The sequence below is a fragment of the Paraburkholderia sp. GAS33 genome (genome assembly GCF_050436645.1).
In the GTDB taxonomy this organism is placed as follows: domain Bacteria; phylum Pseudomonadota; class Gammaproteobacteria; order Burkholderiales; family Burkholderiaceae; genus Paraburkholderia; species Paraburkholderia phenazinium_B.
Window position 1 is genome coordinate 57,672 of sequence record NZ_JBNDMP010000014.1, and the last position, 57,197, is coordinate 114,868.

At 59.2% G+C, this 57,197-nt stretch carries 53 protein-coding genes and 3 pseudogenes (1 of these 56 only partly in view); 15 read left to right on the forward strand and 41 right to left on the reverse strand.

Annotated features, from left to right (window positions below; genetic code table 11):
* The 29 genes from P3T24_RS32010 to P3T24_RS32150 all read right to left on the reverse strand — a co-directional run.
* Positions 1 to 825: the 5' portion of a YadA family autotransporter adhesin gene (locus P3T24_RS32010; RefSeq protein ID WP_429440790.1), read on the reverse strand. Its footprint begins 522 nt before the window's first position; 825 of the gene's 1,347 nt are visible here — the first part of the coding sequence; it begins with the start codon at positions 823 to 825; the stop codon falls past the left edge of the window.
* Positions 826 to 1,037: 212 nt separating this feature from the next.
* Complete coding sequence (ssb, locus tag P3T24_RS32015; RefSeq protein ID WP_429440792.1) at positions 1,038 to 1,478, reverse strand: single-stranded DNA-binding protein; 441 nt, start codon at positions 1,476 to 1,478, stop codon at positions 1,038 to 1,040.
* Between the two features lie 37 nt (positions 1,479 to 1,515).
* The gene (locus tag P3T24_RS32020; RefSeq protein ID WP_429440794.1) at positions 1,516 to 1,959 is read right to left on the reverse strand and encodes a hypothetical protein; all 444 of its coding nucleotides are present in this window, start codon (positions 1,957 to 1,959) and stop codon (positions 1,516 to 1,518) included.
* Positions 1,960 to 1,966: 7 nt separating this feature from the next.
* A complete protein-coding gene (gene stbB, locus P3T24_RS32025) occupies positions 1,967 to 2,677 on the reverse strand; it encodes a StbB family protein (RefSeq protein WP_429440795.1) in 711 nt (236 codons plus the stop codon).
* Entirely contained in the window at positions 2,674 to 3,099 is a 426-nt protein-coding gene (locus P3T24_RS32030) for a hypothetical protein (protein WP_429440797.1), read from the reverse strand. Before P3T24_RS32030 ends, stbB begins: the two co-directional genes overlap by 4 nt.
* A 10-nt stretch (positions 3,100 to 3,109) precedes the next feature.
* Positions 3,110 to 5,167 (reverse strand): LPD7 domain-containing protein, encoded by a 2,058-nt coding sequence (locus tag P3T24_RS32035; protein WP_429440799.1) that lies wholly within the window; start codon positions 5,165 to 5,167, stop codon positions 3,110 to 3,112.
* A 253-nt stretch (positions 5,168 to 5,420) separates the two neighbouring features.
* Complete coding sequence (locus P3T24_RS32040) at positions 5,421 to 7,439, reverse strand: type IV secretory system conjugative DNA transfer family protein (RefSeq protein ID WP_429440801.1); 2,019 nt, start codon at positions 7,437 to 7,439, stop codon at positions 5,421 to 5,423.
* On the reverse strand, positions 7,436 to 8,491 hold the full coding sequence (gene virB11, locus P3T24_RS32045; RefSeq protein WP_429440803.1) for a P-type DNA transfer ATPase VirB11: 1,056 nt from the start codon (positions 8,489 to 8,491) through the stop codon (positions 7,436 to 7,438). Before virB11 ends, P3T24_RS32040 begins: the two co-directional genes overlap by 4 nt.
* The gene (gene virB10 / locus P3T24_RS32050) at positions 8,472 to 9,719 is read right to left on the reverse strand and encodes a type IV secretion system protein VirB10 (protein ID WP_429440804.1); all 1,248 of its coding nucleotides are present in this window, start codon (positions 9,717 to 9,719) and stop codon (positions 8,472 to 8,474) included. The genes virB11 and virB10 overlap by 20 nt, the downstream gene beginning before the upstream one ends.
* Complete coding sequence (locus tag P3T24_RS32055) at positions 9,712 to 10,575, reverse strand: TrbG/VirB9 family P-type conjugative transfer protein (protein WP_429440806.1); 864 nt, start codon at positions 10,573 to 10,575, stop codon at positions 9,712 to 9,714. Before P3T24_RS32055 ends, virB10 begins: the two co-directional genes overlap by 8 nt.
* Positions 10,575 to 11,393 (reverse strand): virB8 family protein, encoded by an 819-nt coding sequence (locus P3T24_RS32060; RefSeq protein WP_429440808.1) that lies wholly within the window; start codon positions 11,391 to 11,393, stop codon positions 10,575 to 10,577. Before P3T24_RS32060 ends, P3T24_RS32055 begins: the two co-directional genes overlap by 1 nt.
* Before the next feature lie 26 nt (positions 11,394 to 11,419).
* Positions 11,420 to 11,554 carry a hypothetical protein gene (locus P3T24_RS32065; RefSeq protein WP_429440810.1) on the reverse strand — a complete coding sequence of 45 codons (135 nt, stop codon included), beginning with the start codon at positions 11,552 to 11,554 and terminating at the stop codon, positions 11,420 to 11,422.
* 83 nt (positions 11,555 to 11,637) lie between these two features.
* Complete coding sequence (locus tag P3T24_RS32070) at positions 11,638 to 11,943, reverse strand: hypothetical protein (RefSeq protein WP_429440812.1); 306 nt, start codon at positions 11,941 to 11,943, stop codon at positions 11,638 to 11,640.
* A gap of 73 nt (positions 11,944 to 12,016) precedes the next feature.
* A complete protein-coding gene (locus P3T24_RS32075; RefSeq protein WP_429440813.1) occupies positions 12,017 to 12,895 on the reverse strand; it encodes a type IV secretion system protein in 879 nt (292 codons plus the stop codon).
* Positions 12,896 to 12,977: 82 nt separating this feature from the next.
* Positions 12,978 to 13,655 carry a type IV secretion system protein gene (locus tag P3T24_RS32080; RefSeq protein WP_429440815.1) on the reverse strand — a complete coding sequence of 226 codons (678 nt, stop codon included), beginning with the start codon at positions 13,653 to 13,655 and terminating at the stop codon, positions 12,978 to 12,980.
* Between the two features lie 33 nt (positions 13,656 to 13,688).
* Entirely contained in the window at positions 13,689 to 13,991 is a 303-nt protein-coding gene (locus tag P3T24_RS32085) for a hypothetical protein (RefSeq protein WP_429440816.1), read from the reverse strand.
* 14 nt (positions 13,992 to 14,005) lie between these two features.
* Positions 14,006 to 16,459, reverse strand: coding sequence for a transporter (locus P3T24_RS32090; protein ID WP_429440818.1), 2,454 nt, complete (start codon positions 16,457 to 16,459; stop codon positions 14,006 to 14,008).
* Positions 16,459 to 16,623: a hypothetical protein gene (locus P3T24_RS32095; RefSeq protein ID WP_429440819.1), complete on the reverse strand. Its 165-nt coding sequence runs from the start codon at positions 16,621 to 16,623 to the stop codon at positions 16,459 to 16,461. The genes P3T24_RS32090 and P3T24_RS32095 overlap by 1 nt, the downstream gene beginning before the upstream one ends.
* Positions 16,616 to 17,050: a VirB3 family type IV secretion system protein gene (locus P3T24_RS32100; RefSeq protein ID WP_429440821.1), complete on the reverse strand. Its 435-nt coding sequence runs from the start codon at positions 17,048 to 17,050 to the stop codon at positions 16,616 to 16,618. Before P3T24_RS32100 ends, P3T24_RS32095 begins: the two co-directional genes overlap by 8 nt.
* Positions 17,051 to 17,058: 8 nt before the next feature.
* Positions 17,059 to 17,367, reverse strand: a complete 309-nt coding sequence (locus P3T24_RS32105; RefSeq protein WP_429440823.1) for a hypothetical protein — start codon at positions 17,365 to 17,367, stop codon at positions 17,059 to 17,061.
* A gap of 26 nt (positions 17,368 to 17,393) precedes the next feature.
* Entirely contained in the window at positions 17,394 to 18,050 is a 657-nt protein-coding gene (locus P3T24_RS32110) for a lytic transglycosylase domain-containing protein (RefSeq protein WP_429440825.1), read from the reverse strand.
* Entirely contained in the window at positions 18,047 to 18,319 is a 273-nt protein-coding gene (locus tag P3T24_RS32115) for a hypothetical protein (RefSeq protein ID WP_429440826.1), read from the reverse strand. Before P3T24_RS32115 ends, P3T24_RS32110 begins: the two co-directional genes overlap by 4 nt.
* Positions 18,319 to 18,864: a hypothetical protein gene (locus P3T24_RS32120; RefSeq protein WP_429440828.1), complete on the reverse strand. Its 546-nt coding sequence runs from the start codon at positions 18,862 to 18,864 to the stop codon at positions 18,319 to 18,321. Before P3T24_RS32120 ends, P3T24_RS32115 begins: the two co-directional genes overlap by 1 nt.
* Positions 18,864 to 20,981, reverse strand: a complete 2,118-nt coding sequence (locus tag P3T24_RS32125) for a DNA topoisomerase (RefSeq protein WP_429440830.1) — start codon at positions 20,979 to 20,981, stop codon at positions 18,864 to 18,866. Before P3T24_RS32125 ends, P3T24_RS32120 begins: the two co-directional genes overlap by 1 nt.
* Position 20,982: 1 nt before the next feature.
* On the reverse strand, positions 20,983 to 21,198 hold the full coding sequence (locus tag P3T24_RS32130; protein ID WP_429440831.1) for a hypothetical protein: 216 nt from the start codon (positions 21,196 to 21,198) through the stop codon (positions 20,983 to 20,985).
* A 65-nt stretch (positions 21,199 to 21,263) separates the two neighbouring features.
* Positions 21,264 to 21,857: a hypothetical protein gene (locus P3T24_RS32135; RefSeq protein WP_429440833.1), complete on the reverse strand. Its 594-nt coding sequence runs from the start codon at positions 21,855 to 21,857 to the stop codon at positions 21,264 to 21,266.
* Between the two features lie 118 nt (positions 21,858 to 21,975).
* Complete coding sequence (locus tag P3T24_RS32140) at positions 21,976 to 22,275, reverse strand: hypothetical protein (RefSeq protein ID WP_429440835.1); 300 nt, start codon at positions 22,273 to 22,275, stop codon at positions 21,976 to 21,978.
* A 410-nt stretch (positions 22,276 to 22,685) separates the two neighbouring features.
* Positions 22,686 to 23,720: a helix-turn-helix transcriptional regulator gene (locus P3T24_RS32145; RefSeq protein WP_429440837.1), complete on the reverse strand. Its 1,035-nt coding sequence runs from the start codon at positions 23,718 to 23,720 to the stop codon at positions 22,686 to 22,688.
* A gap of 14 nt (positions 23,721 to 23,734) precedes the next feature.
* Complete coding sequence (locus tag P3T24_RS32150; protein ID WP_429440839.1) at positions 23,735 to 25,714, reverse strand: diguanylate cyclase domain-containing protein; 1,980 nt, start codon at positions 25,712 to 25,714, stop codon at positions 23,735 to 23,737.
* 702 nt (positions 25,715 to 26,416) lie between these two features.
* Here P3T24_RS32150 and P3T24_RS32155 point away from each other — a divergent pair.
* Complete coding sequence (locus P3T24_RS32155) at positions 26,417 to 26,902, forward strand: hypothetical protein (RefSeq protein WP_429440841.1); 486 nt, start codon at positions 26,417 to 26,419, stop codon at positions 26,900 to 26,902.
* Between the two features lie 326 nt (positions 26,903 to 27,228).
* On the opposite strand, the gene P3T24_RS32160 is transcribed toward P3T24_RS32155, so the two are convergent.
* Positions 27,229 to 27,786, reverse strand: a complete 558-nt coding sequence (locus P3T24_RS32160) for a hypothetical protein (RefSeq protein WP_429440842.1) — start codon at positions 27,784 to 27,786, stop codon at positions 27,229 to 27,231.
* A gap of 138 nt (positions 27,787 to 27,924) precedes the next feature.
* Positions 27,925 to 28,089 (reverse strand): hypothetical protein, encoded by a 165-nt coding sequence (locus P3T24_RS32165; protein WP_429440843.1) that lies wholly within the window; start codon positions 28,087 to 28,089, stop codon positions 27,925 to 27,927.
* A 382-nt stretch (positions 28,090 to 28,471) separates the two neighbouring features.
* Between P3T24_RS32165 and P3T24_RS32170 the strand changes: the two genes are divergently transcribed.
* On the forward strand, positions 28,472 to 29,203 hold the full coding sequence (locus P3T24_RS32170) for an alanyl-tRNA editing protein (RefSeq protein WP_429440845.1): 732 nt from the start codon (positions 28,472 to 28,474) through the stop codon (positions 29,201 to 29,203).
* Positions 29,204 to 29,554: 351 nt separating this feature from the next.
* Positions 29,555 to 30,127, forward strand: a pseudogene (locus tag P3T24_RS32175) (Tn3 family transposase); the annotation flags it as partial.
* A 104-nt stretch (positions 30,128 to 30,231) separates the two neighbouring features.
* Here the strand turns inward: P3T24_RS32175 and P3T24_RS32180 are convergent.
* The gene (locus P3T24_RS32180) at positions 30,232 to 30,453 is read right to left on the reverse strand and encodes a hypothetical protein (protein ID WP_429440847.1); all 222 of its coding nucleotides are present in this window, start codon (positions 30,451 to 30,453) and stop codon (positions 30,232 to 30,234) included.
* Between the two features lie 28 nt (positions 30,454 to 30,481).
* Between P3T24_RS32180 and P3T24_RS32185 the strand changes: the two genes are divergently transcribed.
* From P3T24_RS32185 to P3T24_RS32195, 3 genes are all read left to right on the forward strand, one after another.
* A complete protein-coding gene (locus P3T24_RS32185; RefSeq protein ID WP_429440946.1) occupies positions 30,482 to 30,742 on the forward strand; it encodes an ISAs1 family transposase in 261 nt (86 codons plus the stop codon).
* A 263-nt stretch (positions 30,743 to 31,005) separates the two neighbouring features.
* On the forward strand, positions 31,006 to 31,698 hold the full coding sequence (locus P3T24_RS32190) for a PAAR domain-containing protein (RefSeq protein WP_429440848.1): 693 nt from the start codon (positions 31,006 to 31,008) through the stop codon (positions 31,696 to 31,698).
* A gap of 101 nt (positions 31,699 to 31,799) precedes the next feature.
* On the forward strand, positions 31,800 to 32,807 hold the full coding sequence (locus P3T24_RS32195; RefSeq protein ID WP_429440849.1) for a glycosyltransferase family 2 protein: 1,008 nt from the start codon (positions 31,800 to 31,802) through the stop codon (positions 32,805 to 32,807).
* 816 nt (positions 32,808 to 33,623) lie between these two features.
* Here the strand turns inward: P3T24_RS32195 and P3T24_RS32200 are convergent.
* The gene (locus P3T24_RS32200; RefSeq protein ID WP_429440851.1) at positions 33,624 to 34,637 is read right to left on the reverse strand and encodes an IS110 family transposase; all 1,014 of its coding nucleotides are present in this window, start codon (positions 34,635 to 34,637) and stop codon (positions 33,624 to 33,626) included.
* 150 nt (positions 34,638 to 34,787) lie between these two features.
* Between P3T24_RS32200 and P3T24_RS32205 the strand changes: the two genes are divergently transcribed.
* The 3 genes from P3T24_RS32205 (at position 34,788) to P3T24_RS32215 (ending at position 40,580) form a co-directional block, all read left to right on the forward strand.
* Positions 34,788 to 35,924 (forward strand): IS4 family transposase, encoded by a 1,137-nt coding sequence (locus tag P3T24_RS32205; RefSeq protein WP_429440853.1) that lies wholly within the window; start codon positions 34,788 to 34,790, stop codon positions 35,922 to 35,924.
* 23 nt (positions 35,925 to 35,947) lie between these two features.
* Positions 35,948 to 36,214 (forward strand): hypothetical protein, encoded by a 267-nt coding sequence (locus P3T24_RS32210; protein WP_429440854.1) that lies wholly within the window; start codon positions 35,948 to 35,950, stop codon positions 36,212 to 36,214.
* Positions 36,215 to 37,220: 1,006 nt separating this feature from the next.
* Positions 37,221 to 40,580, forward strand: a complete 3,360-nt coding sequence (locus P3T24_RS32215; RefSeq protein ID WP_429440856.1) for a glycosyltransferase — start codon at positions 37,221 to 37,223, stop codon at positions 40,578 to 40,580.
* 414 nt (positions 40,581 to 40,994) lie between these two features.
* Here P3T24_RS32215 and P3T24_RS32220 read toward each other — a convergent pair whose 3' ends face one another.
* The 3 genes from P3T24_RS32220 to P3T24_RS32230 all read right to left on the reverse strand — a co-directional run bounded on the left by P3T24_RS32220 (position 40,995) and on the right by P3T24_RS32230 (position 43,450).
* Entirely contained in the window at positions 40,995 to 41,261 is a 267-nt protein-coding gene (locus P3T24_RS32220) for a hypothetical protein (protein ID WP_429440858.1), read from the reverse strand.
* Positions 41,191 to 42,420: an IS4 family transposase gene (locus tag P3T24_RS32225; protein ID WP_429440859.1), complete on the reverse strand. Its 1,230-nt coding sequence runs from the start codon at positions 42,418 to 42,420 to the stop codon at positions 41,191 to 41,193. The genes P3T24_RS32220 and P3T24_RS32225 overlap by 71 nt, the downstream gene beginning before the upstream one ends.
* A 322-nt stretch (positions 42,421 to 42,742) precedes the next feature.
* Positions 42,743 to 43,450 carry a response regulator transcription factor gene (locus P3T24_RS32230; protein ID WP_429440860.1) on the reverse strand — a complete coding sequence of 236 codons (708 nt, stop codon included), beginning with the start codon at positions 43,448 to 43,450 and terminating at the stop codon, positions 42,743 to 42,745.
* Positions 43,451 to 43,971: 521 nt separating this feature from the next.
* Between P3T24_RS32230 and P3T24_RS32235 the strand changes: the two are divergent.
* Positions 43,972 to 44,679: pseudogene (locus tag P3T24_RS32235) on the forward strand (IS30 family transposase); the annotation flags it as partial.
* Between the two features lie 112 nt (positions 44,680 to 44,791).
* Here P3T24_RS32235 and P3T24_RS32240 read toward each other — a convergent pair.
* Positions 44,792 to 45,499 carry a TetR/AcrR family transcriptional regulator gene (locus P3T24_RS32240; protein ID WP_429440862.1) on the reverse strand — a complete coding sequence of 236 codons (708 nt, stop codon included), beginning with the start codon at positions 45,497 to 45,499 and terminating at the stop codon, positions 44,792 to 44,794.
* A gap of 346 nt (positions 45,500 to 45,845) precedes the next feature.
* On the opposite strand from P3T24_RS32240, the pseudogene P3T24_RS32245 reads away from it, so the two are divergent.
* The 5 genes and pseudogenes from P3T24_RS32245 to P3T24_RS32265 all read left to right on the forward strand — a co-directional run bounded on the left by P3T24_RS32245 (position 45,846) and on the right by P3T24_RS32265 (position 51,602).
* A pseudogene (locus P3T24_RS32245) lies at positions 45,846 to 46,360 on the forward strand (MarR family winged helix-turn-helix transcriptional regulator).
* 94 nt (positions 46,361 to 46,454) lie between these two features.
* Positions 46,455 to 47,951: an efflux transporter outer membrane subunit gene (locus P3T24_RS32250; RefSeq protein WP_429440864.1), complete on the forward strand. Its 1,497-nt coding sequence runs from the start codon at positions 46,455 to 46,457 to the stop codon at positions 47,949 to 47,951.
* Between the two features lie 53 nt (positions 47,952 to 48,004).
* The gene (locus P3T24_RS32255; RefSeq protein ID WP_429440865.1) at positions 48,005 to 49,342 is read left to right on the forward strand and encodes an efflux RND transporter periplasmic adaptor subunit; all 1,338 of its coding nucleotides are present in this window, start codon (positions 48,005 to 48,007) and stop codon (positions 49,340 to 49,342) included.
* Positions 49,343 to 49,682: 340 nt separating this feature from the next.
* Positions 49,683 to 51,218: a DHA2 family efflux MFS transporter permease subunit gene (locus P3T24_RS32260; RefSeq protein WP_429440947.1), complete on the forward strand. Its 1,536-nt coding sequence runs from the start codon at positions 49,683 to 49,685 to the stop codon at positions 51,216 to 51,218.
* Between the two features lie 105 nt (positions 51,219 to 51,323).
* Complete coding sequence (locus P3T24_RS32265; protein WP_166660841.1) at positions 51,324 to 51,602, forward strand: DUF3331 domain-containing protein; 279 nt, start codon at positions 51,324 to 51,326, stop codon at positions 51,600 to 51,602.
* A gap of 614 nt (positions 51,603 to 52,216) precedes the next feature.
* Here P3T24_RS32265 and P3T24_RS32270 read toward each other — a convergent pair.
* The 4 genes from P3T24_RS32270 to P3T24_RS32285 all read right to left on the reverse strand — a co-directional run bounded on the left by P3T24_RS32270 (position 52,217) and on the right by P3T24_RS32285 (position 57,104).
* Complete coding sequence (locus P3T24_RS32270) at positions 52,217 to 53,788, reverse strand: alpha/beta hydrolase domain-containing protein (RefSeq protein ID WP_429440868.1); 1,572 nt, start codon at positions 53,786 to 53,788, stop codon at positions 52,217 to 52,219.
* 128 nt (positions 53,789 to 53,916) lie between these two features.
* Positions 53,917 to 54,669: a maleate cis-trans isomerase family protein gene (locus tag P3T24_RS32275; RefSeq protein WP_429440870.1), complete on the reverse strand. Its 753-nt coding sequence runs from the start codon at positions 54,667 to 54,669 to the stop codon at positions 53,917 to 53,919.
* Between the two features lie 29 nt (positions 54,670 to 54,698).
* Positions 54,699 to 56,000, reverse strand: coding sequence for an MFS transporter (locus P3T24_RS32280; protein WP_429440872.1), 1,302 nt, complete (start codon positions 55,998 to 56,000; stop codon positions 54,699 to 54,701).
* Positions 56,001 to 56,219: 219 nt separating this feature from the next.
* Positions 56,220 to 57,104, reverse strand: a complete 885-nt coding sequence (locus P3T24_RS32285; RefSeq protein WP_429440874.1) for a LysR family transcriptional regulator — start codon at positions 57,102 to 57,104, stop codon at positions 56,220 to 56,222.
* Between the last annotated feature and the right edge of the window lie 93 nt (positions 57,105 to 57,197).

Genomic DNA, 57,197 nt, shown 5'->3' on the forward strand with positions numbered 1-57,197 from the left:
CGCCACCGACTCCGATCCAGTAGCACTTGCCGCCGCGCCGGTCGAGTTCGCCGAAAAGTACTTCGAGCTCGCCGGCGCAGCGTTGGATGCGGCCGATGTCTGCTCGGAAATATCGGAATACTGGTTGCCGAGCGTCGATATCGCCGCAGTGTTCGCGTCAATATCGGATTCAAGTGTGAAAAGCTGGGAGCCGTTGACCGCATCGGTGCTGGTCGACGTCACCGCGCCGTTAGCGACGTTGGTGACTGTTACTGGTGCGCCCTGCCCGCCGGCACCGCGCGTCATCGTCGGATTGCCCATCGTGACGGTGTTGCCGCTGATCGTCGCCGGCAGCTGGCCCACGTTCACAGCGTCGGTCGCATTGACACCGGCCGTCACATTGATGATGCTGCGGGTCTGCGACGCAGAGCCGACCGACACCGCATTCGACTGGCCGCCGTCCGTGCTGTTAAGGCCGAGGGCCACCGAATTGCTGCCAGTACTGGTCGCTCCGCTCCCGATCGCGATCGAATTGGTACCGGTCGCGGTCGATGACTGGCCAATGGCGATCGAGGACTGTCCGGATGCGCTCGCTGCACTGCCTAGCGCGGTCGAAGCAAGCCCGTTTGCATTCGCGTTCGCGCCGATCGCTGTGGCGTCGGCTGCGCCGGCAGTTGCGTTCGCACCGTAGGCGCTCGCATTACCGGGCGCCTGCCCGGCACCGTTTGCCGTTGCGTTGAGTCCGCAGGCGGTGTCGGATGCATAGGTCGCGTTCTCGCCAGGCACTGCGCCATGCAACTCCGACGAGCAGTCGACCTGCGCCTGTGCGCTGCCAGCCAGCAACATCAGGACTGCTGTACCAATGCATACAGGTACCGCCCTGAGACGGGTACCGGGTGTGTTTTCTGAGCCGAAATAGTGGCGCGATATACTGTTTACAGCCATGGCGATTACCTCAATGTACGTGTGGGGCTATGGTCAGGCTGGCTCAGGTGTTGGTAGCATCTGGGTCAGCCGCTTCGTTTCAGCACTTCAAAAGTCTTGTGGCACGATCCTGCTTAAGGCAAAGGCGCCTGGCTCCCCTGTGCCGCGCGATCGTATTCACGCGTCCAGTCATCAAGCCCGTCGCCTTCCTCCGGCGCCGCGGCAGAATCGTCGGGCGCGTCTGCGCGGGTACCGCCCATCATCTCGAGGCGCTGGACCAGCACCTCGGTCGTATAGCGATCCTGGCCGTCGCTGGTTTGCCACTTCCGTGTACGCAGGCGCCCGTCGACATAAACGCGCGATCCCTTGACCAGATGTGCCTCCACTACACCGGCGAGTCGGCCAAAGAACACCAGGCGGTGCCACTCGGTCTCCTGTTTCATCTCACCTGTTGTCTTGTCCCTGAAGTGATCAGTCGACGCGAGTCGCGCGTTTGCGACTACGACGCCTCCTTCCAGGTGTCGCACTTCGGGATCCGCGCCGAAGCGACCAGTAAGGACTATGTGATTTGTCATCTGAACCTCCTGTCGTTGAAGAGCAGCATTCAGCTGCTCAGTGAAAACGCAACATCACCCACACGCCACATAGCACGGCGATCGCTGTGAACGTGGCGGTCATGATTGCTACCGCCATTCGGTCTACGAACTGGCGGCCGGCATGCGCCGTCAAGCCCCGGTCGACGCCCTGCAGTGTCCGTTCGACCTTGCCCAGCAACTCGCCCATCGCTTCCCTGAACGACTTCTGCGCCTGGTTCGTCGCATGGGCCGTGATCTGCCCAAAGACGGTTTCGCGTGCAGCGGCGAGATCGGCGCAAAGCGCCCGCAGTTCGACCACCCGTGCAGTGATCCGGGTATCGATGTCGGCCTCGATCGCCGCAAGATCCCTGACGGATTTATGCAGCGCGGCGACGTCACCCATGATCTCGGCAAGTGCTGCATCGCGCAGTTCTGCGCTCGGCATGTAGCCATGATCCCGACTGGCCTCCGCTCCGCTCATGTCCACCTCACGCAGTAATTGTCTTGAATACGGCGTCCAGCTCTGCGCTCACGCTGCCGGCCAGACGACGCATCGAAACCAGCTTGGCGAGTCGTGCCTTCTCCTGTACGTCGGCTGTTTTCGCAATCTCAGCCTTGTAGTCCGTGGTATCGGCCAGGATCGCGTCGATGCTCATACCGAACGCGGCCGCGCGGCTATAAATCTCGCTGCGGTGAATGACCGCGTCGCGCAAGAGCGTGAAGCTGCGATGAGACTTGTGGTGCGAGAAGATCGGCTCGAACACACGCTCGAGGTCACTGTGTTCGACGCGGTCAACCATGTTGAAGATCACAAGGATCCGGTTTGCTGGAACGCCGTACGCCTGCAGCTCGCTGATCGTCGCGACCGTGTCGCGCTGTTGCTTGCCGGCAGGCACGGTCGGCACGATGAACCGGTCGAAGTCCTCGTGCGAGCCCTCAAACTCGCTCATCAGCGTCATGAAGTCTTCGACGTTAGACGCACCCACGTCGACAATGAGCCTCTGACCGGCGAGCAGCCGCTCCTGGAGCTCACCGAACTGCTGACCCCGCATCGTCTCGGCGGACGCACCTGCAGTTTCATCAGCATTGATCGATTCGATCGCAACGACTTCGGCATCGGGCATGCGAGGTGCGAGCAGATGACGTACAGTCGTCGTCTTGCCGACGTTTCCACTGAAATTGACAACGGCGAAATTCATTTCACTTGCTCCTGATCGTGCGCGGAATGACGGCTCACAGCCTCGCGCGGTTCGTAAATCAACACGATGCGTTCGCCGGCGACAGCCTCGCAAACGCATACACCACTCCCCTGATACCGCCACACCGGATTGCCCATCACACGCAGTCCCGTGTCCGCACGCGCGCCGCTTGCTGCGTCCAATGCTTGCACCGCGTCCAGATCAATCAGACGCTGGCCGGTCCGGATGCAGGCACGCAGATCGATATCAGCCGCACGATGCGAGAACCTCGCTTTCAGGGCTTCGATGAACGGCTGGAACATCGCGTCCCCGAGCTGGCACAGGTCACACCAGTACGGCTCCCGCGGGGCACCCCGCACAAGCCAGCCCGGACGGCGCAAGCGGACAGGACGACGCGAGGTGTAGGAAGGACGCTTTTGCATGTGGCTTCCCCTATCGCCCGAGTCCCGGCACGTCCTTGTCGGACACGCCCCGGCCGCGGCCGGGTGACTTCTGCTCTGGTGCCGGCGGGGGAGCGTTGCGTGCGACACGCTCCTGCTCGACTTTTGCAAGCCGCGTATCGAGCGCGACGCCAAGGGACTCACGCGTGCCGCCGGCACGCTCATGTGCGCGCTCGGCCTGCATGCCGGCCGCGGCGCGCTCGGCGAACCGGTTCATCACCTCGCGCCGCACGTTTTCCGGCAGTTTCGAAGTCGCCTTCTCAAACTGCTCACGCAGATCCCGCATGGGCGTCTCGATCCGAACGTCCCATGTGTTGCGCTGAACCTCTTTCGGTTCGTGACCAATGACCTTGCCGGACGCATCCTTGACGTCAGCCTCGACCGTCACCCACTCCTTGCCGAGGTTCTCGAGGGCAATCAAATCACCCGCTTTCGCGCCAGATTCCGTGATTGCGCGCTTCAGGTCCACGCCCCATACGGTTTTTTCCGCGCCAATCTCGTCCTTGTAGGTGACGTAGTAGGAATCCTTGTTCGCCTTGTCGTGCAGATAAGGGGCAGCACCGTGCTCAACGAGCGTCTTTTCTGCTGTAGCTACGGGAGGCTGCGCCTGCGACGGTTCCTGCTGTTGCCGATGCTGCGCAAGTGCGGCACCAAACTCAACGGGTTTGATGTTGTCGATGACTTCACGGGCTTGCGCATAGGTAAAGGCCGCGATCTCAGGCACCTCTGGTGATCGCGTGGCCATCAGTTCATTAAAGGCCTTCGGAGTGATATTCGATAAACGGTCCTCAAAAGCGGCAAAGCACTGTGTCCCCGTTGCGGGCACATTGCGAAGTTCAGGCGACAAGACCAGCATTGCCGTAAAGAATCGATCCGTGTTTTTCGTCGGATGGGTATGCTGTTGCGTGGCCGCGGGCTCGACAGGCAGGTCTCGCGCGGCAATCACATTGGCAGCGGGTATGTCCGCCTCCGCGTGAGTTCGCCGTGGCGTGCGCTCGCCGGCCGAGATGTTTAGAGCGTCGCGCTCTCTCCGTGCCGCTTCCAGCAGCGCCTGATCCCGCTCATCGGGCTTGAACCCTTTCGCATCGATCCCGGCAAGCGTCGCCTCGATCCATGCGTTGCGACGGAATTCGTCGCTGCCGTTGAGGGCGATCTCCTTCCAGCCCTTCGCCTGTGCGACGGCGATCATGTCAGCGATCGTCTTGCGATCGTCGCTCGGCGTTGACAGCCGCGATCCCTTATCCTCGAAGTGAGGCTCCCCACTCAAGTCCGGGGTCTTGTCTGCACCGTCGAACTTCCAGTATTTGCCGTTCTGGACCACATAGCGGCTCAGGATCGCGGCAGGAATTTCGTAGCCTTCACGCTCGACAACCGGCGCCCCCTCGCCGGACTGGCCACGATCACCCACCTCGCGAGAAAGGACGGGCTCCATCCCGTTCTGTGTGGCAGACGCACCGGCCGCTGGCATCGACGCAGTAGCTGGCACCACTGTCTGAACCGCTACCTGTCCCATCTCAGCGCGCGCCGTTTCCAGATCTCGGGCACGCTGCGCGGCCAGGCGGTCGAGAGCCAACTGGTCGACCGTGACCTCGGGAGGCAACCTGGCATCGTTTGCGACCACGCGCTCCTTGAGCGCAACGCGCGGGTCGTTTGCGGCATCCACTGGACGGCCCGTGTCCGGCCCGACCGGGTCATTGGAGGCAGCTTTCGTTACGGGCGGCGCTTCAACTACGGGCACCCCGGACAACGAGCCGTCCGGCACCGGAACATCGATCCGTGCCCCTGCAATCACGGGGCCATCGTCGCCTGACGCCTGCACGCCATCGAGCCGGGAGTCAGCCAGGTCGCCTGCGGCTGCCGCCTCCAAGACTGTTTTTGCCAGCTCGGGGTCAACTCCGCGCAGCGCTTCGGCATATGCAGGATCACGGGCATTCGATGCAAGATGACGGATCGCGCCATCGCGTGCCTCTGGATCGGCCAGCCCGCGAACCTCTTCGACATCGAGCTCCGCCCAGCTCCGGTATCCGCGCTCCTTGGTGGGGGCCGTCATCGCCTCTACAAAGGCCTGGCCACCGCCGGCGCTGCGCTCGGCAATATCCGGCCGACGTGCCGGCGTCGCCGGTGCTGCCGGAGAGGTTTCACGTCGCACCGGGCTCGTTGTCGGTTGCGGTTTGCCGTCCGTCTGACGCGCCCTGTTTTGCCCAGCCCGCAGAAACATCGAGCGCGCCTTCTCGATTGCCGACTTGTCTGCCGCCGCATCAACAACCTTGCCAGCACGGCGGTTGCCGCGCGGCGTCTTGTCTTCAGCCATTCACCACCTCGCCTGTCGTTTGTGCCGGCGTCGGTGCCGGCGTGGCAATACCCAGTTCGCTGGCCAGGTCGGCCAGGTCACCGTTAAAGTTCAACTCGTGCAGATCGTTGAGCAAGGCCAGCCGGAGCTTTGCTGCAAGGTCTTCGCTCACGGGTTCGTCATCCATCGCCCGCAGATCGCTCGCCCGCATCACGCGCTGCCCGTCAGTTCCCTTAGGACCAAGCGCCGCGTCCCGTCTGGTGAGCCATGCCGCGATATCTACCGCAGGCACGTCATCCCACGTGGCCAGCTCACCACTACCAGCGGCATCCTTGAGCTCCTTTTCGGTTGGAAAGCGGTTACGGATCCTGTCGAGCGACGGACTGATCTCCCGCAAACGGTCGAGAAACATGTCGTCGTTGTAGAAGTAAGCCTTCTCACAAAGAATCGGTTTGCCGAAGCCGAGTACGATTTCCTGGTCCTTCGGCATTTCGGCAAGCTCCTGCGGCAACATCAGTGCCCGGCGCTGATCGGATTTGTTTTCGCCGCTCGAGGTCGACTTGCCTCTTGTCTTGCTCTTAGAAACCGATGTCTCCGTGAAATACCCGAGCGTTTCAGACACCTGCTTGGCATCTTCAAGGTCAGTCGGCGGATAGACGACCTTCGCCGCGTGGTTGACCGCCAGCGTGCGCGCGCCTTCCTTGCCGTACAGCTCCTGTGGTTCGAGCTGCGAATGCGATTGAATGATCGTCAACAAGCGAAGGTTGTAGCCGGCGATAAACGAATTCGCCTTGTTCACGATCGTGACGCGGCCTAGCGCGGTGAACTCATCCATCGCCAGCACGCACTGATATTTGAGCGACGGGTCGTGCTCCGGCAGCACCTCGGTGTTCGCGTCGATAAGCTGCGAGAAAAACAGGTTCACCAGCAGCGAAGCGCTTTCGAGCCGGTTGGGCTGGATGCCGACATAGACCGTCATGCGACGACGACGTGCCTGGGAAGGGTCAAAGTCCGAGCAGCTCGTTGCCGAGTCGACTACCGGATTGGCGAAGATCCCCATCCGTGCGTTAAACGTGAAAAGAATGCTTGTTAGCACCTTGTCGTGATTCGACAGGAACCGGTCTAGCGCAGCCGTACACGTGAACGAAAGACCAGGTGTGGCCCGCAACGATGCGATATGCTCCTTGACCGGCTTGCCCATGCCTGATGACTGACGAAGAATCTCCCCGCCGTTGCAGATGCGTTCTGGAGTGGCCGTCTCCATGAGGTACAACGCAAGTCCCATGAACAGGTCCCGCGCGGCGCCGTTCCAGTCACCACCATCGGAGCCCGTATCCGGGTAGAACTTGCGGGCGATTGACTCGACCTCGTCAATGCGCTCGTGCTCGGGCTTTTTCGCCGCCGCGTCGAATACGTTCCATCGATGCGTCCTGCCGTTTTTGGAAAACGGTGCCCAGAGGTACACTTCGTGCCCGTACTTCCGGCGGTAGCCGGAGGTATACATATAGTTCTCCAGCTTCAGGTCGAGCACGACCATCGAATCCGGATAGGTGAGAAGATTCGGGATCAGGACAGCTACGCCCTTGCCCGATCGCGTCGGCGCCGCGAGCATGACAAACTGCTGGCCGGTGAACACCAGGTACCGGCCCTTGTACTTCCCGATCAGGATCCCGGGCTTGCCGTCATTCGCATTCAGCAAGCCGGTCTTGCGGATCTCGTGCGCACGTGCAAACCTCGCGCTGCCATGCAGCTCGCGCTTCGGCTTCGAGAAGATCGCCACGCACGCCAGTGCGATCGGCGCGACCGGAACAACAATTGAGACCAGCGTGCAGCCCGCCAGAGCCTTCTTGATCGCTGGAACGGAGCCGTACGCCTCCCAGTAATCGTGCAGCGTGAAGATGCCAACGACGGAGGACGGCAGATGCTCGACCCGGGCGAACACGGTCGCACCTGCATACTGGCCCGCGACGGCGAAACCCGCGACACCGGCAGCGGCCAGCGCGCCTGCGATGACTTTCTGGCTCCCGTTCACGCAAGCCCCCGCTGCAGTTTCCACTTCTCAACCGGGTTGTAGTACACCTGCGTGAGACGCTTGCGCTCCATGAACAGCACAACGTCGATGGTGGTTTTGACTTCGCGCAGCAGGTAGTTGTACTCGAGCGTCTGGCCGACCGGGCTTTGCTTGATGAGCGTCGCGACCCGGGAAAGCGCCGCCAGACAGTCATTGGCGTGAACCGTCGAAAGGCCACCGCTATGCCCCGTGTTCAGCAGCGCCAGGTAGTCCCACGTCTCGTCGCCACGCAGCTCAGCCAGATACACGCGGTCGAACTTCATGCGCAGCGTGGCCTTGACGATGTCGCGCGCCGGCAGCGAATCACTGTAGAAAAGGTGAACGTGATTGGGGTGATAAGGCAGCGGCATCTCGTGCGTGTCCTCGATTGTCGCGACGCGCACGTCCGCCGGCACCAGATCCGCCAGTGCCTTCGACAGGGTGGTCTTGCCCGATCCGGTACCGCCCACAAGCAGGACATTCAGCTTGTTGCCGATCGCCAGTTCGAGAAACGTACCGATGTCCCGCTCACGCTTCGCTTTCAGCATCCCGAGCTCGAAGGGCGCAAGCTCTACGCCTTCCGGTACGTCTCCTGCAGGCGAGACGTCCATGTAGTCAGAGAGAAACCCGGCCTTGATGAGTTCGGCGACGGTGAAGCGGACATTGCTCGGAATACGGATGGTTAGAGAAACCGTACCTGGTTCACACGCCGGCGGAATGACGATCTGCCCGCGCTCACCATCTGGCAAACGCACCGGTTTGATCGGTGCCGCAACAGAGAGCGGTGGCACCGCCTTGTTGAAGATCGACAGCGCGTTGGCAAGCTTCATCAGCATGTCCAGCGAACAGGCGGGCGCGTCGTGCCGGACCCACCCGTCGCGACTTTCCGTCCACACCTCAAACGGACGGCCGATTGCCACCTCCGTCACACCGGGCATCGCCAGAAACCCGGCAATACCGCTTGTTCCCATCAGGCTCCGCACGGTCACGCTGCCGTCGAAAGCCGGCGCTGCATCATTGATTCGCGAGTTCATATACGCTCCGGGCGTCGACGTCGCGGGCGACAAAGATGTTGATCTCTGAACCCTGATTCGAATAAGCGGTCGGCGGGATGTTGATGGTGTTCTTGAGTGTTTCCGATGCCAGATCCTGCGTCGAGGACGACGTGCTCGACAGCTGGACCTGGCTCGTTCCGCCGCCTACCGTCAGGTTGCTCAGGGCCTGTCCAAGATCGCTCACCACACTCATCATCAGCGCGCCACCGAAACGCTCCCAGAAGTGGGTATCAACATACGCATCCAGACCGCTTGCACCCAGTGAATCCGTGCCGGGTGAATCGAGGTCGATCTTCACGCCGTCAGGCATGTCGATACGCGACCACAGGACGAAGATGCGCGCCTGCCCCTGGAGCAACGCCGTACGCTGCTCGCCGGTCGCTTCACTGCCGCGTTCGATGAGCAGGGTTTTGCCGTCGGCCGAATAGACGTCCTTTGACACGATGCAGGACGTCATGCCTGGATACGTCGTGACGATCTTCGTTTTCTGCCCGCACGGGATGATGGTGCCGCGCTTGAGCAGATAGTCGAGATCCGGTAACCAACCCGCTTTCACGCTGGCCAGCTTCGACGGTGCCAACCGGTCATCAAGGCCACCTGCACCCGCCGCAGTTCCCGGCGCCGACGACAGCTTCGCCGCACCCGCCGTACCCGCAGCTCCGCCCTCCGCTGGCGTCGCCCGCTCGCCATCGCCATCGGAACCCGAAGTAGGCACAAGAACAGCGCCCTCGAGCCGGCGTTCCGCCGCCGTCTCCGGAGCCTTGACTGCCGGGCCACCGCCCGCCGCATAGCTCCCCGTCCTGCCGCCCACCGGCTGGACAGCAATGGGACCGTTCGCCCCACCCGCTCCGCCCGGTGCCGGCGGAGCGGCTGCAGCAGATGTAGCTGCCGCTATCGCCGCCTGCCGCTCCTGCTCCTTGCGTTGACGCTCGAGCGCAGCTGCGTCGGCCGCAAAATCATGACCGGTGTCCATACCGGACGCCTTCGGCGCATTGCGTGCGTCTGCCCGCTCTTTCAGGTGCTCATCGCCCAGCCGCTTGATGAACACCGCGGCGCCGAGCGCACCGAACGCGAGAAAGACGAACACCACTGCGACGATCCACAGCTTCCGGACGTTCGTCTTGCGCTTTGCGCGAACAAGCCCTGGTACGCCACGCTCACCGACGCCGGCCTCCGGCACGCCATCTTTCGGGTCAATGCTATTCACTGTCTTTCTCCTTCATGATCCGCACCGCGCCGGGAACCGTGGTTCCCAGCCTGTTGAACTCGCCGTCGGGCGTATACGCGTTGTTGCGCACACCCAGCACGGCCTGGCCGAGCCGAAGCACGAACTGCGCGGAGGTGTCATGTACGACAACGGTGTCGCCCTCGACATGCGAATTGACCAGCGCCTCGGCGCCGTCCGGCAACACCCGGAAGATCACCGGCAGGTCCCGGCTGGTCGCGTATTTGAAATACGTGAAGCGGCCGTCGTCCCACATCGCTGTCGGTGCCAGAACCGTATTGCCGCGCATGTCGTAGTTCTGGTTCTGGTGGATCGAAGCGACCGCACTGCCCTTTGCCGCAGCTGCCGCAAGTGCAGACTTCCTTGCCGCCTCGGCAGCAAGTCGCGCGCGCGTGTCCGGGTAGTCGAATGACAGGGACCACACGGGAATATCTCCACGCGTAGCCTGTACAAGCTGGAACACGTAACGGCGGCGATCGGTGACAATCACGAGATTGGTACCCGCGTTGGCCGCCCTGGGCTTCAACATCACCCAGTTGCTCTTGCCGCCGACCGTCCACGCTTTCGCGTCGCCCACACCAAGACCCGACGCTGGTCCGTCGATCACCTCGCCGTTCTCGAGCTGCAGCACCGTCGCATTTCCGGCGCGATACGCAATCCGGTACACCTCATTGGCGTCGTAACGCGCGCACATCACGTGTTCGTCGCCACCGCACGGGCCCGGCGATACGAGTGCCCACGCCGCCGCAGGCAACAGGAACGCGACGGCCGCAAGCGAAGACGCGACGACACGCTTTACGCTGGGTCCGGGGACTTTCATGTTTCGGAACGTGTTCATTACTGACCTCCCCGGTTTGCACCCTGGGGCGCTGCCGACGGCGCGGTGGCGACCTGAGGCGACGCCAGCGCAGCAGCCGTCTCCGGAGCGCGCGTCCAGTCGCGGTCGACCGTATAGCTCGTCACCCTGAAGCCCGTCGGGTCGATTTCGAGCTCGCTCTTTCTTTCCGGCAGGTTGTCGTGCCGGTACGCGATGGTGGCGACCCAGTATTCGGTCTTTGGCTCCATGTTCGCGCCCAGCGGAATCAGCTTCTTCGAGAAGAAAACCTGCGCGGTGCTTCCGACGAAGGTGATTGCGCCTACGTTGGCAACGACGCGGAACTGATCCTTCAGCACCTTCTGCGGCGCGTTCGGCAAGCTGTATAGCGCGACATACTGGTCACGCTCCCTGTCCGCGCTCATGAGCTTCACGGCGTCAAACATGTTCTGGATGGTTTCCCAGTCATAGCTTTCCCGCATCGTCACGTATCTGCGCAGATCCGCGCGGTCCTCGACCTCGCCGAACGGCACGCGGCCGTCCCGGATGACGTCGAGAACGTCAACCTTTCCACTCACCGGGTCGTCGCGAAGGATGGCAGGCGGATTCGGTCTCTTTAGTTGTACTAAACCTGCTGAACAAACAATAGAAACTACAGCGATCACACCAGCACCGATCGCCACACGCCAGGCAACCGAGGTCAGTTTCGCGTTCGTCGCCTGCTTCGATTTCTCGAATTCAAGCGCCTGGTTCAGATACCACTTCGCCTCATCGCGCAGCGCAGAGTTACCTGCGGTGCCGGCGTCCTGCGGATCGGTCCCGGCTGGGGACACGGCGGTCATGTCCGTTTTCCGTATGGTGTTCATGTTCACGTTCCCGTTTTTGCGATGGGCTGGATGGGTTGGTTCACCGGCATCCAGTCCCCGGTCGGTTCCGGCGGCTTGGGCACCGAACAAGCTGCCAGCAGCAGCGCAAGACTGCACACAACTACGATCCCTTTCATTGCTGATCTCCCTTCCCTGTAGCAGGCGGCGCTTCGAAAAGTCCGAATATCACGCCGACCATCGAATGAAAAATGACGATCCCTCAGTTGTTTACCTTCTGCAGTTCCTCCCCGCCCATCAGCAGATGCCCGGTAGCTTTATCAATGACCAGGTCGAACGACGCCATCGGCAGGTCAGCGTGCAGGGACGTTCCCTTGACGGTCACAGGAAATTTCTCGATTCCGTCATCGACGACCAGACCGTCACCGTTCTTTGCGATGACGGTCTGGTGCCCTACGCCTTTGACGTCTTTCCAGGTCCCAACGAACGTATCGGTGTCGACCGGCCGTTGACCGCAAGCGGCCATCAGAAACGGGATCAACGTGATTGCAACCAGGTGGATTTTCATGAGCAGTTATCCTTTAAAATTCATTCATATTTAGGGGCGCAAGCACCCCCAGGGTTGCTTGCGCACTCTGGCCTCAGGCAGCTTCCAGGTCGCCGCCCTTGCCCTTGTCGCCGCCCCCTCCACCGCTCCGGGAGAGCGCCCGGGCTACGGCGCCTGCGGTACCGAAGGCCTTGCCAACCATTGAAGAGATTCCGACGCCTCCGGCGAGCGCTGAAGCAAGTGACGGCAGGTTCAACGACACGAACAGGAACACAACACCCATTGAGAGAATCTTCAGCTCCAGGGTCCACGTCAGAACCAGCGAACCCATAGTGAATGCTGTCGGCAGTATCCCGTTTGCAAACTGGACTTCAATGGCTCCCGCTGCCGCAAACAGCGCCGTCAGGAATGCATAGTTCAGACACTGCCCCACCCACGCCTCGAAGAATCTGCGCGTCGCTGGAAACAGGGCGGAGACAACGAACATCGGACCAAGGGCCAGGAGCAGGCCCAGCGCAAACTTGGCAAGAATGATGTACGCCGCCGCAACAGCTAAAAAGGGTATGCCGACCAGCAGCGTGCAGCACGTGATCGCGGCCGCTTCGACCATCACTCCGATCTGATAGGGCTCAATGCCTTGCCACACGCTCAAGATCGAATTGAGATAGGCATTCAGCAATGTGTCGAGAGCCGTAGCCGATGACGCACTCCCGGTCAGGGCCTGTGCGATCTGGTCACCGATACCGTTAAAAAACGGCACGACATACTCGCTGTAGTAACCGATGTTCATACCGGCCGTCAGGACCGCGGCCCAGCCCATCATGCGGATGAAGAAGTCCACGATCGGCTGGTCGTTGTTGCCTCGCCAATACGACATCATGATCAGCAGGACATACAAACTAAATCCTGCGGCGGCCAGCGGACTGATCAGCGAAATGAGGTTTGCCGAACCCGTGTTGATCGTCGCGAGCACGCTGTTATCGAACGCGTCCAGCATTGGAGTGAATATCTGTACGTTTGCCATTTTTTGCCTCCTGGGCCGGCTCCAATTTGCGCTATTGAGCCATCTGGTTGTGAACCTGCTGTTCGGCCTGCTGGGCGGCTAGATTCTGCTCGATCTTCTCCAGTTGCCCCACCAGGTTCATCTGCGTCTGCTGGTTCTGCACGATCGCGCTTTCGGCCTGCAGGCGGTTCTGCAGATCCGCCTTCGCCGCCGGATCCTGCGTCAGGTTCGATTGCTGCATCAGGCTCTGGATGTTCTGCAGCTCGCTCTGCGTCTGCTGGAACCCCTGCATCGAGATCGCCTTGTTTGCTGACAGCGTGTCGTTGTAGCGTTGCTGACCGGCGGTATTGGCCGTCATCCCTTCGGCGGCCTCGATCTGCTGCGCGGCGCTACTGATCGCCGGCAGGCTGCCGCTCTGCACCGCGGAGTAAACTGATTGCCACGAGCTGGGCAGCATGTTGCGCAGCGAAGAATCGTTCAGGATCTGCCCGAGGTTACGATTGCCAGTCAGCGCCTGGTACTGGTTGGTCATGGTCGTGTACTGCTGCTCCATCGTCGAAAGCTGCTGCTCCAGCTGCGTGACCATGAGGACGTCCTGCGCCAGTTCGGAGACGCTGATCACCGGGATGCCCTGCGCATGAACCGGCGCGGACAGGCAGGACACGATGGCGACGCTGGCCAGCAATAACGAACGGTCCCGCACAAATTGGGATACAAAAATCTTCTTCATGGTGAAACTCCTTGTCAGGTTGGGTCTGATGGCCTACTGGCCTTGAGCGCGAGTGGTCTGCAACGCGATAAGCTGCTGCAGGTCTTCGTGAATCAGCAGAAGCTGCTGCTGCAACTGCTGGCCATCTACCGGCACAGGCTGATCGCGCGGATCGACCGGTCCTCCCTTTGCCCGCAGCGCCGCGGCCTGTTGCTCGAGCTGCACGAGTTGTGGATAGCCGGCCATACCATCCACTGGCGGAACCTGCGCGTGAGCCATTCCGGACATCATTGAAATGGCCACCGCACCTGCACAAACGACGCGCGCTGTGCGAATCCGGTTACGGTTGATCTGCATCGGATATCCTCCTGTCAGGCCACAGCAGCCGCGGACGGCTCCTGCGGTTTCGCCTTCTTGCCCTTGCGACGTGCCTGGAACCGGGCCATGCACAGGTCCAGGTCGTCGCCGGACTCGGCCCGCGCCTCTTCCCAGATCGCCACGTTGTCGAGGCTGCCCGACAGAACGGCGATCTCATCGGCCATGCCGTGCAGATCCATCTTCGCGAACGCCGACTGGTTGCTCTGCTTGATGAGGAACGTGCGTGATTCCTTCGAGAGCGCAAGCAGCTCCTCCAGCTCGCGATCGGTGAGATTGAGCTTTTTGTAGCTTTCGCGCGATGCATCCGGGTTCGGCAGATAGATCTTCGTGGCGGTCTGATCCCGGATCGGAGCGAACACCGGACAATTGATCGCGTCTTCCGGAGACTGCGAAACGAGGATCATGAATTCGTCCGCCTTACGACCGGTCTTCAGGACCTTGAGGATCATCTTCTGCGTCGTCGGGTACATGGCCGCTAACCAGAATTCCTCAATGATCGTGGCGAGGAGGCCACCGCGGGCCTGCATCAGATCCTTCAGATGCAGCAGGTACGCAAGCACCGGTTCGGTCGGCGGATAGTCGAGCTTCAGGAAATCCGTCACATCGAAGCCGATACGGCGCTCCTTCGTGACGTCGATCATCGAATCCGGTGCGTTGTCGAGCGCCCACGCAAAGCGGCCGCCCTCCGAGTGGCACCATTTCGCCAGACGCGATGCCAGACAGTTTTCGCCGGTCTTCGGGATCGATTCGAGCAACCGGCTAAAGCAGCGATCCTCCACCCGCTCGATCCGGTACACCGTATCCACAGCGGTCTTGACCTTCTTCTGGTCGTCCGCCGAGAGCGTGCCGTCCTCGTCGCGCCCGCACGCGCCGACGAGGTCGTACAGAAACTCCCGGTTCCTCGGCGTATCCGGCAATCCGAAAGGCGCAAGACCGGTCGCCTCCCCTGCCTTGAGCGGGAAATACATGCCGCCCGAGCTTTCGATGAAGATCTGCATGCCGCGATCCAGATCCACCGCGAAGATCTTCGGATCGAACCGCTCCAGAAAGCCCATCAGCGCAAGCTGCAGGGTCGTCTTGCCTGTGCCGGTGGCACCCAGGAACATGGAGTGTCCGGCGATCTTCTCGCCCGTGCTGTCCTCATCGAGCCGGGACGCGTGAAAGTTGAAGTTGTACAGACCCTTCGAGACGGTCTGCAGCGGCATGACAGCGGAGCCGTCACCAAGAGGATTGCCCTTCGCCTTGCCCGCCGAGTAGTTGTGCATCGAAAACGACGACGCGAGGTTGCGCGTCGACTTCGGCATCGGCCGCGGCTTGCGCGCGTAGCCCGGCACCTGGCTCATGTAAGTCACCGGCGCCGACAACGTCGCCTTGACCCAGCGAAAGCCACATTCATTCAGCGCACGGCTCGTGACGAAGGTGCCATTACTGGTGGCCTGCTCTGCGGTCGCACCGTAGACGATCAGTGCGCCGTGATAGTCGCCGAATGCCAGTTCGCGTCCGCTGATCAGCCCCTGTGCATCGGCCAGTTCCTTGACCTGATACGTTGCCTTGTCACCGACGGACTTCAGCTTGTTCACCTGATCGCCGATCGCCTTCTGGGCCTCATACGTGCCCATGCAGCCAAACGATTGGGTCAGCGTGAATTCAACCGGCAACGTCAGGAGCGGATTGAGCTGCCCCCAGCCGGACTTCGGAAAATCCTTCAGGTCGTAGCAGCTGGCAAATCGCGTCGCGTTGTCCGAGCGGATCTCGACCGTATCGTAGTGAAAGTGCAGCCACGATGACGGAATCAGCTCTTGCCCCGTCGCCTGGGTCACGGGTACTGCCTCGTCAACGCCGTTCACCAGTGCCCCGATGAACTGGTAAGGTTGCGAGAACAGCACACCGTTGCGCTCGAACGTGGTCAGTACTTCCGGGTCATACGCCTGCAGCGTCTTGAGCATGGTGTCGCCCAGCTCCTCGAGCTCGCCGACACACTCGCTCAGGTCATCGCCCTTCAGCACGGCGGACACAAAGAACTCATTCTCAAAATAGTCATCCTTGCGAAAGCGCGCGAGATACTTTTCGCTGAAGCCCTGCATGAACGACGAGCGGAACTGATAACGCTCGGCGAACGACACCCGCGTACGCTGCAGGGTCATCCAGAGGGCGAGCCGGTTCCCCTTCTCCATCGCCATTGCGGCGAAAAACCGGTTCAGTGCGTCGAAACGGTTCTCGATCTCGCGCCGGTTGACCGACTCGAACGGCATGCCGGGAAGGCGAATGACCAGCACCGCACGCCCGTCCTCGAAGCTTGTGACGCGCTCCGAAACCGGCCGGCCGATCTTCGGCAGCAGATCGCGAACGGCACCCTGACGCCTCAGCACCTGGCTGGTCCAGCGCGCCGAGGTGTCTTCAACGAAAGAATGCTTGATGCCGCGCTTCAGGAAGTCAAAGGGGTACATTATTTTTCTCCCCGCTTCGACTTGTGGATCGAATTCTGGAACAACCTGAACGTCGTCTTGCCTGAGCGGGTCGCGCCAATGACCAGGGAGTGACCAACGGTCCGACTGGCCGGCACCGGCGGGAACGCGTTCGGCGTCGACTTCTGTCTGTTGCTCTTATCCATTAACTGACTCCTCATCTTTGCCTGATGCCAGCAGGCGCTCCTGCAACTGCTCCAGAAGCACAAGTGACTGGGGACGCTCGAGCGCATCCATGTAGCCCTTGAGCGAACGCCCGTAGGTCATTGGCGCAAGCGTGTAGGTCTTGCCAAACAACCCCGCATTGGCCCGATGGAGGAAACACACCACCTCGAGCCAGAGGATGCGCAAGGCCTGATCGTCGGTTTCGCAGATATGCTTGAAGAAGATCATGACGGGCACGCCGGGGAACGCGAACAGCAGCCCACCGATCCCGTACATGGCCGCGCCGAGCAGTGAAGCGAACACCGAGCAGACGAACACCCCCAGCGCCGCCATGAGGGGAACGCCCCAGATCATCGCGGTGCGGGAGAGTCCGGCGTAGGCCGAGTAAAGTGTTTTCTCTTCGTCCATGGCCGCGATCAGCCGGTGAACAGCGACCAGGCCCAGGGTGCGAGCACCGAGACAGCACCCACAGCGGCCACCTTCGCAACCGCACCGCCGAAGTCGTGCACCCAGTCCGCCTTGTTCGTCCAGCACTGGATGCCGACCCACAGCAGGTAAAGGATGGCGAGCGTACCGGCGACGCCGTATGCCCACGTCTCGAAGCTGGTTACGGCGGATGTACCCTGTGTCAGGCCCTGGGCGTATGCGCCCGGCACGGCCACCGAAAGTCCCGCACCGACAAGGAGACTGGCCAGCAGGACGGAGTGTCTGAAACGAGTTTTCATAAGGATCCTCATAGGAGTGCATGTGATTAGAAGTCGCCAAAGGTGTCCCAGGCCGGGTGCGATACACCCCGACTGGGCACCTCTGCCGGAACGGCTTGTGGCAGTGCCGTCGATCCGCTCACCGGCGACAGGCGAACGGATTTGTTACTGGAAGTCACCGCCGGCACGACCGGGATCGGTCGGACCTGGCCAGCGGGCGTGATGGGATCGGCTGTTGCGGCGCTCGAGACCACCCGCTGCACATAGCTGGTTCCCTGTGCGTCACGCTCGAAGCCGCGCTGGAAATTGCCGCTGTAGTAGCAGCTGAACGCGGCGAGTAGCGCCTGCTGCCCCGGGCCAGTCAGCGCCGAGGCCCGGCTATAGCAGTCGGTGAGGATTGCCGAGCCGGCGCGCAGGTTGGCGCACGGATCGAACACGGTGGTGGTATCCAGTCCGTACCGCGCGAGGTTCGTCCGGTTGACCTGACTCAGACCCATACTGAAATTCCAGCCGGCCGCTTCGAGCGCACGCGCGGTGGCCACTGCTTCGTCTCGGTCGCGTGGCTGACGCTCGAGGCGACCGCCGACCACGCCGATGGCGTAGGGGTTGAATCCAGACTCGGTACCCACCACCTTCTGCAAGGTCGTGGGATGAACGCCCGGTGCGCATTGCATCGCCAGCGTGTTGAAGTCGATGGGCATCATTTGCGCCCCCTGCACTCGCCGCTGTGCTTGCGGCCGCACAGCTCACACGCGCCATTTGCCACCACTGGAAACAGCTTGCGCCGTTGGCGAAAGCGACGAACCCGCTCCGCGCCTGGCAGTACACCGTTCTGGCTAACCGACACGTACCCACCTGGATGCCCTTTGCCGAGCAGGTCCAGATATTCCGCGGATAGCTCGAGAAATGTTTCCTGTCGCTTGTGCTCGTCGAACAGATCTGGCGTTCTGAAATCTTCGGGTTGCTTGGCCATCACGAAAGCTTCCGGCTGGAGAAGAGGTATACAGAACGAGGCGCATGCTTTACGCATATCGAGACGGTTGCCCGTTCGCGCCTGGGCTTCAGGAGTTGTTGCACCCATAGCCGCAGCACCTCGAAATCGCGATCGAGCGCGCTGCGTGTGAAACGCGCCGATCTGCAACGCAGAACGAACCGCACCTGGCCACTGTCGTCAAAATCGCCTTCGACGGCCCAGCCGTAGTTCAGATGTTCGCGTCGAAGCGAATCAGCACGCACGAGCATCGCAAGTTCCGCGGCAATCCGGGTGTTCGTGCGGAACATGACGTACGGCGTGTGCCACGCCGCGAAGAGCGGGAAAAACGGGCAGCCGTGCCCCTGGCAACTCGCCAGCGTCGATGCGACGCCGGCGACGTTGAACGCGTCCACCAGACGACGGATCCGACGATCAATGACGTCGAGAGAAACCGCATCGTCGTAGTCGCGCGGCAGGCCTCTGTTGAAGCTCGATACTTCGTTCGGGGCCTGACAACGCGGGATCCTGTTTCCGAAGATATCCATCACACCACCCCCGCCTTCTTGAAGCCGAACCCCTTGCCCTTCGCCTTCGGCGCCGCCTGGAAATTCGGCTTGCCGTCCTGGTCGGGATAGGAGGCAGCGCACTTCGGCTCGGCCTGATAGTTCGAGCAGCCCCAGAAAGGCCCCTTATCGGCCTTGAGACGACGCAGCTGACCGGTCTTGCATTTTGGGCACGCAACGGACGGTGCAACGGGCAGATTCATCTTTGCCGTGCGCAGCTGCTCGACTACCTTGGTAATGAAGGCAACGCTGCGACCGATGAACTGCTCGTACGTGACCTCACCCGAAGCCACGCCATCGAGCGCGATCTTGAACATGCCGGCCATCGTCGGACTGCGCACAGGATCAGGCAGTGCATCGAGCAGGCCGCGCCCGGTCTTGCTGACCATGAATCTGTTCTTCGTGCCTTTAACAGGCTCCAGGAACCCGCGTTCGCGGAGCTCGGCGATGATCCCGGCACGGGTGGCACTCGTGCCGATTCCCTTGCCCTCCTTGAGACGCGCCTTTGCGGCCGGATCCGTCGTGAATTTGTGCAGGTCGATCATCGCCTCGAGAAGCGACGATTCGTCAAAGCGCTCAGGCGCCTTCGTCTCTTTGCTTTGCTGCTCACACGAGACACAGGTTGCCGCGTCCCCCTGGTTCATCACCGGCAACGGCTGCTTCCCCTCGGCTTCGTCGCCTGCAGCCGCTGCAGAAGCAGTGCTGTCCACCGGCGCGTAGACCTCGCGCCACCCCGGCGAGACGGGTGTCTTGCCGCTCGCAGTGAAGCGCTCACCGTCGACGTGGACCTCAATCTGGGTCTCCATGAAGACCGCCGCCGGATAGAACTGGGCCAGATAGCTGCGCACGATCATGTCGTACACGCCCCGCTCGAGCGGAGACAGACCTGACAGGTCGCGAACTGCCACAGTCGGCACGATCCCGTGGTGACTGGTCCCGTCGACCTTCTTGTCGTTGAATGCCGCCGACTTGACGGACGGATCCGCACGGTCGATCACACCCCGCATGGACGGCAGGTTCTGCGCGAGTGCGGCCAGCACCTCCGGCGCGTCTGCGTGCTGCGCCTCCGACAGGTGGCGCACTTCGGTGCGCGGATACGTGGTTAGCTGCAGCGGCCTGTCGTATAGCACCTGTGCCGCCTCGAGCACTTCTGCCCCAGTGCATCCGAACTTCGTACAGGCCGCCACCGTCAGCTCGTTGAGCGACATCGGTAACGGCGCGCCTTCCTTGCGCTGCGCCTTCTCATAGTCGACGATGGTGGCAGGCTGGCCACTGAGTCGCGTCACGAGTGCCTGGGCAATAGCCGCGTCGACAAGCCGCCTCGGCTTCGCATCGTCGAGGCCCGGCTGATCGTCGACCGCCCTCCAGTTCGCCTTGAAAAGACCGTTCGCGTGTTCGATACGCGCAACGATCCGGTAAAACGGGACAGGCTTGAATGTCTCGATTGCCCGGTCGCGCTCGTAGGCGATCTGCAGCGCTGGCGTCTGCACACTACCGACCGTCAATACACCGTCGTATCCGAGCGCACGGCCACGCAATGTTGCAGCACGCGTGAAATTCAGACCGAACAGCCAGTTGTAGTGCGACTGCGCATATGCCCAGCGATACCACCCACGGAACTCCGGTTCGTCGTTGCTCCGCATGCTGGCCAGGGCCTGACGCACCTTGGTCTCGTTATAGTCGTTCACCAGCAGGCGGATCACCGGCTTACGGTTGCCGTAGAAGTTCAGCACTTCATCCACAATCAGCTGGCCTTCGGGCTCCGGGTCGCCAAGATGGACCACCTGGTCAACCGTCTTCAACAGTTTCTCGATCGCCGTCAGATTGCACTGCAGGCGGTCTTCCGGCTCCATGATCCAGGTCGTCGGCACAACTGGAAGGTCCTGCTCGCGCCAGACCTTCTTGCCGTTCCTGTTCAGCGGCACATCCGCAGGAAGATACTCATCGGGCATAGCCTGCGCGAGCGCATGACCAGCGAGCGGGACGAATGCATCGTCACCAACGTATGTAACCGCTCCCTCTTTCCGGGCAGTACCGGGCAACACCCTGGCGACTGCTTCCGCGAGACTGGGTTTCTCGGAGATGAAAAGGCGTTTCATCTCAGGCAGCCTTCCTCATCTGCGCGAAATACATGAAGCCACCATAAGGCTCGTTGCGCATCGGCTGGTCGAAGAAGACGCGGCTTGCCAGCGACTGCTCCATGTGTAACGCCTTCGGGTTCGCATTGCGAATCAAACTGAGGGCCTGCTCGACCGCAGCGATTCCGCTCACCGATGCGTTTAGTAGTGCTTGATGATCTTCCTGCGTGAGATACATGTTGGATACCTCTTCGTCTCAGATGCGGCTTAGCCGCCTATTTGCGATCAATTCGACTCAGATCACTATTGACCGCCACCGTTGCCACCGCTGTTGCCGTAGTCGGTCTCGTTCTGCAGTTGCATGAACTGTTGCGCGGCCATCGTGGGGTCATACGGGGCGGTCGCAGGCACGCCCGCCATGGGCGTGCCGTAGTATTCGGCGATCGTTGAGTCCTGGCCCGGCGCATCCCACCAGACGCGGGTGAACAGCGTCCCGTCGATGGTTACGTTGATCGCGCCGCTGGCACTGCAAAGCAGCTCGCTCTGTTCGGGGCCACCCCAATGCAGGAGGTCTTCGCGGCAGTAGTTCGAACTCGCCGCAACGTTGACGGCGCCAGAACCGTTACCGAGATTTGCGAGTGTGCTCGCGGGGATCGCGCTCAGGACCGAAGACGGAAGGTCCGTTGAGCTGCTATTGAAATTGCACGTGGGAAAGGGATCGCCGTGCCGCAGCGCGGTCCACAGCTTTCCGATTGGCGGGACGCAGGCGCTCTCGGCCTCAGGGCCTCGCGGATCGGCCAGACACAGCACGACCTGACAGCCCCAGTCGTCGGCCAAGGCGAAGCGTGATGGCAGCAAGGTCGCAGCAATAGCTGCGAGGAAGATGGAAGAGCGCATGCGACGGGCGTGCCGAGGCGGATGCGCTACAATAGTAATAGCCATTGTGTGGGTCTCTCAAAGGACTGCACTTCTGGTCAGGTCGGTTCGGTGCTCGCAACACCGTTCCGGCCGCTCTTTACTCCTCTGCTCCACGCTCCTCTGCACGCAGCTTCCACATCTCGCCGTCGATCGCTATCGTCAAATTTTGACAATTAGCGCAATACTCGGAAACGAACGCCATCGCGTCGTCGAGATACTTCCAAGTCTTTGCCCCACCCCGATTTGTCTGGACCAGATATGTCTGCTGGACGTTTTTCCCGGAATCGAGTACTGACACTTCGATAACCCACTTCCCCGCGTCTTTGCGGAGATCCACGAAGTAGTTGCTCCCTCCCGTTAGTGCCACAGCAGCCAATTCCCTGAACGTAAAGTACATATTCCCCCTCGGCTGTATGATCAGCTCGTATTTTCCACCCGCTAGCCGCGCTAGGGACGTTTCGGTGAAAATTTGATGGAATCATACAACAAAGTTCACCAATTGATATCACAATATTGATTGTGATATCAATTCACACTTTTTGACGTACATGGTGACAGCCGTTCCGACTCAGTGGGCGTACGGCCGGAAAATCTCGCGGACAGTCATACCCGCAAGCGGACGTTCGAGGAATGCCCAAATCGTTGACCGATTGAAGACGACGTTTTCTGACGCGCCGGGAGATCCGACCGAATAAGCCTCGCCCTCCTAAGCGCCGGTTGCAACAGGCGCCATTTGACGCTGCTAGAGCCACTAATTCAAGACTATTGATTGGTATTGACGACCATCACTGTCCGTGTTATTCACCCTCACCCTAGTAAGCCCAGCGCGCTCGCCTTCTCAACCGCGTCGGCAATGTGCGCGACCCCCATTTTGTTGTCGATGCTGCGATAGACCCGCTGGTAGACCGCATTCTTCGAAATTCCGAGGCGCTCGGCCACGTGCTCAGCCATACCGCCGTCATGTAGTGTCTTGAGCGCGAGCAGTTCGCTTTCACTAAGACCATAGGTAGCGCTGGCTTCGCGTCGCAACTGCACAACCCGCCAGTCGAGCAGCTCTGATGAAAGTGCCCGGAACAAGACCCGATGCTGCCAGAGCTTCGGATCCCCCGTAACCGGAGACTCTGGGTTGCTCACAAAGAGCAGGCCAACGAGGCCACTACCTCGTAGATGTGCAGGAGCCACGATCCCGCTGTTAAAGCCTTGACTTCGGCCTTCGGTCACGAGCCAGTGATCCGCGCGGTGTACGTGAATCCCCGAAGAGAGAGCCGGGGCAACGCTTGTACGGGCGTAAGTCACGAATGGATCATTCATGAACCACAGCCTCGCCACGTATTGCTGCATCCACGAAGGCCGACACCCAATCAGATATCGTGACTCCACGGCATCCGTATCGTCAACCGACGCCCCCTCGAATCTCAGCCATTGGTAGACGAATTGAGATGCCCCGAGACACCGCACAATGCTGCGGACGGTTTGCAGCAACTCTCCTTCCGTCTGGCAATCAGATATCCGATCGATCGCGCCGATCGCGCCCTCTACAGTTAGCGAGGGCGACAGCCGGGGTGATTTCCTTGTTTCGATCCGGCGCAATAGCGCTTCGTAGCGACCACGCAAAAGGGCCGCATATGGATCGCTAGTCGCAAAGTCGTATAACGCAGCGCTACTGCCAATGTCTATTGCCTGGCTAAAGCGGATTCCATCTCCGCGAATGAGCTCCCTCGTCAACAGGCAACGGCCATCGCCCCCATCATCTAGACGGAGGTGCACCCGGTCCTCGAGCACGCTATCGGTGCTCTCGTAGAGCACTCCCTGCACCGCAGGCATCGACGTGTCTGACTTCATCTGTCGATTCCCCGTTAGCCGCTCGAGACTTCTTTGATTCCGCAGACACTGACCGAAGATGAAACGAGCGTGCCTTGCAGCTCTACGTTCTCGAACCGACCAAACCAGGCAGCTTGTGCTGCCGAATCGACACCGTCCACAAGAACGACCAGATCGAGTTCCCCACATGCCTTGATCGTCCCCTCCGCCTGGGCGCCGACGGCTGGTTGTTCCAGAACCGCCGACGCCAGGTCGGCGGCAAGACGGATGCCATCAAACTGCACGTCAGCGAAGTTGGGCCACGCGGATTCGCTTCCCACAGCCACCAGGAGCATCAACCCCCGCTTTCGAACGTTCCTGAGTTGCTCGCGGACGTCCGGGCTCGCGCGCAAAATGGAGTCAGCAGAGGCCACAACGTACACCGCTGTGTCGCCCATATCGAGTTCACGCCTCATACTCGAAATGCAACCGAGGATGTCTCCATCAAGCAATTGCTCTTGAGATGCATCCAGTACTAGTTTTAGCGGTGCGTTGTCATTGCACCTGTGCACTGACATCCATCGACACGCCCTCGACACGGTGTACTCGCCGAGCTGCACTGAAAAGCCCAGCGACTTGGCAAGTTCGCCGAGTTCCGCCGGCGGCACTTCGACGTTCCCTTGACGGTACCACCATGCGCTTGCCGCTATGCCGGTAAGGGCGTTTCCCGCTCCAACTATCGGCCGGTAGCTGATCGAAAACTCATTGCGGAGGAAGCCGTATTGAAATGACTGATACAGCTCGACCGATCGCTCGCTGCGAAGACTCATCTCCGCTGTGTAGACCTCGTACGTGCTCTTGCCAGAGAGTCGGCCCGCGTCCTTTGCCGCATACATCGCAAGATCCGCTCTTGATAACAGGTCGTGCGCACCGTGGGCCAAATCAACGTGAGATGCAATTCCAACGCTAACGGTGAGTCGATACGCGCTGAGCCTAAAGGCGAACGGCGCTTCGAACTCAACCAGGATTCGGCTCGCTATTTGCACAGCATCATTAGCGGCAGTGTCGCCTGTCGTCAACAGCACGAACTCATCCCCACCAACCCTCGTTACAAGATTCGACTCCGTGGCTACGCTCTCTAGGCGCTGCGCTACCTTTCTTATTAGCTGATCTCCAGCTTCATGACCAAGCGTATCGTTGACTCGCTTGAAGTTGTTCAGGTCGACATAAACGAGACACAGCCGCCCCACTGTTTCGGGTTTGATCAGCTCCTCATCGAGAAAGCAGGTCAGATGGAAGCGGCTTCGAAGACCGGTAAGCATGTCGGAATTCGCTGCCGCCTGCAGCCTATTCAACGCTGCACGCTCTTCGGTGATGTCTGTCCCGGAACAAATCAGGAACGCTTCTTCGGGCGACCCATCGCCATCCATGAATCGGTTGCGGAACAAGAAAAGTCGCGGGCCGCTAACCGTCTTTACCCAGCGCTCGACCGCGAATGTCCTTCCCCCTTGATAAAAGCGCGAGATGTTAGCCCGTGACGCGGCGGCGTCATCAGCGTCCATGAAGAGGTCGAATGCACTCTTGCCAATCACCGACTCCTCAGTTAGCCCGGAGCACTCCTCCGCGACCTGGTTAAAACGTCGAATTCGGCCCTCACGATCAACAACGACAACGAGCGTCCGGATTTCCGAGACGACTCGCTCAGCGAAGGATTCGGGTGTCGGCACCACACTCGAGTCGACGCCCGTCCGCACAAGCGAAACTAACCCTGTCCACGTGTTCTCGCTGGACCTCCGGCCAAACAATCTGACGGTCGTGTATTTTCCGATTAGCTTCAGTGTCAGCTGCAGGCCATTGCTGCCCTCAACGAGCGCCCTGATTTTTTCGGCCTCTTGTGTCCCGAGACCAATGACCACGGCTACGTTGCCACCAACATCAAGCAATTCAAGTGCATTGCTATCGGCAGCGAACGTCCATTTTGGGCTTTGTGAACCAAAGTACTGTTGAAAGGCTTGAAGTCGTTCACTGTAGTTCACTGTTGGCACCTGGCAGATTTTGATTTACCTGCGACACAAAGCCCAACATCCGATCGCGCGGCGCTCGAGCAAGTCGCAGCTTTACTGTCAGGTCAAGCTAGCACCAGGGGCGTCACATTACTGTCAACGATTGTCAGGTTCCGGTGTCTTTAGCTCAAGTTCATCCGTATTTTTACTTTGCAATGCAGAATAGGCAGGCCCCGCGGCGGCGCAAAACTTATGTTTGAAACGCTGAATCGACCGCCGGCGCTACACCGTCGATTTCCTCAATACCTTGGATAAAACAGCATTGATGCTCAGGGGATAAAGTCAGCGAATGTAGGGGGATCAGGCGGCGAGCGCAATTAAATGGAACACATGTGGCTGGGATAATGAGGGAGAGTCGACGTTTAGTTACGCTAATCAGGGCAGATGCGCTTCGACCTCTTGACCACAGAAACTTGAAGGACCTGATAAGGCAGAATATGCGCGCTCCCCGGTAGCCCGCTTACTGCATTAGTTCCAAAATTTATCAAACTTTGACGATTCCCATGGCGAATAGCGCATAGGATCGCAAAGTACCCTATTCGGAGCAGAGCAATGGCAATCCGCGCAGTCAGGAGCAAGGCGGAGCAACTCGTGACGCGGCGATAGTTGAAGCAACGTCAGGACTGCGTGATAGACCAAACCTCAGTGGATCGTTAAACAAAAAGGGAAACGAGTATGAGCGATGTAGTCAAAATCTTGCCGGCCCAGTCGACAGGTCTGGTGGTTCTGGCAAGGAAATCATGGATGGCTTGGGTGGGCTGGACAATAATCGCGGCTTTCATTCTCATCGTAGTTACCCCTACGCTATGGGGGAAAGCCCCGGCTGCCGCGATCATTGTCGCGCTCGCGATCGTCGCGGGGACGGTCTATAAGGTGGCACTTGCGCGTAGCTACGTTCTTTATATGGACGACAGCGGCATCTGGTTAAGACGTGGCGTCCTGCCGTGGAGCAAGGGCGTTGTCGGCGTCAAGTGGCGCGATCTTGACGGAGCGCTTTACTTTACCGGTTTCGTGAGTTGGGCGACCAATTCGTACACAGTGCACCTTGGGCATCGGTTCACGAAATCGAGCGAAATTCATATTTCTCACATGCACGCGGGTAAGAAGGCCGTTGAGACGATCAACGGTAAGCATGCACAGATGATTCAGCGGGCGGGTTGAGGCAACACTCGAAACGTTCCGTCATTTTGATGCCGTTAGGCCCGAACGTTCGCGTGGTCGATGCCATTGGATATTGAAGCGGAACCACCGGCTCCCACGCCGGGTGGATATGGCAAGCCACCTGAAGGCGAATTCTCTCGACAATACGTCCGGGGGCATTACCCTGGCACTGCCACCACGACGCCCCGCCCGCGGTAAAAAAAGCTGGCGCATGCGCCGGCTGAAGGTTCGGTCATTTTCCGAGGGCTGGACCGAACCTGAGAGACCTTAAGTTTAACGCCTTCACCCCTCTCGATCCGTCAATCAGGCCGGGAAGCTGGCAGCAATCAGAAAGCGGATGCGGTTTGATCGTGTCTCAGTCCATCGATCTTCTCTGAGAGACGGATCTTTTCGTCGGCGTTCCAGCGCGCGCGTATCGACATCAAGGTCACCAGCTCTTCAAGTTGCGAAAGGTCGCCAACTGTCCTGAATGTCTTCGCCTGACTCACAAAGACCAGGCTCTTCTTTTTCCGCCTCAGCAACTCGATTAAGTTGCCCAGCGTGCCCGAGCTTTGCACATCCCACATCATGACGCCGTAGTCGGCCGTCCGGGACATCTCGACCCCCTTCTCCATAAAGAAGGCGCGGGTCCCAGGACGGTGCTTTGACTCCACCGCTTGAACCGGCCAGCCGCCAACGTTGTTGCGCGGATCCGAGCCACTGCAGTAAACGGTCGCAAGTGATGCGCCCCGCTCATGCAGATAAGTCTGAATCGCCGTGTCGGCGCCATCGGCGTCGCCGACAATAACCTCGAGCCCTAAATTCGTAATTCTGTCGATTCGGTCCTTGAACATCGGATCCAGGTACCCGATGGAGGTCGAGCCGGAGATGAATACGGTTGTCATATGCTATCCAGGTGACGACGCCAGCGGCCGTCCAAATGAAGCCAGGAGGCGGCAAGGTCAATGTTCGAAAACCTATCATTAGTCAGCCATCCTCAATGACAACGATTGTCATATAACTTTTGAGCGTCATCGGGAAGCTCAGATCGCATAACGCAGATATGCACCGGGTTGTGCCAATGGGTCGTAGCGGATACCGCGCCAACCGTTTGATGCGATGTTCCAGACCGCTACAGGCAACGCTTCGCGAGCAGGCTGCCCGCTCGTTCGTGGAGAATGTGCCGGCAGACGGTTAGTTGCATTCATGCCGGTCGCTCCCGCAGGTTTATCAACCGCCAGAGCTAGTGCAGATCGGACGTGATAGCGAACTCGATCGCGACGGTGGCCAGTGAGCGGCGTTGCTCCACGTCGAGTCGACGCGAAAACAAATGGGCATCATTCGGCGCCCATCGACCGGAGACTTGGTAGCAATTCTTCGCCCGGCACTGATAAGACCAACCAATTAGCCTAGTCCAGACCAACTTATCACCGATGGCCCGTTACGAACGTCAACTAATGTTAGGTGCGCCCAGCGACAAGGTGGGCGCGTCCGCCGATATGCGAAGATCAGCATACAGCGACGGTCCATGGCCGCGACCTGCGGCACCGCGGCAAGTTGGTCAACGGTGAAACCGATGGAGATCCTACGATGAAGACCGAAGCATTGTTCTGCCAAGATGCCTATCTACGAAGCTGCGAGGCACGGATTATTTGCGTCGATGGTGATGGACTTCTGTTGGACCGAACGGTGTTTTACCCCCAAGGCGGCGGCCAAGCCGGAGACAGCGGCTGGCTTACTCTGGACGACGGGACGCGGCTGCGTATCGCCGATACGCGTAAGGGAAAGTCCAGCGGATCAGGGCCGGGCGATGCGCTGCACGTTCCAGATGTCGGTCAAGCCTCGTTGCAGGCTAAGCTCGCTGAAGGCCAGCTTGTCTATGCGGAGATAGATTGGGAACGCCGATATCAGCATATGCGCCTGCACACGGCCGCACATTTACTGTGCGCGGTCTTGCCATTCCCGGTTGACGGCTGCAGCATCACGGCGGACTACGCACGCCTCGATTTCGTCACCAGCGATCCTCTATCGCGTGACAGTATCGACGTTGCTCTGGCGGACCTGGTCGCCAGGCGCACGGTGGTATCGATCGACACGATGAGCAACGAAGCACTGGAGGTCAACCCGGACCTCGTTCGCACTATGAGCGTGAAGCCGCCGGTGGGGACCCGGCAGGTTCGCCTGGTAAGAATCGAGGGGGTGGATGTGCAACCTTGCGGCGGCACGCATGTGGCCAATACGTCCGAAGTAGGCACGGTTCGTGTCGCCAAGATGGAAAAGAAAACCGCGCGTACGCGTCGTGTCGTGTTGGTACTGGAGTAGCCGCTATCCGTCGACTCCGTGAAAACCGTGGGACCATTGAGCATCACTGCAAGCGGCTCTGCACACGCCCACCTCTGGATTCTGCACGGAAAGGACGATTACCCCGTGAAACGTTGCCGCGCGGCAAAGCGTTCGCACCGCATCTGCATATAAATGTCTCAATTAGGAGTGTTATACGGGGTCTGGGGCGTAGTTCCACTTACGAATCTGCTTCATCAAAAACCTTTCTGCAGGTCGGACGTGACAGCGAGCTGCAGCACCTCCACGGTCAGAATGGCAAGCCGGGTAGTGTGCGGAAGCTCCGCTTGCGGTGTGGACGGCGGGATGGCGTGCGTTATCGCAACGTGCTGGTCGATCAACCGGAAACTGATCGAGCGGGAATGCGATGACGTTGTCCGCTTGGCCGCGTCGATCCAGCAAGGCACGGTGACGGCGTCCCTCATCCTACGCAAGCTCAGCGCGTATCCACGGCAAAACGACCTCGCCGTCGGCTTGCGTGAACTGGGCCGCATCGGGCGCGCGCTGTTCATTCTGAAATGAGGGTCGGCCGGACTGAACAAGGGTGACGCCCCCAACTCGCTGGCACGGACGGTGTTCTTCTATCGGCTGGGCGAGATACCGGACCGTTCGTACGAAAGCCAGCGCTACCGGACCAGTGGCCTGAATCTGCTGGTGGCTGCGCTCACGCTGTGGAACACGGTGTATCTGGAGCGGTCGATGGCAGCCTTGCGGCAGCAGCGCGAGATAGACAACCGCCTGATCCCGCACGTCGCGCCGCTGGGCTGGAATCACATCAACATGACGGGCGACTATGTGTGGCACGCCAGCAAACGCGTCACCAAGGGGCGATTCCGGCGGTTGCGTGCTGTAAAAATCGACCAGAGTGCGACCTTAACGTATGAAAAAGTCCGTTTCTTGACGTGACCCCGTCACCATCGATGCGATGGGCTGCTGGAGTGCCATCGCCGCGCGCATCGTGAAGGCCCGGGCCGACTATGTTCTCGCGGTCAAGGGGCAACCAGCCCTCGCTACTTGCACACATCCTTACCACATTCGATGCCATCGAACGCGTTGCGCTGGCTGACCGGGGAATATTCATCACCGGGCACCGTCAGGTCGAGAAGGATCACGGGCGTATCGAGACGCGCCGGTGCGTCGCCAGCGACATTCTCACTCGCTGGCAGCAGCCGGCCCTGTGGCCCGGCATGCGCTCGATAGGGATGCTCGCACGAGATCGACGACAAGGTCACGACAGAGCACCGATACTACGTATCCAGCCTGCCACCGGACGCGGCGCACATCGCTCATGCCGTGCGCTCGCACTGGCGCATCGAAAATTCGCATCATTGGGTGATCGACGCGACCTTCGGTGAGGATCAGTGCCAAGTACGCGTCGACAATGCTGCGCAAAACTTCGCCATCCTGCAACGCATCGTCATGAACCTGCTCCAACTTGATACGACAACAAAAGTAGGGCTGAAGAACCGTCGCCTCAAAGCGTGTGCAAACGACCGCTATCTCGCTCAACTCCTTGGCTGACAAGCCCTTCAGCCCTCATGTCCGACTCCCTAATTCCATTAAATCGCGTTTAACGTTTCAGGCAATCGCCCTGAGACTCGTCAAACAGGTTTGCAATCGTTGACAGTATCGCTTGTGGATGCCCTGTAGATTGACATCTTCTCCCCATTTTTAGGGGAGCAGCGGTGCTAGCTTCGGGTTCTGCCTTTGTCCGTCTCTGACCGGGACAGCCACGCAGTCTCAACGCGGCACCAGTAGATGAATCTTTCGGCCGGGCACCGCGTATGAAGGACGAACAGGGACGCACCATGGCACGGCTCGGTGATATGACGGATCACCGTGGCAAGGTGATCCAGGCGGCACCCAATTTTTTTCAGATGGGTATCAATATCGCGCTGGACAGCCACGCGGTCGAGTGTCCGAAGTGCGGCGGCGTGTTTCCGATCATTGCCAGCGGCAGGTTCACCCACAAGGACAAGCTTGTCGCCTACATAAGCGACCGGACCGCATGTGGCACGGCGCTGGCCGTCTCTAGCGCACCGGTGCCCACGCACGGCATGGACGGCCAGCCGGTGCTCGTTTCAGTCCACCTGCAGGGTTCCGAAACGCTCGGCAGGCTGAAGGATTACCGTTATCTGCTCACCCTCAGGAGCGACGATGCGCTGCCGCTTTTCGCCCAGCGTAACGGCCAATCTCGATCTGGACAAGGTGGTCGGCACCGAAGTGACCGTCCTGATCGAGATCGAAGGAAAGAGGCATTTCGTTGCGGGCCAGCCAGGAAACTCGGGGGCGGGCAACGGGCACACGAAATCACGAGCCTGGTCAGCAGCGCCCGTATCGTGGGCGAGGATGGGCGCTCGATTGTCTATAAACTGAAACCACGTCCGTGGTTGTACAAGGCGACGATGAACCAGGACTGCCGGAAATTCCAGAACATGGATGTGGTGCAGATCACCGACGCGGGGCTGGACAAATAAATCTTTCCGGTTGAGAGGCACCTGTATGGCCGCGTGAGCGCGAACGGCTACGCGCGGCAACCTGCCGGCCAAGATAATTAGCGCCGCCCAATGAGGAATATATGAAACGAGAGACTGAGAGACCGACCGTTGCTGTAATTGTTCCGTTTTATAACGGGTCAAGATGGATCGAGCGGGCCATCAAAAGCGTCATCGGGCAGACCGTCCAGCCCGATGAATTCATCATTGTCAACGACGGGTCGAAGCCCGAGGAACGCGAAGCGCTTGGGCGTCTCACCGGGGAATATTCATTCCAGATCATCGACAAGGAAAACGGCGGCCAAGGATCGGCGCGCAATGCCGGCGTAGCAGCGTCAAAGTCGAACCACCTGTGCTTTCTCGATCAGGATGATTTCTATCTTGAGACGCATATCGAGACACTGGTCGACAATCTACCTGCAAATGACAGACGCTTAGGCTTCGTCTATGCCGATCTATACATCGCCGATGGCGACGGCGACCTCGTCTTTTCCAGTTCGGTGAAAGAGCACTCGCCATCAAACCCAAAGAAGTCGCTGATCGATCTGCTGCGCTCCGACATGTTCGTGCTGCCCTCTGCATCGATCATTACCCGCAAGGCTTTCGAGGCCGTTGGCGGGTTCGATCCACAGTTCATGGGCTATGAAGATGATGACCTGTTCCTGCGCATCTTCCGCAAGAGTTTCACGAATTACTATGTCGACAAGCCCGTTACGGTCTGGTGTATCCACAGTGAGAGCACGTCCTATTCCGTCAAGATGTCGCGCAGCCGGTTCAAGTACTTTGTGAAGCTGACGGAGATGTTCCCGGACAATCCCGACCGTGGACTCTACTTCTTCAGGGACTGCATCATGCCGCGCTTCGGGCGGGCATTCCTCGCAGACTCCATCAAGGCGAAACTGAAGCGCCTTGAGCATCTGGAGGAATGCAACCAGATCCTGAGAAAATTCGCCGAAATCGTTGGATCCAACCGATACGCGGGCATCAGGTACAAGGTGAAGCTTCACGCCATGATATCGGGCATATCGATCGCACCGCCATGGATGCTTCGTGTCGTATTAAGAATTATGCGGCAGACCATTCCCGTCTAGTGAACGGAACCGGCGGCCAGTTCGTCCAGCACCTGTATGGGGAGGGAGTTTTTAGTGTCTTGGTTCATCTTTTCCCGATAGTCCCTTACGTTATCGTCACACGTTTCTACCGGTAGCAACTGCATCTTGGATGTGCGGCAGATTGATTGCCAATCTGCCCCGAGTCATCTCGTCCAGCACGGACTGTTGTCAGCACCAGATGATTTTCCAGCAGCGTACTTCGCAAAGGAGTCGATGTGAAGTGCGCGTTCATTGAGCGGAATCGACACCACTGGCCAGTCTCCAGTCCTGTGAAGCGCTGGAAATAAGGTAAGCGCGCGGCATTGCTGCCTCATCGCTGGCAGCCGACTGTGACCGTCGGTTAGCTGAGTCCGTCAAGACGGGTTCCCTGGCTTGTGATTACCCACACCCATTAGCGGGACGGTGTCAAGGGAACAGCCGCCTACATGGCCGCGTTAGCGGCCAGTTTCAATTTCACGATCCCCGATGACATCAGCTGAGCGCGCCCGTTTCTTCTCATCGTGGCTGCGACGGATCGCGCCACACACCCATGTGGATCAAGCGAGTGACCGATCCAACCTACCATCGCCCTGGCGGCCATGCCGCCCCAGAAGAACATTGGTAGCGCAATGCGTCCATGTGATTGCACATGTGAATGGGCTACCCCATCGTCGGGGCGCCAATCGGTGACTGGTTCGCATTGCGGGCGATCCGCTTTTAACTGCTGATCGGGGACGGCAGCACGGCATCCCATTCATTTCGTCAGGGCTTGTAAGCCAGTGGGTAATGGGGGCTTGCTGGCTGCCGTCGTTAGCTCTATGCGAAGCAGCGCGTCACATCGAAGGGTTTGCGCTCCTTCAGAATATGGAGACACGCACGGGCCAGCTTGTGCGCCAGGGCCTTGCGCGCCACTACGGGGTTAGTTTTGGCCTTCTTACGTTCATAGAATCGCCTGGCCTCGGCGCAGTAGCGCTGTGCGAAGTTCGCTGCCTCCACAAATGCCCAGGACAGATACTGGTTACCATTTTTGGTGTTGCCTTCACCTTTCTTTTTGCTGTTGCTCGTGTGCTGGCTGTCCACACAGCGCGCGTACGACGCGAAGTTGCCGGGGCTGGCGAAGCGCTCAATGGGCCCGACCTCGAGCAGGATGACGGTTGCGAGAGTCTGACCGATGCCAGGCACTGTCGCCAGCAATGCATGGTCGGGATTCCTTGCTACCTTTTCCTGGAGACGCTTTTCGATGGCATTGATCTGTGCGCCAAGCGTTGCGATGGTCGCAACGTTTGCCCATACCGCGAGTGCGACGTCATCCGGCAGCCCCATGTGATTGATGGCCTCGTCGTCCATTCGTTTGACCTGATTGCTCGTGACGCGCTTTCCGAACTGGCGGGCGGTAATGTTCTCAACCGCGAGGATATGGCTGGTGCGGCTGCGTACGAGCTGCATGCGCTTGCGAGCCAGATTGCGCACGTTACGCACTTCGGGCGGCAGAATCGTCCCAGTGGGCAAGATTCCCAGTCGCAACAGGTGAGCCAGATAACGCGCGGCCGTTTCGTCGCCACTATGGTTGAGCCCATCGTATTTTTTTATCGCAGTTGTGTGCGCCAGATGGACCGTGAAGCGATTCGCCTGCAGACCGTCGACGAGCCAGTACCAGTTGTAGGTCGTTTCGACCACGACGCCGGCGAGCTCCGCCTGCCACGGCACGAGGAACGCCACAATCTTCGACAGCTCATTGGGCAGTCGCTTCTCGGCGACCACCCGGTCCGTTTCGTCCGTCACGCTTATTACGCTATTGCTCGAATGCAGGTCAATGCCGCAATATTTCATTTCGGGCCTCCGTTCGGTTACGGTGATTGGGCAAACTCACTTTAACCCCGCTACGCCTTCCGGGCAGCGGCCGGAGACCCGCTAGATGATTTTCATTTCAGCCACGAAACCTGGTAACCTGGCACGCGTTATAGTCATTGTGCGAGCGAGATGGCTAAAAAAGAGCGGGCAGACGAGCAGGCCTGGTTCGAGAAGGAAATCGAGGCGAGCAAGTTTCAGGATGCCAGATTGCGCAAGCGCTTTGGCATGGTGCTGGAACGGTTATGGTCAGGCATAGGCCAGACGATCCCCTTTGCATGTCAGGATTGGTCTTCAACGAAGGCAGCTTACCGATTCCTGTCCAATGAACGGGTCAGCGAGCAGGAGATCTTGAGCGGTCACTTCCATGCGAGTGCAAAGCGCTTCAGGTCGACGCAGGGCCCCATTCTTATCCTTCAGGATACGACGACATTCTCGTATCAGCGGGAGCGCCCGGAACTGATCGGCTATACAGGCAAGATGGCCATCAAGTGTGGAAAAGATGGCTCGCTAAGGTCGCTGACACAATGCGGCATCCTGATGCATTCGAGTCTGGTTGTTACTGCCGAGGGATTGCCGCTGGGTCTGGCCGCCGTAAAATTCCGGACCCGAAGCAGGTTCAAGGGCACTACCGCGCTGAAGCGGCACGTCAATCCTACACGGGTACCAATTGAAGAGAAGGAGAGTTACCGATGGCTGGAGAACATGCGCCAGTCAACGGCGCTGCTCGGCGACCCGGTGCGTTGCATTCACGTTGGCGATCGGGAAAGTGACATTTACGAACTGTTTTGCACAGCGCACGATCTAAGCACCTACTTTCTGGTGCGGACCTGCGTTGACCGACTCGCCGGCGATGGCCATCACACCATCGCAGACGAGATGGAGCAGGTCAAGGTCAAAGGACTGCATCGTGTCGAGATTCGTGATGCGAAGGGACATCCGATGACTGTAACCCTTGAGCTTCGCTACCAGCGCATGACGGTGTTGCCGCCCATCGGCAAGCAAAGCCGCTACCCGGCGCTGCAACTCACGGTGATCCACGCGCAAGAGCGCGATGTGCCGCCCGGTCGTCCTGGCATCGAGTGGAAGCTGCTGACCAACTCCCGGTCCAATCGCGTGCAGAAGCGATCGAGAAGCTCGACTGGTACGCCATGCGCTGGAAGATCGAAACGTTCCACAAGATTCTCAAATCCGGATGCAAGGCCGAGGACTCGAAGCTACGCACCGCCGATCGACTTGCGAACCTTATCTCCGTATTCTGCATCCTGAGCTGGCGCATATTCTGGCTGACAATGATCAGCCGATGTGCGCCGCAAGCTCCAGCCGAGACAGCCTTCACCTCAACGGAAATAGAATTGCTCGAGCGCATAGTCCCTGACTTGCCGCTTACCGCGCAGGCACCACCGCTCCTGCGAAACCTTATCAAGGTCGCCCGGCCTGGAGGCAATCTGGGTCGAGCCACTGATGCGCCACCAGGTAATACCGTCGTGTGGCGTGGCATGCGGCGCCTCACCGATATTCAACTAGGTTATGAACTCGCCCTGAATCGAAGTGGGTAATTGCAAGGTTCCCTGGCCGCTTACCGATAAGCAATTCGAAACGTGCTTTAGGCACTGTGGACGAGTCACCTCTGCCTGGAGCTGCCCTGGCAAGGCGTGGCGATTGACGGCAAGACGGTTCCCGGTTCGCACCAGCTAGGTGAGCGCGCAATACACCTGGTCTGGGCATAGGGTTGTGGGTTGGGCGCAGTGCTCGGGCAGGTGCGTACGGCTCACAAAAGCAACGAGATCATAGCGGATCCCGAATTGCTCGAGGCACTGCCGCCCAAGGGCGCGCCCTTCAGAACTCATGTTCGGCTTCCTAATTCCGTTAAATCGCACTTGACGTTTCAGACAAGCGCAGGGCAATTCGCAATTGACAATTGTTGTCTATTTCACGCCTCAGTGGATGAGATAATAGTAACGCCTTGCGATGAATACCCGATAGATGCACATGCTTAAAAGCTGAAGGAAATTTATACGGAAGCAGTGAATATGTGCATTAGATTGTCCGATCGTTTTAAAAAATTGCCCGACGCCGGGCCTTATGGAAGGATTAATCGGGGTGCGATAAGTTTCACGGAAAATAACACAGCGCCGAACTAGACATCCTGCTGCGAAAACCACGCGACAAGGTCTCCGCCAGACGTTCCCGTAAGCGAGTGTTGCATTTATTTATGTCCGGTTCCCCAAAAGATCGTGACTGATCAAATGCATAGGTATCCAGTGACAAAGGCACAGATTCCGGAACTTGCTCGCGTAGTGTATGTATTTGTCAACGCAGTAATCCAACTCAACAACTGTCACAACTCGTCGCGCGAATGCGAGCATGGCATCTAGACGTTCTTGACCCGAAATGCGCGCAGCCATTTCTCTCATAATTCGGATCGATCCGTAGCGTGCAATACTCGCCCAAAATCCGCCGACTGGTTCTTAAACGACTGTCACGCCCGCCGGCGACTTGTATCACTCTCAGCATATTACCAACGTCGCCATAAAGGATCCGTGCCAACAAAAAGGTTATGCAATGCGTACATATCAGACGGCAACTTCGACTAATGAAAAACCGCCATTCGCCTCCGATCCCTTCCTTAAGTTTCTGGAATCGATCGCATGCCAACATATCCATATATTTCCAAAATCTGGAAATGCTGGAGACGGTTTCATCTCTTATGCCACATATGAACTATTTAAGAGATACGGTATAGCATTCACCACCCACAAACAGGGGGATACAGTTGAAGGAGAAACAGTCCTGATAGGCGGTGGTGGCAACCTCATCGAGGGTCGATACGATGACGTTGCCGAACTAATACGACGTCACGCCACCAACAATCGTGTCGTCCTTCTTCCTCATACGATCGTTGGGTTCGCCGACGTGCTCGCGGAGACACACAAAAATTTAACCGTGTTTTGTCGTGAGCCAGTGTCGTATCGTTTAGCCTTGCTAAACGGCGCAAACGAGGACCAAACGTTTCTTTCTCACGACGTAGTATTTTTTCTGGAAGATGAACATTTCCGAGAGTTCTTTCAACGAGGAAGAGGAATACTACGAGCACTCAGGCAAGACGGGGAAACAGCAGGAAGTGTGCCCCTCTCCCCCGAGAACATTGATATTTCGCTTTCTTGGAACGGCGACATTTGGACGTCTGCGGAGTTTTCAAAACACTCCACGAAGAGCATGGCAGCGTTCATCGCTACCCATGCAGTCGTGCAGACCGACCGACTCCACGTGTCAATACTCTCTGCCTTTTTGCGGAAGCGCGTTTATCTCTTGCCGAATGCGTATTATAAAAACAGAGCGATATACGAACACTCAATGTTGCCACGTTTTGCCGACGTCGAATTCATAAATACGTTATCAACGATAGGTGAGGTTCTGCCGGATGTGTCCAATTCTGCGCAGTTGCAACAAGCAGAGCAGCTATCGCAGACGCTCGAGGCGGTGACGCGAGAGGTTACTCTGCGCGAGAAGGCCGAGCATAGCCTTGCGTTACTGAAGCAAGAATGGCGCGAGCATCTAAGGGTCGCACAAGAAAGTCGTGAAGCAATGGTAAATCAACATGTGCTCGATTGCGGCGGTTTGCGGATGGAGTTGGACAGGATTTGCAGGGAGCTTGATACAGCCCGCCATCAACGAAAGCTAATGAACCATCAACTGGATGAGGCACATCAGGATGCGGCTTTATCAGCCCGGCAATCGGAAATGTTACTGCGTGATCTCGAGACAGTCTTGGGGTCGACCAGTTGGCGCATCTTACGCCCCATAAGAGCAATCGGTGCCCGGATTCCTGAAAGCATTCGCGCGCTGCTTCGGCGCACCCTAATACCGCGCGTTAAAACGCTGGCGAGTCCCAGCGTGCCTGTGGAGGATCTTCCCCTGCCTTCGTCAGATGAGCAAATCGTCCAACAGGCAAACATCGAACCGGCCTCAAAATTGAAAGTGGTCTGGATCGGGGGAGAGCCTAACACGCCCGGCTATCGCTACCGGGTGTTGTACTGGGCTGACGCCGCTCGCACAGTTGGTTGTTCAGTATCGCACTACGGAATCGACGAATTCGACTCATACATCGAAACGGTGGCCTCAGCGAATATCGTGATTCTCTGGCGAGCTGCGTGGGATGATCGCGTAGAAGCTATCGCCTCGACGGTCCGCGAAAACCGGGCGAAGCTGATCTTCGATGTGGACGATCTAATGATTGATCTCCGCATCGTCGATGTTGAGTTCATTGATGGCATCAGATCCCAGTCCCTCACAACATTGCAGGTACGAGAGCACTTCGCTCGTATGCATCGGACCATGATGGCAGCGGATCTATGCTTGGCCACGACGAAGGAACTGGCCTCTCACTACCGGGTCATGCAAAAGCCAGCGCTCGTAATGCCAAATGGATTTAGCCTCTGCACTTTCCGAACATCTCGCTTGGCTGCGCGATCGGTGAAGTTGACTCAACCTGACGGTCTTTTTCGTATCGGTTATGCCAGTGGGTCGAGAACCCATCAGAAGGACTTTTCGATTTGTGCTCCTGCAGTTGCATCGCTTCTTCGTGAGCAGGCGCACGCGCGGTTGGTTCTGTTCCGTGACAAGTCGGGAACAACGACGCTTGATCTTCACGAATTCCCGGAGTTGTGCGACGTCATGGGTCAGATAGAGTGGCGAGAAATGGTACCACTACCAGATCTCCCGAAGGAACTGGCACGCTTTGATGTAAATCTGGCGCCGTTGGAAATCGGAAACTTTTTTTGTGAGGCAAAAAGCGAGCTCAAGTATTTCGAAGCAGCCCTTGTCGAAGTACCGACCATTGCGTCGCCCACTGGGCCATATCGGAGAATAATAGAGCATGGCGTCACCGGTTTTCTGGCTCATGATGAGGCTGATTGGCGCGCCGCTCTCGCAACTCTCGTCTCTATGCCTGTGCGGAGAAGACAAACTGCCAGAAATGCATTGCGTGATGTTCTATGGAAATTTGGCCCAGATCGCAGAGTCGACTTGATGGCATCCATGCTTGATATGGCGGTGGGTGGCCGTTCCGCCGCGCGGGCGTTCGCTTATGAAATAAGCAAGCGGGCACCTAATCCAGCGCGCCTACATATACCTGAGTCAGAAGTCATTTTCGAACATGACAGATTGGTGCAGTCTGACGTAACTGTCATTGTTCCACTCTATAACTACGAACAATATGTTGAAGAAGCCCTCAACTCAGTAGCAACGCAAACTCTTGATGACATTGACCTCATCATAGTGGACGATGCAAGCACGGATGCGTCACTAACCGTTGCCACGGAATGGGTAAAAAGCAATAAAGACAGATTTAACCGTCTATTCGTGCTCCGGAATCGGAAGAATTCCAAGCTAGGCCCTACACGTAACGTTGGATTTGACGCCGCCGAAACACCTTACGTCTTGACGCTTGATGCGGATAACAAGCTGTATCCACATTGCGCGGAGCAATGTCTCGATGTTATCAAACGTACGGGTGCGGCATATATCTATCCAAAGATCTGCGCGTTCGGTGACGCGGACTATGTGATGGGGGAATCGCCCTACGATCCGGTTCGGTTTATTGGCGGAAACTATATCGACGCCATGGCTCTGATCAGTAAAGGGGTGTGGAGCGGTGTCGGTGGGTATGAAAGCGTTCCGTACGGTTGGGAAGATTACGAGTTTTGGTGCAAGATCGCGGAGCTTGGACTCATTGGGGTGTCAGCTGGCGAGAAGATCTTGGCCGGATACCGGGTGCATAAATCTTCGATGTTGCATCAACATACCAATGTCGAAAGCAACCGGGAAGTAACATCCGCTTACCTGCACAATTGTCATCCTTGGCTTGAAATAGCCAAGGATGACATAGGAAACGCATTGCAGAAGAGAAAATCCAAGGAATGATATGAAAATCAGAACAGCTTTGTTCGGAAGGAGAGGTTTTCCAATGCTACGGACGTCGAGCGGCCCAATGAGTCGCTCGATGTTATCAATTGGCTTCAAGGCAGATGAAGCGCCTCAGATCTTGGACCCCATCAACAGTGCCTCGACCACGTCCCTTCCGGCCCTCGCACGCGCCACGAATAGCTGTCAGGTGCGGTCCAGGCCAATATAGCTCATCGCGCCGATCGGCAAAAGGCCAGCCCCGATGGGGTGAAAGCCAGCTCCGACTCGGCGAGTTCCCATGCTGCGCCATCAGCTTGCGAGCACGCTCCTTGCCCATGCGCAACTAGCTCCTTCCACCTGCGCTGCCAGCGATATTCGCCTTTGATCTGCGAGTGTATCGCCTTGATGGTAAGCGGCCAGCAAACCTTGTTATTACCCACTTCTTTTTAGCGCAAGTTCGTAGCCAAGCTGGATGTCGGTTAGACGTCGCATCCCGCGCCACATGACAGTATTCCCGAGCGGAGGATCGTTGGCGCGCGCAAGGTAACCGCCGAGTCGTGCGAGCCTCATAACGTTGCGTACAAGTGGTGGTGCCTGTGCGTTGTGATCCGGTTCGCGGACCACGTGTTCAAGCAGTTCGATTTCGGTTTGCGTAAAAGCGAACTCGGCTGCTGCCTGTGGCGCGGACCGGGAAATCATCGTGAGCCAGAATATGCGCCAGCTCAGGACGCAGAATACCGCGATCCAGGTTCGTGAGTCGGTCCGCTGTACGAAGCCTCGACTCCTCAGCCTTGCAGCCCGATTTTAGAATCTTGTGGAAAGTTTCGATCTTCCAGCGCATGGCATACCAGTCGAGTTTTTCGATTGCCGCGGCACGTGATCTCACTGGCAGATCGGTGATCAGCTTCCATTCAATGCGAGGGCGCCCAGGCGGTGGGTCACGCTCCTGTGCGTGAAGGACAGTCAGCTGTAACGCAGGGTAGCTGTCTTGTTTGCCAACAGGCGGCAATACCGTCATTCGCTGGTAGCGAAGCTCAAGTGTGACGATCATAGGGCGGCCTTTCGCGTCGCGAAGCTCAACGCGATGCAGCCCCTTCACCTGGACCTGCTGCATCGCCTTCGCGATCGTGTGCTGTCCGTCTCCTGCGAGCCTGTCGACGCAGGTGCGCACGAGGAAATGTGTGCAAAGATCGTAGGCGGTATGAAACAGCTCGTAGATGTCGCTTTCCCGGTCGCCGATGTGAATGCAACGGGTAGGCTCGCCGAGCAGCATGGTGGACTGGCGCATGTTTTCCAGCCAGCGCCAGCTCTCTTTCTGCTCGATCGGCACGCGCGTGGGGTTGATGTGCCGCTTAAGCTCCGAACAGCCCTTGAACTGTTTTCTTGTCCAGAACTTCACCGCGGCCAGACCTAGAGGCAGTCCGTCGGCGGTAACCACCAGACTCGAATGCATGAGGATGCCGCACTGTGTCAGCACGCTCCTCTGGTTGAACCGGTCTCGCGTAGTGCTGGTGCCGGTATAACCCACGAGTTCGGGATGCTCCCGCTGATAGGAGAAGGTCGTGGTGTCTTGCAGAACCAGTATCGGGCCGGGCGCGGCCGCGAAACGTGCCGCGCTGGCATTGAAATGTCCGCTCAGGATATCGAGTTCGCTGACACGGTCATTGGAGAGAAACCGGTAAGCAGCCTTGGTCGAAGCCCAGTCCTGACAGGCGAAAGGGATCGTCTGTCCCATTCCGGCCCATAGCTTTTCCAGCAGGATAGCGAAACGCCGACGCAGCCTGGTATCCTGGAAATTGCTCTCCCGGACCTCGTGGTCGAACCATGACTGATCATCCGCCTGTCGCTTGCTGCCCATCTCGCTCGCACACGGGACATCACGCAGGCCAGGATACCAGGTTTCCCGCTAAAAAGAAGTGGGTAATAACAAGCCAGCAAACCCATCTTGAATCTGGCTGCGGCGCTTGGGAGTATCGTGTCCACTAACGCTTATCGTTGTGGAAGCCATACACGAAACCGCCCAAGCAGACATTGCACAGCTGATCGCGATACTCAGTACAACTGTTTCCGAGCTTTGGCCATCGGCGTCTATCACGGAGTTGCAAGCGCGATGGACAGCGAGTTCCAGATCACGTCACTAATGTTCGCTTGCACATGACCTGTCACAGGATCACGACAGGTCAGGCCGCACGTGCGTGCGCAGCGCCGCTGACCAGATCGAGCTGGTAACCGACGCCGTAGATCGGCTTAAGCTGAAACCCGTTTTGCGGTCGTAGGTTAAGCTTGGTTCTAAGCTGGGATATGTGCGTGTCCAGCGTTCGTGAGGACACGTCGCCGACCTGTTTCCAGAGCCTTTCGAGAATATGCGCGCGCGTGAGCGGATGGCCTATGTGCCGGAAAAGCAGGAGCGCAAGCTCAAACTCGCGGCTCGTAAATCTGATCGGCTCCCCATTCCGCAGAATCTGACGCGCGACCTCGTCAAAGAGCAGATCGCCAATGACGATCTGCTCCGACTTCACAGGCGCGGGATTGACACGACGCAACAGGGCTCCCGTCCGTGCCAGAATCACTGCGCCAGACGCCGGCATATTGAGATAGACATCGGCGCCGGCCTGCAGGATTGACGTGACGTACTGTTCGTCGCTAACCGGGCAGGCAAACAGCACCGGAATGTCGTCGTTGAGGCACCGGCGCATCAACCGGAGCACGTGGCGGCCATCCCGGCTCCGCCCTCCCCGACCCAGCACCGCCAGATCAAAACACTGCTGGCTCAACGCCCTGACAAACTCCAGGCCGTCGGAGAAATTCTCGCAGCACAGGCCCGCGCCCGCGAACGTGCGACTCATGGTCTCGAGTTCGGCATCAGTATTGAGAATGGCGATCCGCAAGGGTCTCTGCTTGATCGACTCAACCAATCGTATTGGTGGCATGTTTCCTCCCAGGTGGCCCGATCCGGTCGGCAAGGCTTACGAGTGAGGAAGCTGTCGAAAGACACCGAAGGAATGAGCAAATGTTCACATGAAGAGTAAATGATCGACGAATGGACGTCGATTAGCGGAAATACTGAGATGGAGTCGTGGCCGCCAGACATCGTTACGTACGTTTCTCCGCCTTCGCTTGTGTGTGGAGGGCGCAATGACAGACGGCTAGTTGCATTCCTGCCGGTCATTCCCGCATGTTTATCAACCGCCACATCTGGAACACAAAAAAGGACCACCGAAGCTGCCCAGTTCACACCGGTGCGCTTTCCTCGCATGCGGTGTGCTATGAGAAAATGCTCACCGGCACCGAAATTAGTTCGGTGCGCACCTAGACGGGCCGCTACACCTAGAGCACTGGAACGTAAAACGGCGGATTCAACCGGTCGATGCAACACACTAGAATCTGCGTGAGCAGTGAAGGTGTTGCAATGAAACGGAGACCGAGGATCTACTATTCTGAGAGTCAGAAGGCACTGATGTGGGACCGCTGGCGCAAAGGCGAAACCATTCATCAGATTGCCAAACTGTTCGATCGGAGCCACTCTTCGATACAGCGGATACTCGCGGAGGCTGGCGGCATCAAGCCACAGCAACGACGCCGAGCACCTCAGGCATTGACGCTCGCGGAACGCGAGGAAATTTCTCGTTGCCTGGCGGCCCGATTGTCGATTCGGTCTATTGCGACCGGGCTGGGACGTGCTCCTTCCACGATTAGCCGCGAGCTGCAGCGCAACGGAGGCAGTCAAGGTTATCGAGCAAGTCAGGCGGATGTGCTCGCCTGGGACCGGGCACGTCGCCCGAAGCTTTGCAAATTGGTGAAAAACCAGACGCTGGCGCGAGTTGTCGCTGCAAAACTGAAGCTGCACTGGTCTCCTGAGCAGATTTCTGGTTGGCTCAAACATGCCTATGCTGTCAACAAGGATTATCTGGTGTCACACGAGACGATCTATCGGAGCCCCTATATTCAAGCTCGCGGTGCCCTGAAAAAGGAATTGCCTGAGCATTTGCGAGGCTCTCGATCCATGCGCCGGTCCCGTCATCACACATTGAAAACCGAAGACCGCACGAACATTCGCGACGCTGTACCGATCAGCGAACGCCCCGCTACAGCGGAGGATCGCGCAATACCCGGGCATTGCCTCTTGATCTTCGACATCATCGCGATCTGCGTCCGCAGACACAGAGCGCCACGAGCTGCGGCGGGGTCGGACTTAACGGCGCGAACGATAGGACGGAAGGCATTCGGGCTCATCCGCAGGGCTTGGAGGGCGTTGCGCGCCTAGGTCCCTTGGTGGCTTTGGAGCGCGTCGTGGCGGCTGTGTCGAGTCGTTCCTCAAGGTAGCTGCCGATGGCCTGCTGCATCTCGCGGCGCAGCGCCGCGCCCTTCCTGGCGTCGAACATCCGGACGCCTTGCACCGCTGCGCGCACCATGAGCCAGGTGGCCTGCGCGATCGACAACAGTTCCGCGGTTTTCATGGACGGAGCGAGGGCCGACAGCAAGTCCTGCACACTGGCGGAAAACAGCCCAAAGCTGTCCGTCTTCGGCACTGAGGGAGACTCCGCCAACACGCGGCACGCGGGGTGTTCCACAGTGTAGTTGAACACGATCTCGAAGAGCTTTTGCCCGAGCATCCGCGGCGCGACGGGCGAAGCCGCTTTCAGGTCGGCGATCTGGCCGCTCAAGTCGTTCATGTATTCGAGCAACAAGGCGTTGCCGAGACTTTCCTTGCTTGGAAAAAACTGATACAGCGAGCCGATCGACGCGCCGGCGAGTTGGGCGATGCCGCTCATCGGTGTCGCCTCATACCCTGTGGTCGCAAAGAGATGCTCGGCTGCGCGCAGCAAGTCGGTCACCCGGCGTTCGCCGCGCGCCTGCGTCGGCGTCTTTGACCGCCTTGACAAAATCTGGGGATCATTCATTTTCCAATTTCCGATAAACGTGAGCCATCCTTGCATTTTACAGGGACAGAATCAACGCGCAAGCCGTCTCGAGGAAGCGCGTCATACCCTGCTGTCGCACAGAGCCGCTCCGCCGCCTTGGAAAATGTTTGACGCGTCGGTGCCGCGCTTCTGCGTGAGCGTTTTCGAGCGCCTTGACAAAACGTGAGGACCAGTCATATTATCATTTCTCTAAATATGAGTAGTGCTCGCATTTTATCTGGATGTGAGGACTGCTCAATCCGGATCGACGAATACGTTTTGCCATTTTGATCCCGCGTGCTCACGCCGCCAAATCGCTTCTCAGGACGCCCCGCCGCGCCCATTCCATTGACCTGTCAACCATCGAGGCAGCATTCAAATCATGACGAATTTGCGCTCTCCGACCATGGAATTCAACGCTCGCGACGTTAACGAAAGCGTGGGGTCACTGTTCTCCCGCGTGCGCTCCGCGATGGCCAACATGATGAACCAGCGGACGACCTGCAAGCTGGGCATCACCGGGACCCAGAGCAGCATCCTCTTCATGCTGTGGAGCGGAAAGTGCCTGCTCGCGGCCGAGTTGGCCCGTGAATTTGGGATCGACGCGAGCGCTGTCACACGCCGCATCGACCTTCTCGAAGCGCGCCGCCTGCTCAGGCGTGTGCGCAGCGTCGAAGACCGGCGCGTCGTGCGGTTTGCGTTGACGCCTGAGGACGCGCGATGGCCGCGCGCGTGCCGGCCATCTTCGCGAATGTGGTGGACATGCTGCTCTCCGGCTTCACGCCGGAAGAAACCGGATTTCTCAAGAGCATGCTCCGCCGCGTTCTCGCCAACAGCGGTGATTTAGCGGGACTAACCCATGACGCGGCACTCTATCTTGAAAAGAAAACGCACTGAATCGATTGCATTGCCTCTCGGGGCTCTCTGCTCGACCGCGCGGCGCCGAACGGTCCGCGCCGCCCCATCGCCGCTTCGGCGACCCCGCCGGCTCGTGGCCGTGGTGGTCGCCGCGGCGATTGCGTTGTCCGGTTGCGCGAACTACTTCGGCATCCACGGCGACAAGCAGATGGCGCCACCTGCGAATTTTGAGGCCGCGCAGAGCCTTCCGGCCGAGGGCGGCCAATGGCCGTCGTTCGACTGGGCAAACCAGTTCGGCGACACGCAGTTGCCCAAGCTGATCGCCGAGGCGCTGGAGGGCAATCCGTCGATCGCCCAAGCGCAAGCTCGCATCGCCAAAGCCTCGTCGTATATTGAAAAGTCGAAGTCGGCCCTTTATCCGAAAGTCGACGCCAGCTATGCGTGGACCCGCGAGCTGTATTCGGCTAACGCGATTTACCCGCCTCCGTTCGGCGGCACCTGGTATAGCGAGAACAACGCACTCGCGAGCGCGTCGTGGGATCTGGATCTGTGGGGCAAGAGTCGCCAGCGCCTGGGCCAGGCCGTGTCGCAAGAGAGGGCCGCCGAAGCCGACATGCAGCAGGCCCGCGTGACACTTGCCGCGTCGGTCGCGAGCGCCTACAACCAGCTCGCGCGGCTCTACGCCCAGCGCGATATCGCCCAGCGTGAAATCCGGAATCGTGAAGACATTGGCCGTATCACCGACGGCCGCGTCACCGCAGGCCTCGACACCGACGTCGAGCGGCAGACGGCGATCGGCAACATCGCAACGACCCGCGCGAATCTCACCGATCTCGACGGCCAGATTACCGTCGTGCGCTATCAGTTGGGCGCGTTGCTCGGCAAGGGCCCGGATCGAGGACTGCAAATCACCCAGCCGATCCTGGCGACGGGCGGTGCAGTCGTTCTGCCGGACAACCTTCCCGCCGACCTGCTGGCGCGTCGCCCGGACATCGTCGCCGCACGATGGCAGGTCGAGGCGGCGCTGCATGACGTCAAAGAGGCCAAGGCCGAGTTCTTCCCGGACGTGAACCTCGCGGCGGCGGTCGGCTTCGACGCATTTGGCTGGGGAAAATTCTTCACGGCAGGAAGTCGCCAGGTCCAGTTCGGTCCGGCAATTCACTTGCCGATCTTCGACGGTGGCGCCCTGCGCTCGCAATTGAAAGTCCGCCATGCGGACTTTGACTATGACGTTGCGACCTACAACCAGACGCTGATCAATGCGCTGTCCGAGGTCGCAACGCAAGTCTCGTCGATCCGTTCGATCGACAGGCAATCGGGCGACGCACAGCGCGCGCTCGACGCGTCGACGAGCGCCTACCAACTCTCCGTGGTGCGCTACAAGGCGGGCCTCTCGCCACAATTGCAAGTGTTATCTGCCGACCAGAACCGGCTCGCTGCCGAACAAACGTTGACGGATCTCAGGATGAGCCGCCGCAACATGCAGATCGGCCTGATCAAGGCGCTAGGCGGCGGATTCGACGCGGCGAAGGCCGATCTTGTCGTGCCGACCGACGCGCCGGTGGGACAAGCTTCGCAGTCCGCCCAAGCCCTGCCGGCGAGCGAAGCGACGCCGGCCGCCGCGGACTGAGCCCGAAAACCACCTGAACAAACGACGCACATTGAGAAACCCGGAGCATCGCCATGAGCACCACCGAAGATCCCGTCGCCCCCACAAAACCGGCCACCTCTCCCCAACCAGCCACTCCGGCGCACACTGGTCAACCTGCCGCGGACGCGCAACCGCCAGACAACGGCAAACGCAGGTTGCTGATGACGCTGCTCATCATTGCGCTTCTGATCGCGGCGATCGCCTACGGCCTCTATTACTTTCTCGTCGCGCGCTTCCATGAAACGACCGACGACGCCTACGTGAACGGCAATGTCGTGCAGATCACACCGCAAGTGATGGGCACTGTGATCTCGGTGAATGCCGATGACACGCAGACGGTTCACGCCGGCGATCCGATCGTGGTGCTTGACCCAGCGGACTCGAAGGTCACGCTCGACCAGGCCGAGGCGAATCTGGCACAAGCGGTGCGCCAGGTGCGCACGCTCTTCGTGAACAACGACCAGTATGCGGCGCAAGTCGCGCTGCGTCAGTCGGATCTGTCGCGTGCCGAGGACGATTTGCGCCGCCGCATGACGATCGCGCAAACCGGTGCAATTTCGCTGGAAGAGATCTCGCACGCGCAGGATGCCGTGCGCGGCGCGCAAGCATCGCTAAACGCCGCGGAGCAAGAGCTTCAATCGAATCGTGCGCTGACCGAAAACACGGATATCGCCGACCATCCGAACGTGCTTGCCGCCGCGGCGAAAGTACGCGACTCCTACATCAACTACGCCCGCAATACGATGCCCGCACCGGTCACGGGCTACATCGCGCAACGCTCGGTGCAGGTCGGCCAACGCGTATCGCCGGAGACTCCCCTGATGGCCATCGTCCCGCTGAACTCGGTGTGGGTCGACGCCAACTTCAAGGAAGTGCAGCTCACGCATATGCGCATCGGTCAGCCCGTTGAGCTCACCGCCGACGTCTACGGCTCGGGCGTGGTTTTCCACGGCAAGGTCGTGGGCTTTTCTGCCGGCACGGGCTCGGCGTTCTCGCTGCTTCCAGCGCAAAACGCGACCGGCAACTGGATCAAGGTGGTGCAGCGGCTGCCGGTGCGCATCGGGCTCGATCCGCAGGAACTGGAAATGCATCCGCTACGCATCGGCCTGTCGATGGCGGTGGACGTGGCGATCAAGAACGACCGGGGTGGTCAGCTGGGCGCAGCGCCCAACACCGTCTATCAGACCGACGTCTTCGCCAGGTATGGCGACCAGGCCGACGCCGAAATCGCCCAGATCATCCAGGAAAACGAGGGCAGCTCAGGCCCGGGCAACGAAGCGCACAACACGCCCTCGCGCAGCGCGAAACCGACGCTCGGCTACGCGATACGGCAAGCGCCCACGATCGCCGGTCGCGGCATGGCGCAGTGAAAGGCCGGCCACCAGGCAGGCATATTCCGGCAAACTTGAAAAACATGATGGATAGTCATATTATGCATTTATCAAATATGAGTATCTCTCGCATTTAGATGGAAAAGCTCATGAAACGCGAAAACACGCCTCTCACTTCTTCGCCCGCGCCAAGGCGCGACCTTGAACCTCACGCGAGCGCAGAACATCACGGCACCGCCGACGTCCGCCGGATGGAACGTTTTCTCGCCGCCGTTCGCAATGGATGCGAAATGGGCCATCTCGCGCGATGGCGCGTCCGGCCGACTGCGGGCGACGACGATGAAGTGGCGGGGCAATGAGCATGCCGACCGGCGCAACCATGGGTTCCGCGTCGTCACCCGTCGCACCGGCCGTGCCGCACCGCGGCATCATCACGATTTGCATCATGCTGGCGACGCTGATCCAGTCGCTCGACAGCACGATCGCCAACGTGGCGCTGCCGCATATGCAAGGCAGCTTGTCGGCCTCCCAGGATCAGATCACCTGGGTGCTCACGTCCTACATCGTCGCCGCGGCTATCACCACGCCGGTCACTGGATGGCTCTGCGATCACTTCGGGAAAAAGAACGTGTTGCTCACGTCCATCATTGGCTTCACGGTCGCGTCCGCCCTGTGCGGCGTCTCCGTCTCGTTGCCGATGATCATCGCCGCGCGTCTGCTGCAAGGGGTATTCGGCGCGTCTCTCGTCCCGCTGTCGCAAGCCATCCTGCTCGACATCAATCCGCGCGAAAAGCAAGGCCAGGCGATGGCGATCTGGGGCATGGGTGTGATGGTCGGCCCGATCCTCGGCCCAACCCTTGGCGGCTGGCTCACCGACAGCTACAACTGGCGCTGGGTATTCTTCATCAACGTGCCGATTGGCGCGATCGCGGTGTTTGGCGTGTTCACGTATATCAAGGGCGAATTCCTCCGCCGGAACACCAGGTTCGACTTCTTTGGCTTCGCCACGCTAAGCATTGCCATAGGCGCGTTGCAGGCGATGCTCGATCGCGGCGAGCAGCAGGACTGGTTCGGCTCGATTGAAATCTGGTGCGAGACGCTCGCATGCGTGATCAGTTTCATGTTCTTCATCATCCACACTGCGACCGCGCGAGGGCCGTCCTTCTTCAACCGGCGCCTGTTGGCCGATCGAAATTTCGTTACGGGACTTGTGTTCATCTTTGTGGTGGGCGTCATTCTTTTCGCCACACGGGCCTTGCTGCCGCCCATGCTGCAAACCCTCATGAACTACCCGGTCGCGACTGCAGGCCTGGTTATCGCGCCGAGCGGCATCGGAACGATGGTCGCGATGATGGCGGTCGGACGATTGATCGGCCGTGTCGATCTGCGTCTCCTGCTCTTTGGCGGCCTTGTGTGCACCGCGTTCTCGCTGTGGCAAATGGCGAACTACACTATTGTCCTCTCCGAGCGAAACATCATCTGGCCCGGCGTCATCCAGGGCATTGGCCTCGGGCTCGTCTTCGTGCCGTTGAGCACAATGACATTCGCCACGCTGACCCCGGAGATGCGAGCCGATGGCACGGCCATTTACAGTCTGATTCGCAACATCGGCAGCAGCATCGGCATCTCGGGTGTCCAAACGATACTCACGCAGCATACGCAAATCGTTCACTCGTCGCTGGTCGAGCACATCACCCGTTTCAACCCTCTCATGCACCCGTCAGGCCAGGGACCGTCAGCCTTCGCGCTCGCGGCGCTTGACCAGCAAATCACCGCGCAGGCCGCCATGATCGGCTACATCGACGACTTCAAATTCATGATGTGGATGAGCATTGTGGTGGTGCCGCTCCTGCTGATTATCCAGCCCGCCAAACGAGGCAGCGCGGGAGACGCGGCGCACGCGGTGATGGATTGACAGAGCATTTTGTTCGGGACGCGAGAGCAGGCCACTTGAAGGCGATCGATGATGAGTAAAGGGAAAACGGAGAACACGCGGTGTTTTGCGACGGGGAGTCGCATTTTGCTTCTCGAGCGCCCCAAGGCCGACCTCCTGGTGGTCGACTGGAGCGACGCGTGTCGCGGTCACTGCGGCGCGCAAGACTGGCGCATTGTCACGGCGCGCGCAGCCGGGCGATGCGCGCTCAGCGGCACGGAGATCCGCAAGGGCGACGCGGTGTTCAAACCCAAACGAGGCCAGGCGAAGCTTAACGCGGACGAAATGATCCTGGTCAGCGCCGTGCCCGAAACCGTGGACGCGGGCGACGGGCAATTGACGGAGCATCCATGTCTTGCGACATAAAAAGCGCGCTCCATCAGCGCGTCCGACCGCCGGCCTTTGCCAACGCGCCCGTGAGGCGGCGGCTCTGTCCCGGCGTGCTGCCCGCAAGCGCCCGTCGGGCAGCGGGCCCGTTCGGCAAGCAAGAGGGTAAAGGGGCTCACCGCCCCGGGAGGGCGCCATGGCGCTTGTGTGGGTGAGCACCGGATTTTTCACGGGGATTCTGCTGATGCACTTCGTAGCTGCAGCGCGCATTTCGGCGGATTTGGCGGCGGGACCGGACGCATACAGCGCTGGCCAACCATCGGCCAGTTGCCTCGTTCGGTCAGGCTCGCGCAAAGCATCGCTCGTCGCGGCGCCCGCCGTTCAGATCGCTTTTTTGCGCGCCGTCCCGACCACCGATCCCTCAGCGCTTGCGCCGCAAATGATCGGCGCTCAAGCGGACGCGCTCACTGAAGGCGAACCGCTAACCGAAAGGCGCGGCCTTGCTCTTCTCCGCAAAGAAGCTCCGGTCGCGCGAAAACCTCACGACTAGCTCGCAAGGGCGGACTAAGGAAGCCCGCTTGTTGCAGGCCGACCTGGAACTGTGCCTAGAAGCGTTTGCCCTGCAGAGCAAACGCTTATCTTGGCTGAACCCATCATGGCGACGACGTACGCCACAGAGGATTCTCCGCCGCTGACTGAATGATAATGGCACTGTCGTCGGGCAGGAGGAAGCCGTCCCGCTCAAGCTGGCGTGCAGCGGTTCGAACACGGTTCACATACTCGTTGCGCGTCTTGTACCTCTCCAGAACAGGACGATGCCCATCGTGGGCTGCGTCCGCGTCTGCCTGTGTTCGTGGAAACGCAATATAGGCGCCGGCCAGCATGCACAGAAAAGAAAGCGGTGGATTTTGTTGCGCGTGAGCGCCGAGCGGCGCTTCCATATCGGGGAGCCTTACACCTCCAACGGCATTTCCATCCTCATCGCGCTTCGGAATCTCTATTATCGCGTTGGGCAGGTGACCGGGCGCACGCAGGACAGTCGGATCATTTCTGGCCTCCTCGAGTGGCATGAGGCGGCTTTCCGGCGGTTCGGTTCCGTTCGCCACCCAGTCTTCCAGATGCAGTAGCGTTGCGCGCGCGATCGGGTTCCAGTCTAGCCGGGCTAGTGGCAGTTCACAGTTGGCCTTCTGCAAAACGATGTGGGAAGCACCCGCAATGTCGTACACGCGGACATTGTCCGGAATGGGCTGCTCGGTCGTGCCTTCGGCTCCGGTTCGCGACAGGGAGGCACGCAGCGAGAAGTAGTCGGTCGTGGAGTTGATGAGAATCATCCGGGGGGGATTCTCGCCACGTGCCTTGACCCGTTCGATAATGTCGCCGATCGTCAGCACGTCCTCGTTGACACCTCGAAATTCAGGATTCTCAAAAGTCGGAACCTCGGCAGCGCTCGACTGCGGCCCTGTGCCCGATTGCATGATGGGCAGCATGCCCGCGCCCGAGACAAACACGTGCATGCCGTCGAATACGCGATGCCTCCCGGTCACGTTGAATCCGTCCAGGAGGAAAGTTTTAAGGTATCGCCCCGATTGTGACTTACCGGATGCGAGCGTCCACCTGACAGCACCTTGCAGGGGGTTGACCGTACCCGATTTATCGGACGTAGCGTGCGCCAGGAAGTCAGCGGCATCCCTGACAATAGCGAACCCGACGCCTTCGACGAAGCGCTTCTGCCCGGAACTGTCGAGGAACATAGGCAGGTCGGCGCCTTTGCCCAGCTCCCACTGCACTTCAGCCACAGCGAAACCGCGATCCTGAAGGAAGCCCGTGCCCACTTCTGTCGTACCGGCCTCAAACGGCTCATCGCGCGGGCTGTTGTAAAGCGCCTGTGCATAGGGACGGCCCCGGTTAGGAATATCGACCAGAAGCACACCGTTGCCGTTTTTCGGATTCCTCGGAAAGGTCAAAGAGATTTTTGCTGAATATTCGACCAGCCCATCGGCATTCCTCGGTGCCTTTTCAATGTCGGGAATCTTCTCGGTTGGCCGTAGCTCGCCGAAGATGCGGCCTTCCCAGAACTCGAATTCGCCGGGCCTGAATGTGCCGTAGCTTTGCTTCGAGGTGATCTCCAGCCTGGTGACTTTGGCGTCGGCAAATACCGGGTAGCCGATGCCAGTCACCAGCGCAGCGATCGTTAGAGCCATCGCGGTGAAATGCGCGCGTGTCATAAAAAGTCTCCGTCGTGCAGTTTTGCCTGGCAGGCGATCGTGATCTGGCTATCCCCGCGATGCCGATGCCACGCATCACGCAGGGAAACAGCCGACCCTCGGGCACGGTGCGATGAATCAAGGTCGAATCAGAACTTTCCGGAAAGCAGATGCCCCGCGCCGGGTACTTCGGCCTTCAGGTCGAGGGTCTTGAGAATGCGATAGACGGTCGCGACTGCCGCCGACAACACCGGCTTGCCCAGACGGTCCTCGACCAGCTGGATCGCGGGCAGCGAGGGCATCTGGACACAGGCGGACAATACGACGGCATCGGCCTGCCCAACATCAAGCCGCTTCACATGTTCCAGCAGATTCATCGGGTTCAGGCGCCCCACTTCGAGGTTGTCGGACACCTCGAGACTGAGGGCGTCGGTCACCTCGATGCCTTCGCTTTCGATATAGGTAGCGACCTGCTGCGTGAGCGGCCTCATATAAGGCGTAAGAATGGCAACCTTGCGAAAACCCATCGCCTTGATCCCTTCGCATAGTGCACCGGCCGAACTGACAATCGGCGTAGGCGCTCCATTCTCCTGCGCAACCCGCGCGAGGCGGGTCTCCGACTGACGATGATATCCGGGCCCCTGGCACATGATCGCGACCAGACATGCGTACGCGAGCACATCGCATCGCGCATCGGTCAATTCCTGCGCACAGCGGTCGCTTTGCACGTCCATGTTCTTCAGCTCTTCTGGCGTCACGTGCATCATGCGCATGCGCGCCGAATGGAAAGTGAAGCGTTCCTCCGGAAACAAGGCATGCCGTGCATTGAGCATCGCGGGAATTTCCGTTTCCATGGTGGTGTTGGAACTGGGAACGATCTGGCCGATTCGATAATTCTTCATAAAGGAATCCGGTTGGTTGGAAGATAGGTTCAATTTCCGCTCGTCAGGTGCGCGCCCTGCGTCTCGCGCAGCGCGAACACCAGTGCGGCAGCGCACAAGTAAGTAATCGAGGCCATGCAATAGGTCAGCGTGAAACCCAGCATCGGGATCAGCATAGGCACCAGCTTGATACCGGCGATCGCACCGACGCGACCGAAGTTGAAGCAAAAGCCGGCCGCCGTGGAGCGAACGCTGGTCGGGAAGAGTTCGGCATACCAGGCGCCAAACCCACTGAAATATCCCGTGAAAAAGCCGAGCAAAGCAGAAAGCCCACCGATGACGGCGATGTTTCCAGTCGTCCACGCAAGCCTGCTGTCGTGCAGCGGAATCATGCGCGCGCCATATGCGAAGGCCGGAACGGCCAACGCGATTCCTAGAAAGAAAGCCGCGAACGCTTGACGCCTGCCGACACGCTCGGCCAGCTCTCCATAGAGCACATAACCGAGCGTTGCACCCAGCCCCGTCCATACCAGGAACACCGGAGCCTGATCGATCCGCACGTGCAAGACACTCTGCAGGTAAGTTGGCGTAAAGGTCATGATGATCCAGTACCCATACATGCCAAGGATTGAGATCGCGAGCGCAAGCAATGTCGTTTTCCGCAACTCCCCCTTAAAGATCTGCAGCAGACCTACCTTACTTTTGTTGTTGCGCAGGAACTCGCGGTTCTCGAGCCAGACCGGCGACTCCTTGACAAACACCAGGATCAGCAACGCAACGCCATACGCAGGTATCGCCGACGCAATGAACAGATGCCTCCACGAGGCAGGATCGGAGGCATCGAGCAGCGTCCATGCAAAGACGGCAGCGAGCAGACTGCCCGCCGACCATCCGGTCTGCATCAGCGCCATGGCTTTAGCTCGGCTCGAGGCCGGCCAGACTTCTCCGACCAGCGCCACTGCGGCAGACCACAGGCCGCCCACCCCTATGCCGACCGCAAAGCGATACATACTGAGTTCAGTTACGCTATGCGCGAAACCGCATAGCAATGTGCCGGTCGCATAGGTCAGTACCGAGGCCAACAGTGCGCGCTTGCGTCCGATCCGGTCCGACAGGTTTCCTAACAGCAGCCCGCCAATGCCCGTTGCAAGCAGGAACCAGGCTGCGATCGACACGACCTGCCCGAGCGTCGCCGCGAAGGCATGTGCAATAGACAGGATAACGAAACTGAAGATGGCCGCATCCAGCGCATCGAACAACCATGCACCCCATGTGCCACCCAGTGTCGCGTAACGCACGAATCGCGATGAAGCCTCGATTTCCGTTGCCGGTGCGCGGCGTAGCATCTCCATATCTCCTCCGGTTTTCGCCTGATTTTATGCATGCATGTGCAACGCGCCTTCACCCGCATCGGCCTGGTGAAAGATTCGGTTGCCCGGCATGTGAGTGACTCCGCCGCGCGCTTGGTGAGCGCGCCCCTCTGTTGGCATATCGTAGGAGGGGAATAGAGCCCTGTACATCAAGGAGTTGCGACCGTGCCATCGCAATACGCGATGGCACCCGGCATGGGCTTAGCAACCGGCGCGCAGATGGTCGAAGAAAATTCGTGCCACAGGTGACAGTGCATCGAGGCGGCGCACGCAGATGGACAACTCGCGGCTGGCCCATGCCTCGTCGAGTGACAGCGTGCGTGTATTCGACAGCGCGTAGATCCGGGCAATACCGGCAGGTAGCACGCCAATGCCAACGCCGCATTCGACCATCTTGCAAAGTGCGTCGTACGAAGTGACTTCCACCTTGTAGCGTAGTGATTTGCCGGCCTGCCCGGCGGCCGTCAACATCTGCAGGCGCAGGTGCGTGCCAGTACGCAGCACGACGTGTTCGTAATCCAGCGCTTCGGCGAACGTGACGGACTCACGTTCAGCCAGCGGATGATCGCTTCGCACCAGCACCTTCAGTTCGTCCCGGCGAAATGGATAAACCTCGATATCGGCGCTATGCGGCAGGCTGGTAAAGACACCGATATCGGCGAGATTCTCGGCGACACCCTCGGTAATCGACAGGCTATCGCGCTCCATCAGACGCAGTTGCACGTCCGGGTAACGCTCGAGAAACGATTTGACCAGCGGCGGTATGAAAGTCGACACCGTCGAGATATTGACGAGCAGGCGTACGAGGCCCCGGTACCCGGCGGAATACTCCTGCATGCGTGTGACGATGTTTTGCAGATCGTCCAGCACGTCGCGCGCCATGATCGTGAGATTGATTCCAGCGGCCGTCGGCGTGATGCCCTTGTTGGTTCGCACCAGCAGTTGCGTGCCGAGTGCATCCTCGAGCTCGCTGAGCCGTCGGCTGATCGCCGCCGACGCAATGTGCTCGCGTGCCGCAACGCTGGCGATGGTGCCGTCTTCGACGACCCGGACAAACAATCTCAAGGACAGCGGATCGAGTTTCACGGTAGTAACGATTGCTACAGGAGGTTGGCGGATAAATGCACGAGCAATTCTGCCCCCGCCCGGGCCTTTGCGTCGAACCGGAACGCCCTTGCC

What these genes read in the sequence shown, in the direction of transcription:
- ssb (WP_429440792.1), bottom strand. Translation starts at nt 1,478, where the DNA reads ATGACAAATCACATAGTCCTTACTGGTCGCTTCGGCGCGGATCCCGAA.
- P3T24_RS32020 (WP_429440794.1), bottom strand. Translation starts at nt 1,959, where the DNA reads ATGAGCGGAGCGGAGGCCAGTCGGGATCATGGCTACATGCCGAGCGCA.
- stbB (WP_429440795.1), bottom strand. Translation starts at nt 2,677, where the DNA reads ATGAATTTCGCCGTTGTCAATTTCAGTGGAAACGTCGGCAAGACGACG.
- P3T24_RS32030 (WP_429440797.1), bottom strand. Translation starts at nt 3,099, where the DNA reads ATGCAAAAGCGTCCTTCCTACACCTCGCGTCGTCCTGTCCGCTTGCGC.
- P3T24_RS32035 (WP_429440799.1), bottom strand. Translation starts at nt 5,167, where the DNA reads ATGACGGCCCCCACCAAGGAGCGCGGATACCGGAGCTGGGCGGAGCTC.
- virB11 (WP_429440803.1), bottom strand. Translation starts at nt 8,491, where the DNA reads ATGAACTCGCGAATCAATGATGCAGCGCCGGCTTTCGACGGCAGCGTG.
- P3T24_RS32055 (WP_429440806.1), bottom strand. Translation starts at nt 10,575, where the DNA reads ATGAACACGTTCCGAAACATGAAAGTCCCCGGACCCAGCGTAAAGCGT.
- P3T24_RS32060 (WP_429440808.1), bottom strand. Translation starts at nt 11,393, where the DNA reads ATGACCGCCGTGTCCCCAGCCGGGACCGATCCGCAGGACGCCGGCACC.
- P3T24_RS32065 (WP_429440810.1), bottom strand. Translation starts at nt 11,554, where the DNA reads ATGAAAGGGATCGTAGTTGTGTGCAGTCTTGCGCTGCTGCTGGCAGCT.
- P3T24_RS32070 (WP_429440812.1), bottom strand. Translation starts at nt 11,943, where the DNA reads ATGAAAATCCACCTGGTTGCAATCACGTTGATCCCGTTTCTGATGGCC.
- P3T24_RS32080 (WP_429440815.1), bottom strand. Translation starts at nt 13,655, where the DNA reads ATGAAGAAGATTTTTGTATCCCAATTTGTGCGGGACCGTTCGTTATTG.
- P3T24_RS32085 (WP_429440816.1), bottom strand. Translation starts at nt 13,991, where the DNA reads ATGCAGATCAACCGTAACCGGATTCGCACAGCGCGCGTCGTTTGTGCA.
- P3T24_RS32090 (WP_429440818.1), bottom strand. Translation starts at nt 16,459, where the DNA reads ATGTACCCCTTTGACTTCCTGAAGCGCGGCATCAAGCATTCTTTCGTT.
- P3T24_RS32095 (WP_429440819.1), bottom strand. Translation starts at nt 16,623, where the DNA reads ATGGATAAGAGCAACAGACAGAAGTCGACGCCGAACGCGTTCCCGCCG.
- P3T24_RS32100 (WP_429440821.1), bottom strand. Translation starts at nt 17,050, where the DNA reads ATGGACGAAGAGAAAACACTTTACTCGGCCTACGCCGGACTCTCCCGC.
- P3T24_RS32105 (WP_429440823.1), bottom strand. Translation starts at nt 17,367, where the DNA reads ATGAAAACTCGTTTCAGACACTCCGTCCTGCTGGCCAGTCTCCTTGTC.
- P3T24_RS32110 (WP_429440825.1), bottom strand. Translation starts at nt 18,050, where the DNA reads ATGATGCCCATCGACTTCAACACGCTGGCGATGCAATGCGCACCGGGC.
- P3T24_RS32115 (WP_429440826.1), bottom strand. Translation starts at nt 18,319, where the DNA reads ATGGCCAAGCAACCCGAAGATTTCAGAACGCCAGATCTGTTCGACGAG.
- P3T24_RS32120 (WP_429440828.1), bottom strand. Translation starts at nt 18,864, where the DNA reads ATGGATATCTTCGGAAACAGGATCCCGCGTTGTCAGGCCCCGAACGAA.
- P3T24_RS32125 (WP_429440830.1), bottom strand. Translation starts at nt 20,981, where the DNA reads ATGAAACGCCTTTTCATCTCCGAGAAACCCAGTCTCGCGGAAGCAGTC.
- P3T24_RS32130 (WP_429440831.1), bottom strand. Translation starts at nt 21,198, where the DNA reads ATGTATCTCACGCAGGAAGATCATCAAGCACTACTAAACGCATCGGTG.
- P3T24_RS32135 (WP_429440833.1), bottom strand. Translation starts at nt 21,857, where the DNA reads ATGCGCTCTTCCATCTTCCTCGCAGCTATTGCTGCGACCTTGCTGCCA.
- P3T24_RS32140 (WP_429440835.1), bottom strand. Translation starts at nt 22,275, where the DNA reads ATGTACTTTACGTTCAGGGAATTGGCTGCTGTGGCACTAACGGGAGGG.
- P3T24_RS32145 (WP_429440837.1), bottom strand. Translation starts at nt 23,720, where the DNA reads ATGAAGTCAGACACGTCGATGCCTGCGGTGCAGGGAGTGCTCTACGAG.
- P3T24_RS32155 (WP_429440841.1), top strand. Translation starts at nt 26,417, where the DNA reads ATGAGCGATGTAGTCAAAATCTTGCCGGCCCAGTCGACAGGTCTGGTG.
- P3T24_RS32160 (WP_429440842.1), bottom strand. Translation starts at nt 27,786, where the DNA reads ATGACAACCGTATTCATCTCCGGCTCGACCTCCATCGGGTACCTGGAT.
- P3T24_RS32165 (WP_429440843.1), bottom strand. Translation starts at nt 28,089, where the DNA reads ATGAATGCAACTAACCGTCTGCCGGCACATTCTCCACGAACGAGCGGG.
- P3T24_RS32170 (WP_429440845.1), top strand. Translation starts at nt 28,472, where the DNA reads ATGAAGACCGAAGCATTGTTCTGCCAAGATGCCTATCTACGAAGCTGC.
- P3T24_RS32190 (WP_429440848.1), top strand. Translation starts at nt 31,006, where the DNA reads ATGAAGGACGAACAGGGACGCACCATGGCACGGCTCGGTGATATGACG.
- P3T24_RS32195 (WP_429440849.1), top strand. Translation starts at nt 31,800, where the DNA reads ATGAAACGAGAGACTGAGAGACCGACCGTTGCTGTAATTGTTCCGTTT.
- P3T24_RS32200 (WP_429440851.1), bottom strand. Translation starts at nt 34,637, where the DNA reads ATGAAATATTGCGGCATTGACCTGCATTCGAGCAATAGCGTAATAAGC.
- P3T24_RS32205 (WP_429440853.1), top strand. Translation starts at nt 34,788, where the DNA reads ATGGCTAAAAAAGAGCGGGCAGACGAGCAGGCCTGGTTCGAGAAGGAA.
- P3T24_RS32210 (WP_429440854.1), top strand. Translation starts at nt 35,948, where the DNA reads ATGATCAGCCGATGTGCGCCGCAAGCTCCAGCCGAGACAGCCTTCACC.
- P3T24_RS32215 (WP_429440856.1), top strand. Translation starts at nt 37,221, where the DNA reads ATGCGTACATATCAGACGGCAACTTCGACTAATGAAAAACCGCCATTC.
- P3T24_RS32220 (WP_429440858.1), bottom strand. Translation starts at nt 41,261, where the DNA reads ATGATTTCCCGGTCCGCGCCACAGGCAGCAGCCGAGTTCGCTTTTACG.
- P3T24_RS32225 (WP_429440859.1), bottom strand. Translation starts at nt 42,420, where the DNA reads ATGGGCAGCAAGCGACAGGCGGATGATCAGTCATGGTTCGACCACGAG.
- P3T24_RS32240 (WP_429440862.1), bottom strand. Translation starts at nt 45,499, where the DNA reads ATGCAAGGATGGCTCACGTTTATCGGAAATTGGAAAATGAATGATCCC.
- P3T24_RS32255 (WP_429440865.1), top strand. Translation starts at nt 48,005, where the DNA reads ATGAGCACCACCGAAGATCCCGTCGCCCCCACAAAACCGGCCACCTCT.
- P3T24_RS32260 (WP_429440947.1), top strand. Translation starts at nt 49,683, where the DNA reads ATGGGTTCCGCGTCGTCACCCGTCGCACCGGCCGTGCCGCACCGCGGC.
- P3T24_RS32270 (WP_429440868.1), bottom strand. Translation starts at nt 53,788, where the DNA reads ATGACACGCGCGCATTTCACCGCGATGGCTCTAACGATCGCTGCGCTG.
- P3T24_RS32275 (WP_429440870.1), bottom strand. Translation starts at nt 54,669, where the DNA reads ATGAAGAATTATCGAATCGGCCAGATCGTTCCCAGTTCCAACACCACC.
- P3T24_RS32280 (WP_429440872.1), bottom strand. Translation starts at nt 56,000, where the DNA reads ATGGAGATGCTACGCCGCGCACCGGCAACGGAAATCGAGGCTTCATCG.